The sequence below is a fragment of the Asanoa sp. NPDC049573 genome (assembly GCF_040676615.1).
Lineage (GTDB): Bacteria > Actinomycetota > Actinomycetes > Mycobacteriales > Micromonosporaceae > Asanoa.
Genome location: NZ_JBFAPI010000008.1, coordinates 113,431 through 171,101 on the forward strand (window position 1 = coordinate 113,431; position 57,671 = coordinate 171,101).

The following is a 57,671-nucleotide window of genomic DNA, read 5'->3' on the forward strand; positions in this document are numbered from 1 at the left end:
AGCATGCTGCCGGGTCATGCCGCCTGGGGCACCTTCCTGCGCCGGCTGTCGGTGGTCGTGGTCGACGAGTGCCACACCTATCGGGGTGTGTTCGGGTCGCACGTCGCACACGTGCTGCGCCGGCTGCGCCGGGCGGCGGCGCGCTACGGGCGCAGCCCCGTGTTCATCCTGGCGTCGGCGACGGCGGGCGACCCGTCGACGGCGGCGGAGCGGTTGACCGGCCTACGCGTCGAGGCGGTCACCGAAGACGCGTCGCCGCGGGGTGGGGTGACCTTCGCGCTCTGGGAACCACCGCTGGAGGCCGCCGCGGTCCGCCGGTCCGCGGTGCGCGAGACGGCCTCGCTGTTGACCGACGCGGTCACCGCCGGCGTACGCACCGTAGCCTTCGTCCGCTCCCGCCGCGGAGCCGAAACGGTCGCGACGATGGCCCGGCGCTCGCTGGCCGAGGTCTCGCCCGACCTGGCCGGGCAGGTCGCCGCCTACCGGGCCGGCTACCTGCGCGAAGAGCGACGCTCACTCGAAGAGGGCCTGCTGTCCGGCTCGCTGCTCGGGCTGGCGTCGACCAACGCCCTGGAGCTGGGCGTCGACCTGGTCGGCCTCGACGCGGTGCTGATCTGCGGCTATCCCGGCACCAGGGCGTCGTTGTGGCAGCAGGCCGGCCGCGCGGGTCGCGCCGGCGGCGACGCGCTGGCGGTGCTGGTGGCGCGCGACGATCCGCTCGACACCTACCTGGTCCATCACCCGGAAGCGTTGTTCGGCCACCCGGTCGAGGCCACGGTCCTGGACCCGTCCAACCCGTACGTCCTCGCACCGCAACTCTGCTGCGCGGCCGCCGAGGGCCCGCTGACCCAGGCCGACCTGTCGCTGTTCGGCCCCGCAGCGAAGCCGGTCCTCGACGAGTTGGTCGCAGCCGGCCTGCTGCGCCGCCGCCCGTCCGGCTGGTACTGGCGCCCCTACAAGCGCCCCGACGTCGACCTACGCGGCAGCGGCGGGCAACCCATCTGCATCGTCGAGTCGTCGACCGGCCGGCTGCTCGGGATGACCGACGCCGGCTCGTCGCACTTCATGCTCCACGACGGCGCGGTCTACCTGCACCAAGGCGCGTCCTACCTGGTCGACTCGCTGGATCTCGACGACGGGTGCGCGCTCGTCCACGCGTCGGAGCCCGACTTCACGACCCATGCCCGCGACGTGACGACGTTGTCGGTGGCCGGGGTCGGTTCGTCGGTGACGGCCGGCCCGGTGTCGATGCACCTGGGCGAGGTCGACGTGACCAGCCAGGTGGTCTCCTACCAGCGGCGTCGCCTCGGCTCGGGTGAGGTCATCGACACCCGCCCGTTGTCGCTGCCGGCCCGCGAGCTGCGAACCGTCGCTGTCTGGTTCACGGTGTCGCCCTCCGCCCTGGCCGATTGCGGGGTGGCCGAGGCGGACATTCCGGGCGCCCTGCACGCGGCCGAGCATGCCGCGATCGGGTTGCTGCCCCTAGTCGCGACGTGCGATCGCTGGGACATCGGCGGCCTGTCCACGGCCGCTCATCCGGACACCGGGCTGCCCACGGTCTTCGTCTACGACGGCCACCCGGGTGGTGCCGGCTTCGCCGAACGCGCCTTCGCGGCGGCGTCGTCCTGGCTCCAGGCGACGCGCGACGTGATCGCGGAGTGCGCCTGCGAGGCCGGTTGCCCGTCGTGCGTCCAGTCGCCCAAGTGCGGCAACGGCAACAACCCCCTGGCCAAAGCCGAGGCCGTGAAGGTCCTCGACGTGGTCCTGTCCAACCTGGCGGTGGCCGGCGACGTCGTGGTCCATCCGGTGACCGCCGCCGCGCCGGTGGCAGCCGAGGAGGCGGTGGCTGCCGCCATCGTCTCGGCCGAGGTCGAGGTACCGGTCGCTGCCGTCCCCTCGGCCGCGGCCATGGCGCCGACCGGCGCGGATGCCACTGACGGGTCCGCCGGCGCGGAGACGTCCGTAGCGACCGGGGCGACCGGCCAGCGCCGGCGCGGCGGCGCCGGCGGGCGGCGTCCGGCGGCGGAACCGCCGGCCGGTCACGAGGCCGGCGCTCCGGCCGAGCCGAAGCTGACCCGGGTGCCGAGTTCGCGCGCCGCCGGCGCGACGAAGCAACCACCGCCCTGGGACGCGCACGTGGCCGCGGCCGTGCGGCACCGCCAAGCTCGCGAGACGCAGGCGCCCCGGCGCGACGAGCTGTCAGCGCTCCGCCAGAACGACGCCGCCCTGACCGAGGAGCGGATCGCCGAGGCCGACGGAGTCGCGTCGTCCGTGCTGGCGGAGGACGCCGCCTAGATCGATCGGGCCGGGCCGGGGGCCGCGCAGGCCCGGGCGGGCCGGAAGCCGGGCCGTGCCGGGGCGGGCCGGGCTGGGGCGGTCCGGAAGCCGGGCGGGGCCGGGGGCGGGCCGGAAGCCGGGCCGGGCCGGGGGCGAGCCGGAAGCCGGGCCGGGCCGGGGGCGAGCCGGAAGCCGGGCCGGGCCGGAAGCCAGGCCGGGACGCCGAACCGGTCCGCGAGGGGTTCGGTGACGGGCTGTTTTCCGCCGGCCGCCGGGTCGGTGATGATGGTGTGATGGCACGTGCGCCCATCGATCACGCAGCGCTCGATTCAGCCCTCCGTCCGTTCGGTGAGTCGACGATGTTGCCGGCGGCGGCCTACCTCGACGAGCGCGTGCTCGCCTGGGAACGGCGCCACCTGTTCGCCGGTTCGTGGGTGCCGGTCGGCCGCACAACGGCCCTGGCCCAGGGCGGCAACCAGCGCGCGGTCACGGTGGGCGACGTCGGTGTGCTGCTGACTTTCGACGGCGGCACGCCGCGGGCGTTCGCCAACGTCTGCCGGCACCGTGGGCACGAGTTGCTGCCTGCCGGCGAGGCCGCGGACCGCCCGGCGGTGCTCTGCCCGTACCACGGCTGGTCCTACGCCCTCGACGGCCGTGTCCGGACCGCTCCCCGGATGGGCCCGACCTTCGACACCACCCCCTACGGCCTGGTCGAACTGCCGGCCGTCGAATGGCACGGCTGGCTGTTCGTCAACGCGACCGGCACCGCGCGGCCGTTCGCCAGCCACATCGGTGCGCTCGCCGCGCACGTCGCGCCGTACCGCCCGGAATCGCTGGTCACCAAGGCCCGCCACCAGTACGAGGTGGCCGCCAACTGGAAGATCGTGGCCGAGAACTACCACGAGTGCTACCACTGCCCACTGATCCACCCCGAACTGTGTGCGGTCTCGCCACCCAACTCGGGCAGCAACTGGCGCGAGCCGGGCGCCTGGGTGGGCGGCTCGATGGACCTGCGCGACCACGCCGAGACGATGTCGCTGGACGGCCGCTCGCACGGCGTGGCCCTCGACGGCGTCGACCCCCGCGTGGTCCGCTACCTCGGCCTCTTCCCCGGCATGCTCATCTCGCTGCATCCCGACTACGTCATGACCCACCTCCTCGAACCGCTGTCGCCGGGCCGCACCCGGATCACCTGCGAGTGGCTCTTCCCGGACGAGGTGACCGATCCGTCCTACGCCGTCGAGTTCTGGGACCTCACCAACCGCCAGGACTGGCAGGCCTGCGAGTCCGTCCACCGTGGTGTGTCGTCGCCACACTTCGTGCCCGGACCGTTGGCGCCCAACGAGAACGCGGTCTACGACTGGGTCACCCTCATCGCCCGCGCCTACCGCGACCCGGCGGCCGAACTCGGCTGACGTCCACTGTGGCTAGGCGACGGGTCCGGCCCGGGCGCGTGCCGTCGCGACGCGCAGCCCGTGCGGCGGCAGGTGGACCATCACGTCGACCGTCACGACCACGTCGAAACCCTGGACGACGCAACGGGTCACGCGGGCGCCGTTGGCCGAAGCGATGTCGGTCGCCCGATCGCAGGCGGCCTCGGGACCCTCGAGGGTGCGTGCGGCGCCGGCCAGTGCACCGAGATCGGCGGCGGTCTGCGCCCGATGTCGCCCGATCGCGGCGACCCCGACCGCCGCGCAGGCCAACCCCAGCAGCACGAACGCCAGACCGACAGCGAGGACCCAGATGGTCGCGGACCCACGATCGATCGACCCGCGGCCACGATGGCTGGGCACACCGGGCGGCCGCCCCTCAGCCGTACGCATATCGCGGGTCCATCCCCTCCGGCTCGCGGGCGGCGACCGCGGTGGCTGATATCTCGATCGCCGGGAGGTGCCCGCCGACGACCCTGGCCGGGGCGCGGACGGTCGCGGTGACCGTGTCGCCGTCGACCTGGACGGTGACGGTGGCGCCGTCCGGCGCCGTACGGCTGGCGGCCAGGGTTCCTTGCTGGCCCCGGGCGGCGGCCAAGGCGGCGTCGCGTGCCGCGTCGGCGCACTGGAGTTTGGTCTGGGTGGCCGCGACCGCGGCTATTCCGACAAAGAGCAGCAGCGCCAACGCCGGTAGGGCCGCTGCCATCTCTGCCGTTGCCGAACCGCGGTCGCGGCCACGGCCCGTCAACCGCGGCCGCACCGGGTCGCGCCGGCCCCGTAGGACTCCCGGCAGCGTCGGAGGTGCGCCGGCCGGGAGTCGACGCGCCGGTGTCTGTCGCATAAGACGGGCCATTGCCATCAGCCGAGCGCTCGGCTGATGACGGCGGAAAGCGCAGCGGTCACTTTCTCCGAGCTGACAACCTTCAGCAGCGCGGCGGCGAAGGCTACGGCGGCGAGGGTGCCGACCGCGTACTCCGCGGTGGTCATGCCCGCGTCGTCGCGCAGACGGACGAGGAGCTTGCGCACGATGTGACTCCTTTCGATCGGTCAGAGGACGTCGCCGAGGAGGGCGACGATCACCGGCACCAGACCGGCGAGGACGAAGGCGGGCAGGAAACAGAGCCCGAGTGGCAGGACGGCCAGGACCCCGGCGCGGCGGGCGGCGGCCTCCATGCCGGCGGCCCGGTCGGCGCGGAGGTCGTCGGCGAGCCGGGTGAGCGCGCCGGCGAGGGCCGATCCGCTGGCGGACGACCGCACCGCGGCGGCGGCGACGCGCGCGCCGCCCGGCATGCCGGCCACGTGGCTCCACGCCTCGTCGGGCTCGGCACCGAGCCGCAGCGACCGGGCGACGGTCGTCAGCCGCTCCTGCAACGGGCCACCGAGCGCTTCCGCGACGCCAAGGACCGCGACGTCGACCGGCGCGCCCGCGCGCAAGGCGGCGGCGATCAGGTCGGCGCAGATGGGGGCGTCGGCCTCCTCGCGCAGTCGCCTTTCCCTGGTCGCAGCCGGTTCGAGCCGCCCGATCATCCGGTGCCCGACCAACGCGGCCGGCGCCGCCAGGGCAAGACCCCACCACCCGCCGACGATCACGGCGGTCGCCGCTCCGACCGCGAGCCCACCGAGCTTCCCGAGATCGGGACGCCGCCGCGCCTTCGGCGCCGTGGAGATGCGCCGCAGCCGCCGCCGCGCGATGCCGTTTCGAAGCCGCAACGTCATCCCGTCACCCCTCGTCGCGAAGCCACAGCGCGCATGGACGTGCCGACGTGAGCGAGGCATGCGGACGTGTCGAAACGAAGCGGCCACGCCCGCCACTGCGAGGACGCCCCGACGGCACATGGCGCATCCGCGGGAAGCAGGCCAGTGCGCGCCGGAGTTGGGTACGCTGCGACGCGGCGGCCGGCATTGGCCGCAGGGGCTCCGGCCTGCCGACCTCGTGGCGCAGCGGCCTCGCGGGCGAACGTGGTCATTGCTGCCTCGGCTGCAGGCGCTGCGTCCAGATCAGGCCGACGATCTGGAGGGCGATAGCGGCGAGTGCGCAGGTCGCACCCAGTGGGGTGTGCAGCAGGATGGCCAGCGGGTCGGTGCCGATCGCGAACCCCAGCCCCAGCCCGGCCAGCGGCAACGCGGCCAGCAGCAACCCGGTGGCTTGCGCGCCCGCGGCCTGCGCGGCGGCGGCAGCCCGCGCGCGGTCGCCGGCGCGCGCGTCGGCCTCGATCCGATCGATCAGCTCCGCCAGCGGCGCGCCGGTGCGTTCCGCCAGGGTCGCCGCCGCTCGCGCCAGCGCGACGAGCCCAGGCCCGGCGCCGACGCACACCGGGCCGACGCGCACCGGGTCGGCGCACGCCGGGTCGACGCACACCGGGCCGGCGCACGCCGGGTCGACGCACACCGGGCCGGCGCCGACGCACGCCGGCTCGGCGAACGCCGCCTCGGTCGCCGCGGGCATGGGGATGCCCGCACGCAAGTCCGCGGCGAGCCCGGTCAGCCGGTCGAGCAGCGCCGACCGCGCGTCGCGGTGCGCCCGGGCGGCATGCCGGCGCCGCGCGAAGAGCGCGGCAACCGTCGCGTAGAGGCCCAGCGCCAATGCCGCCACCGGACCACCGAGCGGATAACCGGCCGCCGCACCGGTCAGGAAGGCCAGCGACATCGCTCGCCACCGAGGCCCCGACGTGACCATCGCGAGCGACGGCCGCCCGAGCGACCGGCGCCGCCGGGCGACCGGCGTGGCCGGCGACAAGACCGACCGCTGCCGCCGCCGCAACGCACGCGACCGCCGCATCGCGAGGGCCGCCAGCGTGGCCGCCGCCACCGGCACGCACCCGGCCAGAACCAGGACCGGGATCCTCATCGCCCGGCGCTCCACAACAACTCCGGGACGCGGGCGCCGCGGGCCGCCAACAAGCGGGCCAGATCGGCGCCCGCGGCGGCCACCCCCGTCGCTCGATCCCAGACCGGCCGCACGGTCACCACCCGGTCCGGGCCTTCGGCGGCGACCAGCCCGACCGTCGACAGCACCCGCCCCGTCGCGGTGCGGCGCATCTGCAGCACCACCTGCAGAGCCGCTGCCGCCTGGGCGTGCAGCGCCACCCGCGGCAACCCACCCAACAGCCCCAACGCCTCGAGCCGCGCGGGCACATCGGCGATCGCGTTGGCGTGCAACGTGCCCGCGCCGCCTTCGTGGCCGGTGTTGAGAGCGCGCAGCAGGTCGACGATCTCGGCACCCCGACACTCACCGACGACCAGGCGATCCGGCCGCATCCGCAGGGCCTGGCGGACCAGGTCGGTCATCTCGACCGCGCCCGCCCCCTCGACGTTGGACGTCTTGCACTGCAGCCCGACCACATGTGGATGGGCCGGACGCAACTCGGAAGCGTCCTCGACCAGCACGATCCGCTCGTCCCGCGGCACCAGTTCGATCAGCGTGTTCAACAGCGTGGTCTTGCCCGAGCCGGTGCCACCGACCACCAGATACGCCAGGCGGGCGGCCACGACCGCGGCCAGCAGGTCGGCGACCGGCGCCGGGACCGTGTCGCACGAGACCAGGTCGACCAGCGTGAACGGCCGCCGCCGGAAGGTTCGCAAGGACAGGTAGGGACCGGCCGTCGCCACCGGCGGCAACACCGCGTGCAGGCGGGTGCCGTCGGGCAGGATCGCGTCCGCGTAGGGCGAACCGTCGTCGAGGCGCCGCCCGGTCGCGGCGACCAGACGTTGCGCCAGCCGCCGCGTGGCCTCGGGCGAAGCCATCGTGACGCGCTCCCGGCGCAGCCCACTGCCGCGATCGACCCAGACCTCGGTCGCGTTGACCAGCACGTCGGTCACCGCGGGATCGGCCAACAACGGGCCCAACGGACCGGCACCGACCAGGTCGTCGTGCACCCGGGCGGCCAACCGCAACACGTCGCGATCGCCGAGAATCGGCCCGCCAGTCGACCGGACCGCCTCGACCACGGCGGCCTGGCTCACCTCGTGGCGGCCGCTCGCGAACCGCTGGCGCACCCGGCCGGCCAGCTCAGCCGGATCGCCGAACGGCGGCGGGTTGGCGGGCAACGTCGCGGTCATGCCGCCGCCTCCCCGCCGTTGCCGAACAGGTCGGCGATGACGCGCCGGCACAGGTCGGCCAGTGGCCCGCGCCCCGCCGACGCCGGCGCCGAGCCGTGCTCGAGGCCGCGGACCAGACCCGGCTCGGGCGGCAACAGGCCGGCCAGCGGCAAGCACACCGAGCGGGCCACCTCCGCGGCCGAGAGGTTGCCCGGCGCGGGCCCCCGGACGACGACCGACACCGCCGCGCAATGCAGCGCGACCGCCTTGGCCACCTGCGCAGCCGCGGCGGCGGCCCGCAACTCGGCCGGCACCACCAACAGCGTGTGGTCGGCAGCCTGCAGCGCGGCGACAGCCGCATCGTCCAACGAGCGCGGCAGGTCGACCACGATCAGATCGCGAGCCCGGCGACCGGCGTCAAGGGCGGCCGCCATCGCCGCGGCCGGCAACGGCAGCGGCTCGCCACGGTCGAACGAGATCATCACCAGGTCGCCCCGGCCCGGCAGCGAGCGCACCAGAGCCGGCGGGTCGAGCCGCCCCTCGGCGGCGGTGAGGCCGGGCCACCGGAGGCCGTCGAGGGTCTCCCAGCCGAGGATCAGATCCAGCCCACCGCCGAACGGGTCGGCATCCACGAGCAGGGTGCGCCGGCCGTCGCGGGCCGCGGTCACCGCCAACGCGCCGGCCAGCACGCTGGCACCGGCGCCACCACGACCGCCGAGGACCGTGACGACCCGGCCGTCGGCGGTCGCCGCGGACCCGACGCCCAACCGCCGGAGCAGCCACTGCTCGGCCTCGGGCAGCTGCAACACGTATTCGGCGCCCAACGGCTCGGCCAGCTCCCAACCAGGAGCCGGCCCGCGGCCGACGAGAACCACCTGTCGCCCCCTGGGCAACCGGGCCCGCAGGCACGGCGCCGCCTGGTCCTGGCCGACGAGCACGAGCGGCGCCCGCGACCAGCGTGGTCGGGCGCCGGCCGGGTCGGCCGCGACGTCGACCTCGGTGCCCGCGGCCGCCGCGATCCGCAGCAGCTCGTCGAGCAGGTCGGCGTCGGCCGTCACGACCAGCGGCAGCCGGAAACCGGGTCGAACGGGAGCAGGCATCGCGGGGCCTCCAGGAGCGGGCGGAAGGGACTGACACACCTTCCGCCGCCACGAGAGGTCGAAGCGGGACAAGCGCGAGAGCTGTGGATAACCGCGAGCCTGTGGAAAACCGGCAACCCCCACAGAGGACGGACGCAAAAACGACGACCCCCGTCGGGGGGAGACGGGGGTCGCCTGAGGTTCGGCTCCGGGGGGGTCGAGCCGAACCCACTCAGCGGTTACGGGGGGTGCAACCGCCGAGGGTCGGAAACACGACTGGAAATCGTGTCTCAACTAGCATGCCTGATATGTGCGGTGCGCGTCGAGTGGCGTTTGCCCCAACTCGCACGACACGCCGAGGGAGATCCGTGACATCCGTCGCCGTGTTGTATGCCCGGTACCAAGTTGTACCAGGCTATGCGGTAGGCGCCGCCGCCCGGGAGGGACAACACATTTCGCGCCGCACATTAGACTTTCGATCGTGGGCCGCAGCGCCGCGTTTTTCGATCTGGATAAGACCGTCATCGCCAAGTCCAGCGCCTTGGCGTTCGGTCGCCCGTTCTATCGTGATGGCCTCATCACGCGCCGTGACGTCGTCAAGTCGGCGTACGCGCAACTGATGTTCCGTCTCGGTGGCACCGACGACCAGTCGATGGCGCGCATCCGTGACTACCTGGCTACCCTCTGCAAGGGCTGGCCGGTCGACCAGGTCGGCCAGATCGTCACCGAGACGCTGCACGAGCTGATCAATCCCTACATCTACGCCGAGGCCGCCGCCCTGATCGACGAGCACCAGGCCGCCGGCCGCGACGTGGTCCTGGTCTCCGCCTCCGGCGAAGAGATCGTCAAGCCGATCGGCGCCCTGCTCGGCATCACCGACGTGATCGCGACGCGGATGGGCGTCACCGACGGCCGATACAACGGCGAGGTCGAGTTCTACGCCGCCGGCACCGCCAAGGTCGACGCGGTCGCCGCCCTGGCCAAGGAACGCGGCTACGACCTCGCCGACTGCTACGCCTACTCCGACTCGACCTCCGACATCCCGCTGCTGGAATGCGTCGGTCACCCGAGCGCCGTCAACCCGCCGCGCGCGCTGCGCCGCTTGGCCACCGACAACGGCTGGCCGGTGCTCGAGTTCCGCCACCCCATCCCGATCGGCCGCCGCCTGCGTGAGCGCCCGGCCGTCCCCGTCGCAGCCGCGGCGATCGGCGTCGGCGTGGGCGTCGCGATCGGCATCGCCTGGTACGGCCGGCACCGCCGCACCCGCACCGCATTGCCGGGCCCGGCGAACGCATAAGCGACACACCCGGGTCAAAGCCTTCCGATCAAGCGGTCAGAGGCGTAGAAAAGGGATGCGGACCCCAGACCATCGGGCTCCGTGCACGGCCACCGGGCACCCACGCGCGACCAGCCGCGGCAGGCGCGTCGCGACGGATCGAGCCGCCCGCACCGCGGGCCAACGACCGTCGACGACGACTAACGGTGCACGCTTGATAACCCGGCCGGACGTGAGTGACGGCGCCTCAGGACTGAGGCGCCGTCCACGTCTGTTCGGCCACCTCGGTCAACGCGTCCGCGGCCAGCGACACCGCCGCCGCGCAGTGTCGCAGCCACGACCGCACCCCGTCGGGCGTTCCCGTCGCGAACGCACCGGCCGCGCCGACATACTCCGGTTCCCGCGCCAGATGCCCCACCTCGGGCGCGATCAGCCCGCGCGGGTCGAAGCCGGACGACATCAGCGTCAACCGGGCCGCCGCCCGCGCCACTACGCCGGGCGCACCGGCAAACGGCGCAAGAGCCAACAGCTCACCGTGTACGACGGCCGCCAGCACCAGTGGCGGCGCCGACGTGCCGCCGGCCACCAGCGAGGCGAGCGCGTCCAGCCGCGGCGAGGCGGACCCGTCGACCGGGTGCCCGAGCAGTTCCGGAGCCACCGACCCGCGCGCCGCCAGCACGTGCAACCGGGCCAGCACCTGGCGAGGTGCCTTCGGCCAGGTCTCGACCAGCGACGGCAGCGCCGCGGCGACCCGCAGGCAGCCCTGCACCACCGGGTCGGTCACGACGCCGGCGCGGACCTGCTCGCGGTCGTGCGCGTACCCCGCCAAAGCCGCCGAAGCCACCGCCGACCGCAGGCTGACCTCGGCCGCGACCGCTCCGCCCTGCCGGCGCAGCGCGCGATGCCGCATCGCGGCGTCGGCGGTGTCCCGGGCCTGCCCAACGGCGGCTCGCACGTCGGCGAGCGCCAGCAACGGCGCGAGCGGATCAACGGGTGCGGTCACGGTGGCAACGCTAGCCGAGGGCCCGCGACCTGCACGAAACCGCGCGCTGGTGGCAGGATTCCAGCAAGACCCCGAACCCCCCGGTGCAAGGAGCGTGACGATGAGCGAGACCTTGGCGAACTTGCTACAGGAGAACCGCCGTTTCGAACCACCAGCCGCGCTCGCCGAGGCAGCCAACGTCAAGGCGGACGCCTACGGCGAGGCCGCCGACGACCGTCTCGCGTTCTGGGCCAAGCAGGCCGGCCGGCTGGACTGGGCCAAGCAATGGGACCAGGTCCTCGACTGGTCGAACCCGCCGTTCGCGAAGTGGTTCGTCGGCGGCGAGCTCAACGTGGCCTACAACTGCCTCGACCGGCACGTCGCGGCCGGCAAGGGTGACAAGGTCGCCATCCACTGGGAGGGCGAGCCCGGCGACACCCGCACGCTGACCTACTCCGACCTGCACCAACTGACCTGCCAGGCGGCCAACGCGCTGACCGACCTGGGCGTGGTGGCCGGCGACCGCGTGGCGATCTACCTGCCGATGATTCCCGAGGCCGCGGTCGCGATGCTGGCCTGCGCCCGGATCGGCGCGACGCACAGCGTGGTCTTCGGCGGCTTCTCCGTCGACGCGCTGTCCGGCCGGATCCAGGACGCCAGCGCCAAGGTCGTGATCACCGCCGATGGTGGCTACCGCCGCGGCAAGCCGTCGGCGCTCAAGCCGACCGTCGACGAAGCGGTCGCCCAGTGCCCGACCATCGAGCACGTGCTCGTGGTCCGCCGCACCGGGCAGGAGGTGGCCTGGGGCGACAAGGACCTGTGGTGGCACGAGACGGTCGAGACGGCCAGCACCGAGCACGAAGCGCAGCCGTTCGACGCCGAGCACCCGCTCTTCATCCTCTACACCAGCGGCACGACGGCCAAGCCCAAGGGCATCCTGCACACCACCGGCGGCTATCTCACGCAGACCTCGTACACCCAGCATGCGGTCTTCGACCTGAAGCCGGAGACCGACGTCTACTGGTGCACCGCCGACATCGGCTGGGTGACCGGCCACTCCTACATCGTCTACGGGCCTCTTTCCAACGGCGCCACCCAGGTGATGTACGAGGGCACGCCGGACACTCCCCACAAGGGACGGTTCTGGGAGATCGTCGACAAGTACGGCGTCACGATCCTCTACACCGCACCGACGCTGATCCGCACGATGATGAAGTGGGGCGACGACTTCCCCGCCGCGGCCGACCTCTCGTCGTTGCGGGTGCTCGGCTCGGTCGGCGAGCCGATCAACCCCGAGGCCTGGATGTGGTACCGCAAGAACATCGGTCGCGACAATTGTCCGATTGTCGACACGTGGTGGCAGACCGAAACCGGCTCGATCATGATTTCGCCGCTACCGGGAGTAACCGCCACCAAACCGGGTAGTGCGATGCGCCCGCTGCCCGGGATCGCCGCCGACGTGGTCGACGACCAGGGCCAGAGCGTGCCCAACGGTGGCGGTGGCTACCTGGTGCTGCGCGAGCCCTGGCCGTCGATGCTGCGCACGATCTGGGGCGATGACCAGCGCTTCATCGACACCTACTGGAGCCGGTTCCAGGGCATGTACTTCGCCGGCGACGGCGCCAAGAAAGACGACGACGGCGACCTGTGGCTGCTCGGCCGGGTCGACGACGTGATGCTGGTGTCGGGCCACAACATCTCGACGACCGAAGTGGAGTCGGCGCTGGTCTCGCACCCGTCGGTGGCCGAAGCGGCGGTCGTCGGCGCCACCGACCCGACGACCGGCCAGGCGATCGTCGCGTTCACCATCCCGCGTGGCTCGGTCGACAGCGAGGGCGAGGCGGGCGCGGTCCTGATCAAGGAACTGCGCGACCACGTGGCCAAGACCCTCGGCCCGATCGCCAAGCCGCGGCAGATCATGCTGGTGCCCGAATTGCCGAAGACGCGGTCCGGAAAAATCATGCGCCGACTGCTGCGCGACGTGGCCGAACACCGCTCCCTCGGCGACGTCACCACACTGCAGGATTCGACAGTTATGGATCTGATCTCCGACGGTATGCAGTCGGCGAAGTCCGCAGACGAGTAAGCATTAGTCCTGATTGATGGCGGGCGAACCCGATTTGGGTTCGCCCGCTTTCGTTCGCAGGTGGCGGGCGTCGATGTGACGCTGAGTGGCCCGGCCGCCAAGATTTTTGAAACAAATCGACGCGTCCGACTTCCCTCCTGGCCCAGTAATGCTTAGTTTCCTCATTGGCCCCTTATTAGGTGCCTGCTCTTCCGCCCTCGCTACCCCCCGAGGACGGCTCCCTCACACCGGAGGTATCCACGTGCGCAAAGTCGCAGTGGGGCTGCTTGGTCTGTCGCTGGCCGCGACAACCAGCTTCGCGCTGAGCGGCGCGGCGTTTGGCCAGTCGCCAAAGGCCGCGGCGCCGGCGGCAGCCCCTACGTCGTCCGAGCCTCAGCTGACGTCGGACGATCTATCCAACCCCCAGGAGTCGAAGCGTCGCGAGCTACGCGACGTTGCCCTGGAGGACGTCATCGCGGGCAAGGCCAAGCCGCAGATGATCAACGGCAGCAAGGTCGTCAAGGTCGGCAAGAAGAGCCTGAGCAAGGCTGACCAGAAGCGGACCGGCAAGAAGGAGGTCGACCAGTACGTCGAGCTCCAGCGGGAGAAGACCGACAAGATCTTCGTGATCCTGACGGAGTTCGGCAACGACCGGCACCCGTCCTACCCGGACCAGGACACCGACCCGGACACCGCGGGTCCGACCACGTTCGACGGTCCGCTGCACAACGCGATCCCGGCACCCAACCGTGCCACCGACAACTCGACGATCTGGCAGGCCGACTTCAACCAGGCCCACTTCCAGAAGCTCTACTTCGGCACCGGCAAGGACGACGAGTCGCTGAAGCAGTACATGGAGGCGCAGTCGTCGGGCCGCTACACGGTCGACGGTGTGGTGACCGACTGGGTCAAGGTGCAATACAACGAGGCCCGCTACGGCCGCTCTGACGGCTTCCCGTGCGCGAGCAACGTCTGCACCAACACCTGGGCGCTCATCCGCGACGCCGCCAACCAGTGGTACGCGGGCGAGCTCGCCAAGGGTCGTCCGGCCGCCGACGTCAACGCCGAGCTGAAGAGCTTCGACCAGTGGGACCGCTACGACTACGACGGCGACGGCAACTTCAACGAGCCCGACGGCTACCTCGACCACTTCCAGATCGTCCACGCCGGTGGCGACCAGGCCGACGGTGACCCGCACCAGGGCGAAGACGCCATCTGGAGCCACCGCTGGGCGGCCTTCCAGGGCACCGGCCAGGGCCCGACGGGCAACCCGGGCGGCGGCACCCAGATCGGCACCAGTGGCGTGTGGATCTACGACTACACGATCCAGCCGGAAAACGGTGGTCGCAGCGTCTTCTACCACGAGTACTCGCACGACCTGGGCCTGCCTGACGACTACGACACGTCGGGCGCGGGCGACAACCCGAATGAATACTGGACGCTGATGGCGCAGAGCCGCCTCGGCGCCAAGGGCGAGCAGTTCATCGGCGACCGTGCCGGCGACATGGGCGCCTGGAACAAGCTGCAACTCGGCTGGCTCGACTACGTCGTCACGCCCGCCGGCGTCAAGGACAGCTGGACCCTCGGCCCGGAGGAATACAACTCCGACAAGCCGCAGGCGCTGGTTGTTCCGCTCGGGCTCAAGGACGTCGTCCACGACGTCGGCGCGGTGGCCGACGGCAGCTACCAGTGGTGGAGTGGCGACGCCGACGACCTGACCGGCGATGCCGCACACACGATGTCGCGCCAGGTGACGCTGCCGGCCGGCACGTCGACGCTGACCTTCAAGGCCCGCTGGGACATTGAAGACTGCGGTGACACGCCCTGCGACTTCGCGTACGTCGAGGTCGACTCGGGCAACGGCTTCGTCCCGATCAAGGGCAACATCACCAACGCCCCGGAGGCCGAGGGCGGCTTCGGGATCGACGGCATCCAGGAGACCTACACCGACGCGTCGTTCGACCTGTCGGCGTTCGCCGGCAAGACGGTCACCCTGCGGTTCCGCTACGAGACCGACTCGGCGCAGCGCGGCAACCCGGACACCCCCCTGCCCAACGGCATCTTCATCGACAAGATCGCCATCACCAACGGCGGCACCGCGGTGTTCACCGACGGTGACGCGGCCGGCAACATGGGCTGGACGGTCGACGGGTTCCAGAACGTCGGTTCATCGTTCATCACCCAGCACCCGCACTACTACATCGCCGGGTGGCGGACCTACGTCAGCTACGACAAGTACCTGCAGTACGGTCCGTACTTCTTCAACCGGGTGACCGAGGACAAGGTCGACCACTTCCCGTACCAGACGGGTCTGTTGGTCTCCTACTGGGACACCTCGCAGGGCGACAACAACGTCAGCGAGCACCCCGGTGCGGGCCTCAACCTCTATGTGGACGCTCGGCCGAAGACCCTCTACCGCCTCGACGGCCTGCCGTGGCGCACCCGGGTCCAGATCTACGACGCGCCGTTCAGCCTGCGCAAGGCCGACTCGTTCTCGCTCCACGTGAACGACCAGGTCATGTACGTGCGTGGCCCGGAGGCCAACCCGGTCTTCGACGACACGCAGAACTACTTCGACACGGCGCTGCCGAACCATGGCGTCAAGCTGCCCGCGGTCGGCGTGAAGATCAAGGTTGTCCAGGAGAACGGCACCTCCGTCAAGATCAAGGTCAACTGATCTTCTCGGGTACGCCGTAACAGCACATCGCGCCCCCCGCCCCGCCGTCCGGTGGAGCGGGGGGCGCTCTCCCTTCCGGAACCCGCAGCCTCGTCGTAGCGTCCAAGGAAGGTGCATGTGAGAAGCCGCGCCGTCGTTGTCGCCACGCTCGTCCTGGCGGGCAGCCTGACGGGCGCCTGCGGGTCGGAGGGAGGGACCGCCATGCCCGGCACGTCGTCGTCCTCGCCGTCTTCCCCGGAGCCGTCCGCACCTCCGCCCTCTCCGTCGTCGCCGGTCGCGCCGCGCGACGGTGACCGGACGCTGTCGCCGATCCCGCCACCCACGCTGCCACCGCCGAAAACCGGCCCCTCCGGGCCGACCGACAACATCCCGGGCGACGTCGTGGGCGGCCGGGTGGTCAAGGGCGGGTCCGGCCCCTGCTACGCGGTGCTCACCGACGACGGGCGGCGGTTCGCGCTACACAGCGACGCCGGCCTGGTCCTCGAAGAGGGCACCTACATCACGGCCAAGGTCGCGCGGCTCCGCGTGAAGATCGACTGTGGCGAGGGCACGCCGCGAGAGTTGATCTCGTTCAGGCGGCAGTGATCTCGACCCAGTCGAACTCGTGGTCGCACGGCGGCCCCTCGGCGACGCCGAACCGGCGCTCGTCGAGGTCCATCAGCACCGTATAGACGGTCTCCGAGCGTTCGGCATACACGTCGCGCTCGTCGACGTGCCGGCAGATCGCGTTCGGATAGCTCTGGTGGTCGCGCAGGATCGCGGCCAGGTCGTCGTCGACGAGTTTGCCCGGCTCGGCCGCGGCGGCCAGCAGGCGGCGGGCGCGAGCGGCGCGGAAGAGAGTGGACCCACCGAAGTCGTTGACCAGGTCGCGCACGGGCAACACGGTCTCCAGGTGGTTGGCGTGCGCGATCACCCCGTCGGCCGGGTGCAGCCAGCCGGCCGCGCCGGGCACCAACTCCAGGTCGATCAACTCGCCGCCGGCCGGGCCGGCCTGGCCGAGCAGCAGGTTCATCGAGGCGTTGCGCGGGCTCGGCACGACCGCCTTGAGGGCGCGGCCGAGCGTGTCGGCTTCGAGGGCGGCGCGGAGCACCACGTGGTAGGGCACGCCCGGCCGCTGAGGGTCGGCGCCGTCGCGGTCGGTGGTGAGCATGTTGACGCAGATGCCGATGCCGGCGGAGTTGAGGCCGGCCTTGGCGAGCATGCCGGCCTCGGTCAGCGCGACGACCCGGTGGCCGTGCTCGTCGGTGGTGCTCAGCAGTACCATCGCCTGCCGCTGGTCGGGATGCCAGTCCCAGTTCTGGGCCATCAGGGTGTGGCCGGTCGCGGTGTGCGTGCCGAGCGCGCCGAGCACCGTGCAACCACCGGCCGCGCCGTCGGGCGGCGTACCGTAGATCAATTCGGTTCTGGCGTTGACCGCGTAAAGGTCGCCGACCCCGACGCCGGCGCCCTCGGCGGTGCCGTCGAGCATCTCCGCGATCCGCGGGTAGAGCCGCACCGTTTCAGCCCGGAACGTCTCGCCGGCGGCCCGGGTCACGTCGGCTCCCAGCCCCACCGCGCGGAACCGGCCCGCGTAGAGATCGAGGTTGGCGGCGATCCGGTCGCGGGCCGCCTGCCCGTAGGCGAAGCCGCATTCGCCAGGTGTGCCACGGACGTCGACGTAAGGAACCGGCAGTGTCATGTCCCTGACGTTAATCCCTAGGAGGTCGCTCCGGGAGATCTCCGGAGCCGGATCAGGGCACCGCTGACCTAGGCTGGCCGAATGGAGCCGGTGGTAGACGAGACAAGCGTGCTGGTCGACGGGCCGTGGACGCATCGGTCGGTGGGTGCCAACGGAAACCGCTTCCACGTCGTGGAGGCCGGCGCGGGGCCGCTTGTGCTGTTCCTGCACGGCTTCCCGGAGTTCTGGTGGGCCTGGCACGAGATGCTGCCCGCGGTGGCCGATGCCGGTTTCCGGGCGGTCGCGGTGGATATGCGGGGATACGGCGCCAGTGACAAACCGCCCAGGGGGTACGACGGGTTCACCATGGCCGCCGATGTCACCGGCCTGATCCGGGCGCTAGGCGAGCGCGAGGCGACGATCGTGGGCGCCGGGTTCGGCGGGATGGTCGGGTGGGCGGCGGCCGCGTTCCACCCGAAGATGGTGCGCCGGCTCGTGGTGCTCGGCGCCGCGCATCCGCTCCGGCTCCGTGCGGCGATCTTCGCGGACCCGCGCGGCCAGTTCAACGCCGCGACGCCGACGCTGCGTTTCCAACTGCCGCGCTACGAGCACGTGCTGGTCCGCGACGGCGCGGCGATGGTCGGCGGCTTCCTGCGTCGCTGGTCCGGGCCGGGGTGGAAGCTGTCGGCCGGGTTCGACGACTACGTCGCGCGTTGCCAGGAGGCGATGCGGATCCCGCAGGCCGCCTTCTGCGCGCTCGAGGGCTATCGCTGGGCGTTCCGGTCGGCGCTGCGACTACACGGCTATCGGTTCGTCAAGCAGATGCAGACGCCGCTGACCACGCCGACACTGCAACTGCACGGTGCGCTCGACCGGGCGGTGCTGCCGCGCACGGCGCAGGGATCAGGGCGTTACTGCGTCGCGCCGTACGAGTGGCGCCTGTTGGATGGTGTCGGCCACTACCCGCATCTCGAAGCGCCAGACCTGGTGCTGGGCGAGGTGCTCCGCTGGGCCAAGTCTTAGGCGCGCTGCTCGCGCAGGTCCCTGACCTCGTTGGCGGGCGCCCACCCTTGGTAGACGCCGAAGTCGAACCGTTCGAGGCCGAGCGACTCGGCGACCGGGGCCCGGCCGCCGGTGTATTCCACCCGCAACCAGCCGTCGTGCTCGGCGAGCACGATGAACGGCTCCCCCTTCCACGAACAGGTGGTGCGCACGTAGGCCAGTTCAGCCACCTCGCCCACCGGAACGACCCGGACGTAACGCCCCGCCCGTACTTCCTTGAAGCCGTCGCCGGGATCCGGCTGGTAGATCCGGACCTGCTCGCCGTCGGGGCTGGCGTCGTATTCGCGGTCCTGCCAGCGGGCCACGTACCCGTCGCGCATCACTGGTCACCGACCCTGGTCCAGCCGGGCGCGTCGGCGTCGAGCACCGCGACCAGCTTCTCGGAACCGTCTGCGCGGATCAGCCAGAGCTGAGCGCCGTGCGGCAGCCGGGCACTGTCCACCTTGAACTCCGCGATGACCTCACTGCCCTCGCCGGGCGCGAAACCGTTGCCACGGAAGGGCGCGCGCTCGATGACCCAGCCCTCCATCGCGCGCATCGCCGTCTCGTTCGGGCCGCCGTAAGGGATCCGGTAGAGGCTCGGCCGGTAGGCCGGCCACCGCAGCACGTAGACCTCGTCGGCAGCGGCGGCGAACGGGCTGTTGGCGTAGCCCAGGCCGAGCGCGGTGAACAACTGCGCCGGACTGCTCAGATGGGCGACCTCGGCGACCCGGTGGACGAAGCCGGACACCCGGTCATACCCGCGCTCGAGGTAGTAGTCGACCTGGCTCGGCGCGATCGTCTTCTGCATCATCGTCGGCCCGGCGGCGTCGACAGTGGCCGGTGCGGGAGCCGGCTTGGGCGCCTCCTGCTTGGGCGCGGCCGCGACCGGTGGTTCGTCGTCGCCAGCGTCGAGCCCGACCTCGGCCGCCCAACTCGCGAGCGCCACGATCTGGGCCCCGGGTAGCTTCGCGCCCACCGGCGTGCCCGGGTTGACGGCGAACGACCAGTCTTCCTGCGGCCAGCTGTTGATCAGCCGAACGAACTTGACGGTGACCGTCTCCTGGCTCGCGTCGAGGTGCTCGGCCATCCGCTCCGGCGAGGTGAACACCACGACGTAGGGCTGGTCGTCGATCATCTCGGTGCGCCAGACGAACCCGTCACCACCCGGCTTGGCGCCGGCGGTCGAGTCGCTCGACACGGGCAGCAGAACCCGAGCCAGCAGCAGCGTGGACAGGAAGGTGTCGGTGCTGCCGTCACCGGCGGCGGTGAGCAAGCTTTCCTCGACGTCGTTGGCGGGCCGGAAGTCGGCGGGCACCTCGGCCGTGAAGAGGCTCGTGTCGGCGGGTTGCTGTGCTTGCGCCGGCGCGGCCTGGTCCAACCAGGACGGTGTCGTCGCCCAGGCCTGCGACGTCGAGGGGCCATCCGTCGGCGCGAACGGGGTGACCGGCGTGCTGCCCGACCAGCCCGCGTGCGGGTCGCCGCGTCGTTCGGTCGGCTCGGCTGCCGGAGTGCGGTCGCGCCATAGGCGGGCCGCGTCTGCTTGCGCCGCGTCTGGTTGCGCCGCCTCCGGCGGGCCACTGGGCGCGGCGCCGCCGCCGTCGCGATCCAGCCAGAGGTCGGCGAAGCTGGGCTCGGCCTGCGTGTCGCCGGCAGCCGGTGTCGTGCGACCCGGCCAGAGGTCGGTCGCGGAAGACCGCGGCTCGGTCTGCTGGTCGGCCGAGCGATCCCGCCACATCTCCGCCTCGGGCGCGGTGCCCGCGGACGGTCTGCCGCCATCGGCCACGTCCGCGTCCGGCCGCTGCTGGCCCACGCCGGCCTCAGGCCGGTCGGACGCCGTCCCTGGCGAGTCGCTGCCGCCCGGCTTGGCGCCGGCCGCTTGCTCCGCCTCAGCGGGAGCCTGCGTCTGCGATGGCGCGCTGGCCGCCCACAGGTCTGCCGCTGCGTGCGTCTCCGCCTGCGACTTGGCGTGCCCCGCGGCTGGCTTCCCACCGGCCGCCGGCTGACCGCCCGACCACAGATCGGCCAGGGCCCCGGCTGCCGCCGACGGCTGCTCGGCATCGGGCGCGCTGCTGTCCGTCCACAGTCCTGCTTGCGGCGTCCCCGTGGCCTGCGGCTCTTCGGACGCCGACGCGGCCCCGGGCCACGGATCCGCACTGCTCGACGACCCGTCGGCACGGCCGTCCGAGGGCGGCCTGCTATCCGACCACAAGTCGGCCGCAGACCCGCCTGCCGAACCCCGCTCGGCACCAGCCGGCGCGTCCGGGGACGATCCGCCGGCCCGCCACCCATCCGCGGCGGTCCCGCCGGCCGGCGTTTGGTCGGCACCCGCCGACGCGTCTTGCGAGGACCCGCCGCCCGACCACAGGTCCGCCGGGACGTTCGAGGCCGCCTGCCGCTGGTCTGCGCCAGCCGACGACCCGCTATCCGACCACAGGTCCGTTGGGGCGTTCTCGGCCAGCCGCCGCTTTTCCGCGCCAGCCGACGATCCGCTGTCCGACCACAGGTCCGCCGCAGCGTTCGTGGGGGTTTGCTGCCGGTCCACGCCCGCCGGCGCGCCGGAGGACGACCCGCTGTTGGCCCACAAGTCCGCCTCGGCCCCGCCGGCCGGCGACCGCTCAGCGCCCCCCGAGGCGTCCGATGGCGGCGTGCTCTGCGACCACAGGTCCGTGGCGGCGCCCGAAGCCACCGGCGGCTGGTCGGTGCCTGCCGGCGCGCCGCTGTCGGCCCCCGCGTTCGCTGTGGTAGCGCCGGACGCGCCACCACCATCCGATGGCTTGCTGTCGGACCACACATCCGCTGCGGCAGCGGATGATGCCGACGGGCGGTCGCCGTCAGCCGGCGGTTTGCTGTCCGACCACAAATCCGTTGCCGCAGCGGACTGGCGGTCGACGTCAGCCGCCGGCTTGCTGTCCGACCACAAATCAATTGCCGATGCGGCCTCGCGGTCGACGTTGGCCGACGGGTTGCCGTCGGACCACAGCTGCGCCGCGGCGTCGGGCGCCGCTGACGGGCTCTCGCTCCGGCCCGCCACGTCGGCCGACGAATTGCCGTCTGGGCGGGGTTGCGCCGCCGGACCGGTTTGCGGCTCTGCCGGCACACCGGACGATGGACCGCCTTCGGGCCGGCGCTGAGCGCCGGCCGATTCGGGCGAGGATGTGGTGTGCGGCCGCGGCTGTGCGGCCGCCGAGCCCGACTGCGGCGGTTCGGCGCGCGCGGGAAGCTCGGGCCTCGCAGGCGGCTTACTGTCTGCCCACAACTGCGGCGCCGCAGGGTGAGGCTCCCGAGTCGGCACGGCCGTGGAGCCCTCCGGAGCCGCGGCCGATCCGCGGTTGGACCACACCCTGGCCAAGGTGGACTGACTGCGTCCGGGCTTGCCGGCGGGTGAGTGGTCGCTCCATGCCGGCCCGGGTGGCTGCTGGCCAGGTGCGTCGCCGGGGCGGTCATCCGCGCGTGGCGGACCGCCCTCGGATGCTCTCGTCGGGCCCGTGACCGGGTGATCGGGCCAGAGTTGTGGGACGGTCGCGGAGCCGGCGCCGCTGGACGGTGGCCCGCCCGGTTTGCGCACCGGCAACGGTGCGGGCTGCTCGGGGCGGGCTTGCGGCGCGCGCGTAGCCGGAATGTCTGGTCCCGCCTGGCTTGCCGGCCACGGCTGCGAGGGCGCGGCGCCGGCCGGCCACGACTGGGCCGGGCGCGCCGGTGGTGTGCTGTCGGACCATCCGGGTGTGACGCTCGGGTCGCGGCCCGGCGTCGGCCAGGACGGGGTCGGTGAGCCGTTGGGCGTACCGGCGGGTGGTCTGGTTTCGGTTGGCACGCTGGCGTTGGCCGGCGACCAGGTGGTCGGGCGCGGGTCGTCGCGGGCCGCGGGCTGGCCGGACCAAGCCGGTGCGGCCGGGCGCCGGGGCGGCTCCGCGTCGGCGTCGGAGCCGCCGAAGAACCCGCCGCCCGAGGTGGGTCTGGCCGGCGGTTGCGGAACGGGGGGCGGTGCGCTGAACCGGGGCGGGCTCAATCGCGCCGGGTCGTCGCGGAATGGCGACCGCGGCCGCATCGGCGGCGTGGGCTGGTCGCTGACCTCGCGCGGTGGTTCGACCGGCTGGCGGCGCGGCGGCTGGCGGCCCTGCACGACGGGTGGCGGCCAGGCTGACGCGTCGCCGTTGGCCGCTGGTTGGCGCTCGTGGCCGTTGCCCGTTGGCGGCGACAGGTAGGGCGTCGCGTCGGTGACCTGCGGCGGCGGGACCGGCCGATGGGCGGCCGCGTCGGTGACCTGCGGCGGCGGCGCCGGCCGATAGGGCGTGGCCTCGGTGACCTGCGGCGGAGGGACCGGCCGATAGGGAGCCGCGTCGGTGACCTGCGGCGGCGGGACCGGCCGATAGGCGGCCGCGTCGGTGACCTGCGGCGGCGGCACCGGCCGGTAGGGCGTGGCGTCCGTGACCTGCGGGGGCGGGACCGGCCGGTAGGGCGGCGGGGCGGCGGGCGACGAGGGGGTCGGGTCGGCCGGGGCGACCCCGGCGCGGCGGCGGATCGAAGCGAGCGGCGAGTCGTAGCCGGGCGGCCTGGACGGGCGATTGCGTTGCGGCGGCTCGATGCTGTCGGGCTCGAGGACCGGCCCGACCGCTGCGGCGGCGCGGTCGACGAACGGCGGCTCGACGATCTCGCCCTGGACGACCTGCCCGGGGACGGTGGCCCTGGCCCGGGCGCGTGCGGCGGACTCGGCCCGGTCGAGGCGGGCGCGGGCGCCCATCGTGCGGCCGGGAAGGCGGACGTCACCACGGGCGAGCTGGGACACGAACCAGGCCGGCAGGTAGCCCTCGATGGGCAGGCCGGGGTTGACCGCCAGCCACCACTCGAGGTTGGGCCAGCTCGCGGCGAGGTCGTGGTAGGGCATGCGGCGGGCGGACCCGGCGTTGTCGGCCAGGCAGATGCGCAGAGCGTCACCGGACGTGAAGGCCAGCACGTGGGTGCGGCCGTTGGTGGTCCAGGTGCCCCAGCCGACCGGGGCGCGACCGGCGAGCGCCTCCGACGACACCGGCAACAGCAGCTCGGAGCGGGCCAGGATGCGGAAGTAGAGTTCCTGGTCGCCGGAGCGGAGCGCGTCTCGCATCGCGGCCTCGACCTCGGTGGCCGGTTCCCAGTCGGTCACGGCCACCCCCTTCCTGGACAGGCCAGACGCATCGCGTACAACCTACAAGCTGTCGGCTAGATCACGATGTAGGGACGTCACGGGCGGTCTCGCCCGGCCCACCGTCGATGCCGGCCGGAGCCGGAACCGCGGGTAGACCCGAAAGGTGCTCGATGACTGTCGGTCACGCACCGCGTCCCTTCGCGACCGTAGCCGCCGCCACCTTCTCCCTGCCAATCGTCATCTTGCCAGTTGCCTATGTTTCCGTCACGGTCCCGCCGACCCGCACGGGCACGCTCAAAACCGCGGCCGATCACGCGGATCCCGTAACCATGGTGCCGCTCCCCAGGCCGGCCACTCGCCGACCTGGCAATCGGCACCGGCGTGACGGTAGCGGTAGTCGCCGCGGCCGTGGCCCCGGATCACCCGCAACGCCGCTCCCGGGTGACAAGCGGCACGGACTTTCTGGACACGAGGGACGACGCCCGTCACCGCACGGCCCGCGCTGCCGGGCCGATCGGCCAACCGCGTCCGTGTCGGCCGGCTATTGGAAGAGGTTGACGTTTCTCTTCTCCGTGCTCAGGTAGTCGGCGGCAGAGTCGTCGAGGGCCAGTTTGATGTCGCGCAGCATGGCCTGGAGGTCGGCCGAGGCCGCGCGCCAGCGGGACTGGCGTTGGTCGTAGGCCTGCCGGGCGTCGCCGTCCCAGGTGGCGATGAGCGGTGCGGCGTCGCGCTCGAGTTGGGCCAGTTGGCTGTCGAGGGTGTTGAGGGCCTTCTGGATGTCGGCGCTGGCCTGTTGCAGGGCCGGAAAATTGACGACCAGGATGTCGTCGTTCATCGGGTAGCTCCTTTACAACGGCAGCTGGATGCCGCGGTTGGTGGTGGCGATCCGGCTGGCGGCGTCGCTGTCGGAAGCCTCGTATTGCCGGCCGGCGGTGCGGATCGCGCCGGCCGTCTCGCGCAGGGCGCGTTGCATCGCCGCCTGGTCTTGTGACCACTGCCGCTTGACCTGCTCGAACGAGCGGCCGCCGGCGCCGCGCCACGCCGTCTGCAGGACGGCGAGCTCGGCCATGAGGCTGGTCAGCATGCTCTGCAGAGACTCGTCGACCTGCTCGAACCTGGCGGCGGTCTGCCGCATCACCGCCGCTTGTGCCTGCGTCTGGGCCACTCGGACGTCACCTCGCTTCGTGTCGAAGTTGGCGAATGTCTCGCACGCCGGGCATGACGCTAAACCCTCGTGACACACGTTCGGTAGCCCCGGAAACACTCGCTGTGGACAAATTTCTGCCTGTGGATAGCGTCAAACAGGGGCTTGCGCCCGGGCAGGATCGAGTGGTGCACCCGAACCCACCAACGCCACGACCGCCGCTGGCAACCGCACCGGCCGCACCTGTCCATATCCCAGCATCGCCAGCGTGTCAGCGCCGACGACGGCATGCCGCCGGCCCAGGTCCGTGACGACGCTGACCGTGCCGCCGCTCGCGCCAGGCGCCACGACCGCCTCCACCAACGCCGCCCGGCCCGGCGGCACCGCCACGTAGTCGGCACCGCCGTCCCGCGTTCTCGCGGCATCCGCGACATCGGGCAGGTCGGCGTCGACCACGAGGTCGGCTACGCCGCGGTCGTCGCGCACCACCGCACACAGCGCGCCCGTGAAGGCTCCGACCAGCGAGGGAGTCACCGTGGGCACCAGACCTGCCGGCACCAGATCCGGCGCCTTGTCGATGGCGGCGAACCGGCCCTGGGTCAACTCCGTCGGCTCGTCCTGCCGGTTGGCCGTCAACAGCAGGTCCGCCTGCACCTGGGTGATGCCGGCGAGGCCGGCACGCACCGCCACCGCATACTGCCGCTCACCGCCCTGACTGGTCACCACGAACACCTCACCGATGCGCGCCGACGGCACACCGACCGACCGGTCACCGACGTCGGCGATCCGCGGCACGGCCAGGTCGGCGCCCTCCGGCAGCGCGTCGAGCAACGCCGGGGCGACGGCGATCGGTCGTGCCGTCGTCCAGCCGAGCGCGGTCAGCGAGAGGCGGGGGTCGCGTACCCGATAGCGGTGGTTCTGCCAGACCAGATGCACGGAGCCGTCCGGATGTCGAGCCAGCACCGCCCGCTCACCGAGTCGCACGCCACCTGTGCTTGTCGCGCCAACGAGCACCACCGACGCAGGCCCCGGCGACACACACACCGTCCAGGGTGGACCGAGCAGGCGACCGGCGGCGGGCAGGGAGTCGGGTGCGTCGGCGATGCCCAGCGTGCTGCCGCGCGGCACCCCCTCGATCGAGCGGCGCGACACCAGCACGGTCTTCGGCTGCGGCGACCCCACCGCGAGCAACGCCGACGAATAGTTGACGACCAGGTGCAGCTTGCCGTCGCGGTAGACATACCGCGCGCCCGACTCACGCTCGACGATCACGGCGGAGGTGTCGCGCCAGGCGGTGCCGCCACCATCGACGAGCGCGCCATAAACGACGAATCCGCCCCAGACGATCGCCGCCACCAAAACGCCGGCCAACGCCGCGCCGGCCCCGCGCCGAAATGGCGGCTGGGCCGGGTCGGTCTCGCGCATGACCAGGGCAGATACGACCCGCTGCACCTGAAACTGGTAGGAGTGCAGCTGATCCTGCCGCGACGGCATCGGGGCTCCCTCATGGGCGGTGACGGTTCTAGGATGCGGCGAGTAACCGCGCCGAATACGGAGGGGAGGCTATCGCGATGACATCGACCGCGGTGCACCCCTTCCGCAAGATGGCACGCGCGGGCCCACGTGATCCACAATGGACGCCGCTGCGGGCTGGCCAGATCGTGGTCGCCCAAGCCGCCGTCGCGGGCGTCCTGGCCGCACTCGGCCATGGCCCGCTCGTCTTGGCCACCGCCTGCACCCTCGGTGCCGCGGTGGTGATTGTGGCTTTTGCCCGGGTACGCGGCCGCTGGCTCCACAGCTGGCTCTCGATCGGCATCCGGTATGCGGCCCGGCGCCACTCACTGCCGGCCCATGCCACACCGACCGAACTGATGCGCTTCCTCGCCCCTGACGTGGCCCTGTCGCCAGACGCCACGTTCGTCGACGCCGACGGCCTGGTCACCGTCTTCGAAATGGACGAGGCGGTTGTCGGATCCGAGCCAGCCACGCTGCCCGACTTGGCGGCACTGCACGGCCCGGCCGAACCACACGGACCGCACGGCATGCGCGGCACGACCGGACCACACAGCATGCTCGGCGTGCTCGGTCCGCACGGCACGACCGGACCGCACACCATGCCCGGCCCGCACGGCATGCTCGGCGTGCCCGGCCCGCACCGCACGGCCGGGGCGCACGGCATGACCGGGACGCGATTCATCGCGGAGGCGCCCAGGACAGCGGGGGCTGGAGCCGACGCGACCGAGCCGATCCAGGTTTCCATTCACCTCCTGGTGACGGCCACTGCGGCGCCCGCGTCGGGGTTGAGCGACTCACTGGCGGGCGCCTCTTATCGGCAGTTGACCGGCGACCGGGTGCTGGCCGGGCGTCGAACCTTCGTCGTCCTGCGGGTCCATCGGCCGCCGGGCTGGTCGGACGCCGATCTGCGGCCGACGCTCGCCGCCGTCACCCGGCGCGTCACCAAACGCCTTGGCCCGCACCGGCGGCTGGACCACGAAGAGGGCCCGGCGACGCTGGCCGAACTCGCCCACCACGAAGGGGCCGGCGGCGTCGACGAGCGTTGGTCCTTCGTCGTGATCGGGGGGCTCTGCCAGGCGACCTACCGGCTCACGGTCTTCGGGGACGCGGACAACGTGGCACGGTTGGCGCAACGCGTGCCCACCCTCCCGACCGCCGCGACGACGCTCGCCGACGGCAACGGCTCGCGGAGGCCGACGGCGATGGGCGGCGACCGCGGGCGGCGGCCCGTGACCACCTTGGCGGTCCGTCTCGCGGCGACCTCGCCGGAGGAGTTGGCACACGCCGACCGAGCCCTGCGGCACCTCGCCACGGCCGAGCGGGCAACCGTGCGCCGCCTCGACGGTGAGCACCGATTCGCAACGGCGGAGACGCTCCTCGTGGGTGGATACGCGCGATCTCTGGGACTCAGACCCTCAGATCCGCGGGCCGGCAACGCGGATCAGATGGCTGGCGGGCCGCCCGAGCAGCCGCGACCGGACGCCGCTCATCCGGTTGCGCCGCCACCGACATCGACACCGAGGCCGAGACCGCGGCCACGACCACGTCAACCGCGGCCGGCAAGGTCGGGCCAGCAGACTGCAACGCCGAACCGCCACCCGCTGCCTCCGGCGGGGCTGGTGCTTGGCTACGACCGATACGGGATGCCCGTCGTCGCCCGGATATTTCGGCCTGGGGCTACCCGGGTCGTCGTCGTCGGCGGGCTGCGCACAGCACACCTCGTCGCGTTCCGGGCTCTGGCCCTGGGTGCCCGGATCGACGTGCGAACTCGTCGGTGGGCCGCCTGGAGCGGCTTCGCCGACGACGCCGGCGCTCCCCCGCACGCCATCACGGTGACCCCCGACGCGGCGGCCGTCCCGCCGTGGGCCGCGGGCGTCGGCACGCCAGACGTGGCCTTTCGCGGCTCGACGCACAGCGGGCCAGGGTCGAACGGTGCAGGAACGCCGCTGCGGCCGACCTTGACCATCGTCGACGCCGCCACGCGCGCGCTGGTTGCGGCTGCCCGGCGCTCGCCCAACGGGAGCCAACCAACAGGCGATCGTGACCAGGGCTGGGTGACCACACCACAGGCCGCACCGCAGACCCGCTCAGGCAGCCCGCCACAAAGAACCGGCCACGGCGGCCGGTCGACCCCGCGCTGGCACGCCACCGTCACGATCCGCGACGAACTCACCGAAGCGGACAAGGGCCTGCTCACGGCCGCCGACCTCGTCGTTCTCGACGCCATCGGCCCCGACGAAGCCAAACTCGTCAGGGACGTCTTCGACGTCGAGGTCGACCACCTCGGCCATGACACGGTCGCCCTCATCGGCAGGGGGCACCCGCCCACCTGGGCCACGCTCGCACCGACCCCGATAGAACGGTCCAGGCACAACACCGAGTGATGTCGATGCGTCGCAGCCCGTGAGCAGGGCGGGAAACTGACGGTGAGGGGGCGACTCGGGGCGATCTCCATGGCACTATGCCGCGCATGGGTTTCATGAAGGGTGTTCTTGTCCGGCTGCTGGCCACGGCGTTCGCGTTCTGGCTGGCCACCCTGATCATTCCGGGCATCACGCTGGACACCGACTCGACCGGGCAGGTCGTGCTCACCGTCGTTCTGGTCGCGGTGATCTTCGGTGTGGTCAATGCCGTGCTTCAGCCGATCATCAAGACGCTCGGCTGCGGTCTTTACATCCTGACGCTCGGGCTGATCGCCATCGTCGTAAACGCCTTGCTCTTCCTGTTGACGGGATGGATCGCCGAGCAGGTCGACCTGCCGTTCGACGTCGAGAACTTCTGGCCAGCCGCGGTGCTCGGTGCGCTCTTCGTGAGCCTCGTCACCTGGGTGCTGGGTCTGATCTTCGATCGCGACTGAGCACGACGGCAAAACAGCAGAAACCAGCCCGGACACGGGCCGCGGCTGGTGCATTGGCCCGCGACCGTCGAACGGTCGCGGGCTAGCGTCGTCTGCGTGGAGATAAGCACGGCGCACGACATCACCAGGACGGCCACCCGCGACGGGTACGAGCTCTCCACCGACCCCGACCGCATCGACGTGGACCGGGTCTACGACTGGCTTTCCACCGACGCCTACTGGGCCAAGGGCCGCCCGCGCGAGGTCGTCGAGCGGTCGTTCGCCAACTCGGTGTTGTTCGGGATCTACAAAGACGGCCAGCAGGTGGCCTTCGCCCGGGTGGTGACCGACCGGGCCACGTTCGGCTGGCTGTGCGACGTCTACGTCGTCCCGGCCGAGCGCGGCCACGGCCTCGGCACCTGGCTCGCCGAGGCGGCACGCGACACGCTGGCCGAGATCGGCGTACTCCGGATCATCCTGGCCACCTGGGACGCCCACGGCGTCTACGCCAAGGCCGGCTTCGTGCCGGTCGCCCGCCCGGACCGCTGGATGGAGATCGACCGGCGGAACACTCCATGACGGAGCTGCGCAAGGGCTACCTCTTCGGCCTCAGCGCGTTCTTGCTCTGGGGCTTCATGCCGCTCTACATCAAGCAACTGCACGATGCCGGCTCGCTGGAGATCCTGGCCCACCGGGTGGTCTGGTCGGTGGTGCTGGTCGCCCTGATCCTCGCGGTCCTCAGAAAGGGACGGCAGGTCGTCGCGCTCCTCAAGAAGCCACGGACGGTCGCGATCATCGCCTTCGCCGCCGCGCTGCTGGCCGTCAACTGGTGGATGTACATCTACGGCGTCAACAGCGACCGGGTCGTCGAGACGGCCCTGGGCTACTTCATCAACCCGCTGGTGACCGTCGTGCTCGGGGTCACCGTGCTGCGCGAGCGCCTGCGCCCGGCGCAGTGGCTCGCGGTCGGCATCGGCGCGGTCGCGGTGCTGGTGCTCACCATCGACTACGGCCGGCTGCCCTACATCGCGCTCACCCTGGCGGTCAGCTTCGGCGGCTACGGCCTGGTGAAGAAGCGGCTCAACCTGGCCGCCGCGGAAGGGCTGCTGGTCGAGTCCGGGGTGCTGGCGATCCCGTGCCTCAGCTACCTGATCTGGCTGACGAGCACGCCGCACAGCACGTTCGGCGACCACGCACACACCACGATCCTGCTGGTGCTGGCCGGCGCGGTCACCGCGGTGCCGCTGCTGTTCTTCGCCGGCGCCGCCAACCGGATCCCACTGTCGGCCCTCGGCATCCTGCAATACCTGACGCCGATCCTGCAGTTGGCCCTCGGCGTCTTCCTCTACCACGAGCCGATGCCGCCGGCCCGCCTCGCCGGCTTCGCCCTCGTCTGGCTCGCCCTGATCGTCTTCACCGCCGACGGACTCCGCACGGCACGAGCCAACCGCCCGACGGTAAAACAACGAGAACTGGCCAAGACCTAAGGCACGTCGTACGCGAGCAGCGCCGTCCCGTCATACCGGGTCAGCTCCAACCGCGCGAGTTCCCGCCCGGTGAACCGGGTCGCCCCGTTGAACTCCACCGTCTCGCCGGCCTGGGCCGACCACGACCCGACCTGTTCCTTCGAGCCGTCGGCACCGTGCGCCACCAACCGGAACGTCCACGCCTTCGACGACCTGGTCTCGCCGGCATCGTAGGTGCAGCGCATGCTGATCTCGGTGCCCCACGAGGTGCCGTTGACCCCGATGTCGGCCTTGACCGGCACCGCGCCGTTGACCGGCTGCATCGCCACCAGCTTGACGCCGACCTGGGTGCCGCGCGCGGCGATCGGCCCGGCACCGGCATCGCCGCCGAACCAGCCGGCCTCGGCCCCGGCCACGCCGACACCCACGACCGCGGCGAGGGCCGCGGCGGCCAGGGCGGCGCCCGCGTACCGCCGACGCCTGATCTTGCGGATCCGGCGGCGTTCCGCGCCCACGGCGGTGAGCAGCGCGGGCATCCGATCCTCGGGCGGCGCCGGAGCCGACGGGTCCAACCCGCTCGGGTCGGTGAGCCGGCCCAGCAGGCCGGGCAGCACCGCGATCTCGGCGACCGCCTCCCGGCATTCGAGGCAGCCGGCCAGGTGCCGCTCGTATTCGGCACGCTCGCTGGGCGACAGGGCACCCAGGACGTAGGCGCCGTCGTCGAGCGCGTGCGGACAGTTGGTCACTGGGTCACCCCCATCTCCTCCAGTACGAGACGCAACGAGCGCAGCGCGTAGTGCGTGCGCGATTTCACCGTGCCGGGCGGCACGCCGAGCCGGACGGATGCCTCCGCGACCGAGCGGCCCTGGTAGAAGCACTCGACCAGCACGTCACGGTGGGCTGGCGACAGCCGCGCCAGCGCCTCCGCGACCGTCCAGGCCTCCACCGCCCGGTCGGCCTCGTCGACCTCGGGCGGCGGTTCGGGCAGGTCGTCGGTCACCACCTCGCCGACCCGCGACGCCCGTCGGCGCCACGCGTCGATGGCGAGGTGTCGCGCGGTGGTGAACAGCCAGGCCCGCACCGAGCCGCGCTCCGGGTCGAGCGCCTCCGGATGGCGCCAGGCTCGCAGCAACGTCTCCTGCACCAGGTCTTCGGCCCGTTGCCGGTCGCCGCTCACCAACCGCAACGCGTGCGCGAAGAGCGCGTCACCGTGCTCTTCGTTGAGCGCGCGCAGCAACTCAGCGTCGTCGTCGGCCAAGCTTCCGGGCCTCCCCTGATCTGTCCCACTCCAACGCACGCACGGCGCGCGTCAGCGGTTCAGCCGTTTCCGTTGTCGGGCGCGCCCAGTGCGTCGGAGACCGAGCGGGCGACCGCGAGCAGCTTCGCCCGCACAACGCGAGCTGATGTCATCATCTCCGCCGCGGGCAGGGCGCAGGCGAGCACCACCCTGCGTTCCATGTCACGGTCGGGCGAGACGATGACGGCCGCGCACGCGACACCCGGGCGGTATTGCCCCATCTCCAGGTGCATGCCGCGCCGTTCGCCGGCCGCGAGGTCGCTCTCGAACGCCTCGGTGGTGGTCAGGGTCTGCTGGGTGAACGGCCGCATCCCGTATTCGCGGAGGTAGCGGAAGCGCTGGTCGGGGGTGAGGGTGGCGAGCAGGGCCTTGCCGAGGGCGGTCGCGTGCGCGCCTTCGTCGAACCCCGGGACCATCTCCTCCAGGTAGGGCGACCGCGGTCCGTCCGCCGACGCTGTCACGGCGACCTGGCCGCCTACAAACCGGCCCAGGTAGTGGCTGTAGCCGGTGTCAGCGGCCGCTCGGCGCAGCGCGTCACCGACCGCGGGCGGGCCACGGAACGCCGCGACCAACTCCCGGTAGCGGTCGGCGACCTCGAGCCCGACGATGTAGGTGCCGTCTTCCCGGCGGATCACGTAGCCCTCGTAGGCCAGGGTGCGCACGAGGTGATAGGTCGTCGCGACGGTCAGCTCGCAGCGGCGGGCGACCTGCTTCACGGTGAGGCCCTTCGGGGCCCGTCCGACCGCTTCCAGCACCCGGAGGGCGCGGGAGACGCTGCGAATCAGGTCCGATGGTTCTGCCAGAGGATCGCGCACACCCACCTCCGCGGGCCGGGGCTTACACCATATGAAAAAGCTCCCGTCCGCGAAATGCCTGTTGGTATCGAGAACGCCAAATTTCTCGACACGGAGCGTCGATGCGCCCGATACGCGGAGTTCATCCGCCCCACAGTGTCGGCGACCTGACCGACGAAGGGGTGACTAGCCGGTGCGGTCGGCGATGAAGTCGCAGAGCGACTCGAGGGCGGCCCGCGTCGGGTTGGCCGGCAACGGCGCCAGCCGCTCCCGCGCCTCCTCGGCATAGCTGCGGACCGTCTCGCGGGCCCGCTTCATCGCCGCGGACTCGCGCAGCAGCACCAGCGCCTCGGCGTGCAGGTCGTCGTCGGTGACCGGGCCGGCGGCGAGGATCTCGCGCAGCCGGGCAGCCGCCGGGTCGGTGTCGTCGGAGGCCAGCGCGTAGAGCACCGGCAGCGTGGGCACGCCCTCGCGCAGGTCGGTGCCGGGCGTCTTGCCGCTCTGCTCCGACTCGGAGGCGATGTCGAGCAGGTCGTCGGAGAGCTGGAACGCGATGCCCATCTTCTCGCCGTAGCGGGCCAGCGCCTCGGTCTGCTCCGGGGTGGCACCGCCGAACATGCCGCCGAACCGGGCGGAGGTGGCGATCAGCGAGCCGGTCTTCTCGGCCAGCACGTCGAGGTAGTGCGCCACCGGTTCGCCGTCGCGCGGGCCCACCGTCTCGGCGATCTGACCGTGCACGAGCCGGGCGAACGTGCGCGCCTGCAGCCGGACGGCATCGGGGCCCAGATCGGCGGCGAGATCGGCGGCCCGGGCGAAAAGGTAGTCGCCGACCAGGATCGCGACCGAGTTGGTCCATCGTGAGTTGGCGCTGCGGACGCCGCGCCGCACGGGCGCCTCGTCCATCACGTCGTCGTGGTAGAGCGTCGCCAGGTGCGTCAGCTCCATCACCACGGCGGCGGGCACCACCATCGGGGCCGTCGCGTCGCCGAACTGCGCGCCCAGCGCGACCAGCAATGGCCGGAACCGCTTGCCGCCGGCCTCGACGAGGTGCCGTGCGGCTTCGGTGACCATCGGGTCGGCGCTGGTCACGCAGGTGCGCAACTCGTCTTCGACGGCCGCCAGCACCGCACGCGCGGACGCCTCGACCTCAGGATCGACGAAGTCGACCCCGATCGAGGTCAGGTCCTCAGCCCCCCTCACCACGTAACCCACGATGCCACACCACGAAATCGACTCAGCGTGGGGATAGGCCTCGCAACCACCGGAAATGCCGGAAGGGGGCCGCCGTAGCGACCCCCTTCCGACAAACCTCCGCTAACGGATGAACTGCCCAGCCGTGTCGGACAGGTTGAGCAGGGGCGCCGGGGCCACACCGAGCACCAGCGTGGCCGCCACGCCGATCACCAGCGACGCGGCGGTGAGCGCACCCGGCACGGCGATCGTCGGGGTCGACTCACCGGGCTCCGAAAGCCACATCATGACCACCACGCGCAGGTACGGGAACGCCAGGATCATGCTGGTGATCACACCGGCGATGACCAGCCAGGTCTGCCCACCCTCGAGGGCCGCCCCGAACACCGCGAACTTGCTGATGAAGCCGCTGGTGAGCGGGATGCCGGCGAACGCGAGCAGGATGAAGGTGAAGACACCCGCGAACACCGGCGAGCGCCGGCCCAGGCCCGCCCAGCGGGACAGGTGGGTGGCCTCGCCGTCGGCGTCACGAACCAGGGTCACCACCGCGAACGCGGCGATCACCGTGAAGCCGTAGGCGACCAGGTAGAACATCGAGCTGGAGATGCCCTGGCGGCCGCCGGCGAGCACGCCGACCAGCAGGTAGCCCGCGTTGGCGATCGACGAGTAGGCCAGCAGTCGCTTGAGGTCGGTCTGCGTCACCGAGAGCACCGCGCCGACCAGCATGGTCAGGATCGCGACCGCGCCGATCACCGGGGTGAAGTCCCAGCGCGCGCCGTCGAAAGCGACATAGAGGATGCGCAGCAGTGCACCGAACGCGGCGACCTTGGTGCAGGCGGCCATGAACGCGGTGACCGGCGTCGGCGCGCCCTGGTAGACGTCGGGCGTCCAGACGTGGAACGGTGCCGCGGCCGCCTTGAAGAGCAGGCCGATCGCGATCATCGCCAGGCCGCCGAAGAGCAGCGCCCGGTTGGCCGGCGACGCGGTCGCGGCCGAGTGGATGGTCGCGAAGTCGACACCACCGGCCTGCCGGCCCGGTGCCGCCTGCACCGACGCGGTGAAGCCGTAGACCAGCGCGACACCGAACAGGAAGAACGCCGACGCGTACGCGCCGAGCATGAAGTACTTGAGCGCGGCCTCCTGGCTGACCAGCCGCCGGCGGCGGGCCAGCGCGCACATCAGGTAGAGGGGCAGCGAGAGCACCTCGAGCGCGATGAACATGGTCAGCAGGTCGTTGGCCGAGACGAAGAGCATCATGCCAGCGACCGCGAACATGGCCAGCGGGTAGACCTCGGTCGCGCCGTCGGCGCGGGCGGCCTGCCGGCGGTCGTCGTCGGAGCCCACCGTGATCGCCGCCTGGGCGACGAACGGGCCGCCCTTCTCCAGCGCCCGCTCGCCGATCAGCAGCACCGCCATGACGGCGAGCACGACGATCGAGCCCTGCAGGAACAGCGCGGGGCCGTCGACGGCGATCGCCTGGCCGGCGGTGACCAGCCGGGTGTCGGCCTGGGTGATCAGCACCACCAGGGCCGCGATGAGACCGGCCAGCGCGACCACGAGCTGGGTCAGGTAGCGACCGCGCTTGGGGACGAAGGCCTCGACGAGCACACCGAGCGCCGCCACACCGAACACGATGAGCATCGGTGCGATCGCCGCGTACGCGATGTGCGGGAAGTTGATCGTCATTTGACTGCTGCCTCCGTGGTGGTGCCGGAGATGGGAGCCGGATCCGACTTGCCCACGTCTTGCATCGTGGCCTGGACGGCGGGGTTGATCACATCAGTGACCGGCTTCGGGTAGAAGCCGAGGAACAGGAGCAGCAGGATCAGTGGTGCGACCACCAGCTTCTCCCGCACGCTCAGGTCACGCCGCATGGCCGGCGCTTCGGCCAGGCTCGGGTTGAGGGTGCCCTGTGTCGTCCGCTGCACCATCCACAGCACGTAGGCGGCCGCGAGGATGATGCCGACCGTCGCGATCACCGCCACCGTCTTGTGGACGGTGAACGTGCCGATCAGCACCAGGAACTCGGAGACGAACGGCGCCGTGCCGGGCAGGGCCAGCGAAGCCAGACCGGCGAAGAACAGCACCCCGGCCAGCACCGGCACCAGCTTGCCGGCACCGCCGAAGTCGCGGATGTTCGACGAGTTGCGGCGCGCGACCAGCATGCCGACGACCAGGAACAGCAGGCCGGTGGCCAGGCCGTGGTTGAGCATGTAGAGCACCGCGCCGGTGCCGGCCTGGGTGGTGAACGCGAAGATGCCGACGCCGATGAAGCCGAAGTGCGCGATCGACGTGTAGGACACCAGCCGCTTGAGGTCGTTCTGCCCGATGGCCAGCAGCGCGGCGTAGATGATGCCGATCACCGCCAGCGCGATCGCCCACGGCGCGAACCAGCGCGACGCCTCCGGGAACAGCGGGAGGCAGTAGCGCAAGATGCCGAACGTGCCGACCTTGTCGAGCACGCCGACCAGCAGCGCGGCCGCGCCGGCCGGAGCGGCGCCACCGGCGTCCGGCAGCCAGGTGTGGAACGGGAAGAACGGTGCCTTGATCGCGAACGCGATGAAGAAGCCGAGGAACAGCCAGCGCCCGGTGTTGGTGGCGAAGTCGCTCTGGGTCAGCTGGACCCAGTCGAACGTGTGGCCGCCGACCACCCACAGGCCGATCACCGCGGCCAGCATGAACAGGCCGCCGACCAGCGAGTAGAGGAAGAACTTGACGGCCGCGTACTGCCGCTGGTGCCCGCCGAAGCTGCCGATGAGGAAATACATCGGTACGAGCATGACCTCGAAGAACACGTAGAACAGGAAGACGTCGGCGGCCGCGAAGACGCCAATGATCGTGCACTCGAGCACCAGCAGCAGCGCGAAGTAGGTCGGGATGCTGCGCCGGCTCTTGTCGGCGTCGTGCCACGAGGCCAGGATCACCAGCGGCACCAGCACCGTGATCAGCATCAGCATCACCAGCGCGATGCCGTCGACCGCGAAGGTGAACCGGGCGTCCCAGGTGGGGATCCACGGGTAGGACTCGCGCAGTTGCAGCCGCTCGCCGCCGGCGTTGAACGCGATCCACATGACCACCGACAGCACGAAGGTCAGCAGGGACCACCCGAGGGCGACCACCTTGGCTGTCTCGGGCTTCGATTTGGGCAGGCACCAGACGACGATCGCGCCGAGGAGCGGCAACCCCGTCAGCACCGAGAGGTACGGGAAGTCCTGCATCGCTAGCTCAGCCATCCCATCTGCACGGCGACGAACGCGGCGACCACGAGCAGCGCGCCGGCCATCATTGACATCGCATACGACCGGACGAAGCCGGTCTGCAGCCGGCGCAACCGGCCGGAGCCGCCGCCGACCGCGGCCGCGAGGCCGTTGACCGCGCCGTCGATGCCCCGGTTGTCGAGGTAGACCAGCGCGCGGGTGAGGAAGATACCGGGCTTCTCGAAGACGATCTCGTTGAAGGCGTCGGCGTAGAGGTTGCGGCGGGCGGCCGTGACGACCGCGCCGGCCGGCTGCTCGGCCAGCGCGGTGCCGCGCCGGAAGAGCAGGTAGCCCAGGCCGATGCCGGCGAACGTGAGCACCAGCGAGAGCGCGGTGATCAGGCCGTGCGACATGACCGGTTCGAGGTCGTGCGCCTCGCCCGGCAGCGGCGGCTCGAGCCACTTGGCGACCGGGGTGGCCATCAGGCCACCGGCGACCGCCGAACCGATCGCGAGCAGCACCAGTGGACCGACCATGATCGGTGGAGACTCGTGTGGGTGCTCGATCTCATCGGTCCAGCGCTTCGGGCCGAGGAAGGTGAGCACCCAGAGCCGGGTCATGTAGAACGCGGTCAGCCCGGCGCCGAGCAGCGCGGCCCAGCCGTAGAGCCAGGCGGTCCAGCCGTCGCGCTCGAAGGCCGCGACGATGATCGGCTCCTTGGTGAAGAAGCCGGAGAAGCCGGGGAAGCCGACGATCGCGAGCCAGCCCGCGGTGAACGTGGCGAACGTCCAGGGCATCAGCTTCCACAGGCCGCCGAACCGGCGGATGTTGACCTGGTCCTTCATGCCGTGCATGACCGAACCGGCGCCGAGGAACATGTTGGCCTTGAAGAAGCCGTGCGCCAGCAGGTGGATGATCGCCAGCGCGTACGCGCCGCCACCCAGGCCCACACCGAGGAACATGTAGCCGATCTGGGAGACCGTCGACCAGGCCAGAACCCGCTTGATGTCGTCTTTTGCCGCGCCGATGATGCAGCCGATCAGCAGCGTCAGCGCACCGACGCTGACCACCACCGTCTGGAGCACCTCGTTGGCCGAGAAGATCGCGTTGGAGCGGGCGATCAGGTAGACGCCGGCGGTGACCATCGTGGCCGCGTGGATCAGGGCGGAGACCGGGGTCGGGCCCTCCATCGCGTCGGGCAACCAGGCCTGCAGCGGGAACTGGCCGGACTTGCCGGTCGCGCCGAGCAGGAGCAGCAGGCCGAGCAGCAGGACGACCGTCGAGGACAGCCCGCCGACGCCGTTGAACACGTCGGCGTAGTTGGTCGAGCCCAGGTAGGCGAACATCGTGAAGATCGCGATGACCAGGCCGGCGTCGCCGACGCGGTTCATCAGGAACGCCTTCTTGCCGGCCGTCGCCGCCGCCGGGCGGGTGTACCAGAACGAGATCAGCAGGTAGGACGCCAGGCCGACGCCCTCCCAGCCGAGGTAGAGCATCACGTAGTTGTTGCCGAGGACCAGCAACAGCATCGCGGCGGCGAAGAGGTTGAAGTAGCCGAAGAAGGTGTGCCGGCGCTCGTCGTGCGCCATGTAGCCGACCGCGTAGAGGTGGATCAGGAAACCCACACCCGTGATCAGCAGGCAGAAGACCGCGGCCAGCGGGTCGAAGAGCAGACCGATGTCAACCTTGAGGTTGCCGACGTTGATGAACTCCCACAGGTTGCGCTCGACCGCCCGGTTGGGCTGGTCGCGCAGCGAGAAGAAGTAGATCAGCGTCAGCACGAACGCGGCACCGATCGCCGCGGTGCCGAGCCAGTGCGAGAACTTCGCGCCTCGGCGCCCGAGCAGCAGGATGACCGCCGCGCTCACCAGCGGGATGGCGATGAGCAGCCATACGCTGCCCAGTACGCCCGTCGCGTGGGCGTACTCGATCGTCTGTTCCACGAATGCGGCCCCTCTAGTACTTCAGCAGGTTCGCGTCGTCGACGCTCGCCGACCGTCGCGTCCGGAAGATCGTCATGATGATCGCCAGACCGACCACGACCTCTGCGGCAGCGACGACCATGACGAAGAACGCGATGATCTGCCCGTTGAGATTGCCGTTGATCCGGCTGAACGTGACCAGTGCCAGGTTGGCCGAGTTGAGCATCAGCTCGATGCACATGAACAGCACGATCGCGTTGCGGCGGATCAGCACCCCGACCGCGCCGATCGTGAACAGGATGCCGGCCAGCACCAGGTAGTAGCTCGGGTTCATTTCTCGGTGCCCTTCGGGGCGGACTCGCGCGGGCTGAGCTCACGCGTAGGGAGGATCTCGGGAATGCTGCGCACGTTGAGCGAGCCGTCTGGCAGGCGCGCCGGCGTGGCGACCGAGTCTGAGGTGGCGTAGACGCCCGGCCCCGGTGCGGGTGCCGGGTAGTTGCCGGGGCGGAACCGCAGCCGCATGATGTCGGGCTGGCCCAGCCGTTCGCTCTTCGGCTTGTGGATGTGCGCCAGCACCATCGCGCCGACCGCCGCCGTGATCAGCAGCGCGGAGGTCACTTCGAACGCGAACACGTAGTTCGTGAACAGCAGCGCCGCGATGCCCTGCACGTTGCCGTTGCGGTTGGCCTCGACCAGGCCGACCGCGTCGGTGTCGCCGACCGCGCGGGCGAGCAGCGTGCCGACGAGCCCGGCGAAGCCGAGGCCGACCAGGATGGCCGCCACCCGCTGCCCGCGCAGTGTCTCGATCAAGGAGTCGGACGCGTCCCGGCCGACCAGCATCAGCACGAACAGGAACAGCATCATGATCGCGCCGGTGTAGACGATGATCTGCGCGAGGCCGATGAAGGGACCGGCCTGCACGACGTAGAAGACGCCCAGGCTGAGCATGGTCAGCACCAGGAACAGCGCGGAGTGGACGGCGTTACGCGCCGCCACCATCCCGATCGCGCCGAGCAGCGCGAGCGGGGCGAGAATCCAGAAGGTGACCGCCTCGCCGGTGGTGACGGTCGCCGCGAGCGCGACACTCGTCATGATGCTTCTCCTGTCGCGTCTTTCGTGCCGGTCTCGGACCACGGCGCCTTCTCCGCGCCGGCCGACGTGCCGGGGTTGGTCAGCGCGCCGACGTAGTAGTCCTTCTCGGTGTCGCCGAGCCGCATCGGGTGCGGCGGCTGCTCCATGCCCTGCAGCAGCGGCGCCAGGAGCTGCTCCTTGGTGAAGATCAGGTCCTGGCGGGAGTCGCGGGCGAGCTCGTACTCGTTGCTCATCGTCAGCGACCGGGTCGGGCACGCCTCGATGCACAGACCGCAGAAGATGCACCGGGCATAGTTGATCTGGTAGATGCTGGCGTACCGCTCACCGGGCGAGAAGCGCTGCTCGTCGGTGTTGTCGCCGCCCTCGACGTAGATCGCGTCGGCCGGACAGGCCCAGGCGCACAGCTCGCACCCGATGCACTTCTCCAGCCCGTCCGGGTGCCGGTTGAGGATGTGGCGGCCGTGGTAGCGCGGTGCCGCCGGAGCCGGCTCGAACGGGTAGTCGGTCGTCACGATCTTGCGGAACATGTGCGAGAACGTGACGCCGAAGCCCTTGAACGTGCCCGTGATGGCGCCCATCTCAGTCTTCCTTCTCTTCGGTCGGGGTGGCGTCGATGACGGCCGCCGGCCCACCGCCCACGTTGGCCGGCTGCCGCTCGGCCACGCCGCGCCGGGCCCGCGGGCTCGGCGGCACCACCAGATCCATCGGCGGCAGCGGGAAGCTGCCCTGCGGCCGGCGGTTGACCTGTTCCTGCAGCGGCACGTCGGCCCGCCGCTTGCGGTCGGGCCAGAGCAGCGCGATCAGCAGGATGACGACCAGCGCGCCGCCGATGATGCTCCAGCGCACCGCCTGGCTGTCTTCCTTCTGGAGCACCCGGATGCCGGCCAGCGCCAGGATCCAGACCAGGTTGATCGGCAGCAGCACCCGCCAGCCGAGCCGCATGAACTGGTCGTAGCGCAGCCGGGGCAGCGTGCCGCGGAGCCAGACGAAGACGAACACCAGCAGGATCACCTTGGCGAAGAACCAGATCAGGCCGAACCAACCCTCGTTGGCACCGGACCAGATGCTGATCGGCCAGGGCGCCCGCCAGCCGCCGAGGAACAGCGTCGTGGCCACCGCGGAGACGGTCACCATGTTGACGTACTCGGCGAGCATGAACAGCGCGAACTTGAGCGAGCTGTATTCGGTCATGAAGCCGGCGACCAGCTCCGACTCCGCCTCGGGCAGGTCGAACGGCGCGCGGTTGGTCTCACCGACGGCCGAGATGGCGTAGACGATGAAGCTGGGCAACAGCAGGATCGCGTACCAGCCCGGCGCGAACAGGTCGAAGCCGCCGAGCGAGACGCTCCGGTCGCTGCCGGCCTGCGCGGCCACGATGCCACTGGTCGACATGGTGCCGGCGGTCATGAAGACCGCGACGATCGACAGACCCATGGCGACCTCGTACGAGATCATCTGGGCGCTCGACCGCAGGCCACCGAGCAGCGGGTAGGTCGAGCCGGAGGCCCAGCCGCCGAGCACGATGCCGTAGATGCCCATCGAGGAGGCGGCCAGGATCACCAGCACCGCCACCGGCACGTCGGTGACCTGCAGCGGCGTGTGGTGGCCGAACATGCTCACCATCGGGCCGAACGGGATCACGGACAGCGCCGTCACCGCGCAGATGACCGAGATGGTCGGCGCGAAGAAGTAGACGACCTTGTCGGCGGCCTTCGGGAGGATGTCTTCCTTGAAGGCCATCTTCAGGCCGTCGGCGAGTGTCTGCAGCAGGCCGAGCGGGCCGACCTGGTTGGGGCCGGGACGCACCTGCATGAAGCCGACGACGCGCCGCTCGAACCACACGCCGAGCAGTGTCGCGAGCACCGCGAAGACGAACGCGACAACGATCTTGATGAGCGCGATCCACCAGGGATCGTGCCCGAAGTCGGACAGCGTCGGGTCCTGCGCGAGGTAGACCGCAGGCGTCATCGAGCCCCTCCAGCCGAGATCGAGACGACCGCACCGGAGGTGACGCCGAGCGTCCGCCGGGTGGTCGCGCCGGGCGAGTTGGTCGGCAGCCAGACGACGCCGGCCGGCATCTCAGTGATCATCGCCGGCAGGGTGACCGCACCGCGGCCCGTGCCGACCGTCACCGCGTCACCGTCGGCGACGCCGATGGTCTCGGCGGTCGCCTTGTCGAGCCGGACCACCGGCGGGCGGGCCGTGCCGGCCAGCTCCTCGTCGCCGTCGAGCAGGCTGCCCAGGTCGATGAGCTGGTGCCAGGTCGCCAGCACCGCTTCGCCCTCGGCCGGCTCCACCACGTCGGCCGGCTCGTGCGCCGGTGCCTGCGGGCGGTCGGACCGGGTCACCGGCAGGCCGCCCAACTCGCGGCGGACGAGGTTGACGTCGCCGGTGCCGAGCGTGACGTCGAGCGCGGCGGCCAGCGCGTCGAGCACCCGGCCGTCGTTCATCGCGTCGGTGTGCAGCACCGTCTCGAAGGTGCGCAGCCGGCCCTCCCAGTCGAGGAAGCTGCCCGCCTTCTCGGCGACCGGCGCGACCGGGAAGACCACGTCGGCGCGGCGGCTGACCGCGCTGCGCCGGACCTCCAGGCTGACCAGGAACGGCACCGTGTCGAGGGCCTGCTCGGCCAGCCTCGGATCGGCCAGGTCGGCGGGGTCGACGCCGGCGACCACGAGGGCGCCGAGCCGGCCGCCGGCGGCCGCCACGATCATCGCGTCGGTGTCGCGGCCGGGCTGGCTCGGGATGACCCCGGCCGCCAGGTCCCACGCGCCGGCCAACTCGGCCCGCGCCGCCGCGTCGGTGGTGAGGCGCCCGCCCGGGAGCAGGTTCGGCAGGCAGCCGGCGTCGACGGCACCGCGGTCACCCGCGCGCCGCGGCACCCAGGCCAGCTTCGCGCCGGTGCGCTCCGCCAGTGCCGCCGCGGCCGACAGGCCACCGGGCACCGAGGCCAGCCGCTCGCCGACGAGCAGCAGCGCGCCCGGCGCCTTGAGCGCCTCGGCGACGACGTCGTGCTCCGCGAGCACCCGGGCCTCTTCGCCAGGGATGATCCGGGCGACCTTGGCGCCGAGCTTCTCCAGCCCGCGGGTCACGTAGGGGGAGAGCGCGTAGATCGGCAGCTTGCGCTTGGTGAACTGCTTGCGCAGGCGCAGGAAGAGGATCGGCGCCTCTTCCTCCGGCTCCAGGCCCACGATGACCACGGCCGGCGCCTTGTCGACGTCGGCGTAGGTCACCTCGGTGGTGCCGACCACGGAGGAGGCCAGGAACTCGGTCTCCTCAGCCGAGTGCGGCCGGGCCCGGAAGTCGATGTCGTTGGTGCCCAGGGCGACCCGGGCGAACTTGGCGTAGGCATAGGCGTCTTCGACGGTCAGCCGGCCGCCGGTCAGCACGCCGACGCCGTGGGCGCCGTCGCGGGCCGCGCGCAGCCCGTCGGCGGCGACGCGGAGCGCCTCGCTCCAGGACGCCTCGCGCAGCTCACCGGTGCCGGAGTCGCGGACCAGCGGGGTGGTCAGCCGGTCGGTGGCCGTCGCGTAGCGGAAGCCCCACCGGCCCTTGTCGCAGTTCCACTCCTCGTTGACCGCCGGGTCGTCGCCGGCCAGCCGGCGCAGGACCTTGCCGCGGCGGTGGTCGGTGCGCTGCGCGCAACCGGCCGAGCAGTGCTCGCAGACCGACGGAGACGACACCAGGTCGAACGGGCGGGAACGGAACCGGTATTGCGCTCCGGTCAGCGCGCCGACCGGGCAGATCTGCACGGTGTTGCCGCTGAAGTAGGAGTTGAACGGCACGTCACCGGCGGAGTCGTCGCCGGCGTCGCCGTCGTAGACCTCGTCGCGGTAGACGTTGATCTCTTCGGCGCTGCTGCGGTTCATCAGGTCGATGAACTTGTCGCCGGCGATCTCCTCGGAGAACCGGGTGCAGCGCTGGCAGAGCACGCATCGCTCGCGGTCGAGCAGCACCTGCGAGGAGATGTTGATCGGCTTCGGGTATTCGCGCTTGTGCTCGTGGAACCGCGAGTCGGCGCGGCCGGTCGACATCGCCTGGTTCTGCAGCGGGCACTCACCGCCCTTGTCGCACATCGGGCAGTCGAGCGGGTGGTTGATCAGGAGCAGCTCCATGATGCCCTCCTGTGCCTTCTTGGCGACCGGAGAGGTGAGCTGCGTCTTGACCACCATGCCGTCGGCGACCGGCTGGGTGCACGAGGCGACCGGCTTGCGCTGCCCCTCGACCTCGACCAGGCACTGCCGGCAGGCGCCCGCGGGCGCCAGCAGCGGATGGTCGCAGAACCGCGGGATCGCGATGCCGAGCTGCTCGGCAACCCGGATCAGCAGCGTGCCCTTCGGCGCGGTCACCTCGACGCCGTCGATGGTCAGCGTGACCTCGTCGGCCTTCTTCGCTACGTCGGTCATCAGTGCGCCCCCACGAGAGCCTTCTCGGACAGCCGCGGAGCCGTCCGGCCCTCGATGTAGTCGAGGTAGTCCTGCTTGAAGTACTGCAACGAGGACGTCACCGGGCTCGTCGCGCCGTCGCCCAGGCCGCAGAATGAGCGGCCCAGGATGTTGTCACAGGTGTCGAGCAGCGTGTCGAGATCCTCGTGGGTGCCCTGGCCGGAGAGGATCCGCTCGTAGACCCGCACCATCCAGTAGTTGCCCTCGCGGCACGGCGTGCACTTCCCGCACGACTCGTGGTGGTAGAACTCCAGCCACCGGTAGGTCGCGTAGACCGGGCAGTCCTGGTCGGAGAAGATCTGCGTCGCCGTGGTGCCCAGGATGCTGCCGGCGCCCGCCACGCTCTCGAAGTCGAGCGGCACGTCCATGTGGTCGGCCGTGAGCAGCGGCGTCGACGAGCCGCCCGGGGTCCAGAAGCGCAGCTGGTGGCCGGGCTGCATGCCGCCGGCCAGCTCGATCAGCTCGCGCAGCGTGATGCCCATCGAACACTCGAACTGGCCGGGGTTGTTGATCCGGCCGGACAGCGAGTAGATCATCGGGCCGGCCGACTTCTCGGTGCCCATCGTCTTCCACCAGTCGGCGCCGCCCAGCACGATGTAGGGCACGCTGGCGATGGTGCCGACGTTGTTGACCACCGTCGGCGAGGCGTAGAGGCCGTGCGTCGCCGGGAACGGCGGGCGCAGCCGCGGCTGGCCGCGGAAGCCCTCCAGCGAGTCGAGCAGCGCCGTCTCCTCGCCGCAGATGTAGGCGCCGGCGCCGCTGTGCACGACCACGTCGAGGTTGAAGCCCGAGCCGAGGATGTCGCGGCCGATGTAGCCCTTGTCGTAGGCCTCGACGACCGCGTTGCGCAGCCGGCGGGCGGCGTGCACGGCCTCGCCGCGGATGTAGATGTAGGCCCGCTCGGCGCGGATCGCGTAGCTGGCGATGATCACGCCCTCGATCAGCGAGTGCGGGTCGTGGGTCATCAGCGGCAGGTCTTTGCAGGTGCCCGGCTCGCCTTCGTCGGCGTTCACCACCAGGTAGTGCGGCTTGCCGTCGCCCTGCGGGATGAAGCCCCACTTGAGGCCGGTCGGGAAGCCGGCGCCGCCGCGGCCGCGCAGGCCCGAGTCCTTGATGAGCTGGATCAGGTCGTCGGGGTGGGCCTTGAGCGCCTTCTTGAGCGCACCGTAACCGTCGAGCTGCTCGTAGGTCTTCATCGTCCAGGCGTTGGGCGACAGCCACCGCTTGGTGAGAACCGGCGTGAGCTTCTCGAGGACCTCCCGCCGCGGAGTGGTGGTCACTTGTTCGCCTCCTTGGCGCCGCGCAGCTTGTCTTCCTGCGGCTTCGGCGCGTCGCCGGCCGGCTTCGCGTCGCTCGCCGGCTTGCTCGCGGCCGCGCCGGCCTGCGCCGCCGGCTTCGCGGAGCCGGCGTCGTCCTTCTTCTTGATCGGGGTGTCCGGGTCGAAGCCCGCGACCGCGATGCCGTGCTGCTGGGCCAACTGCAGGCCGCGCAGCGTCGGGTCGCCGGCCACGCCGTCGGCGACGGCCTCGGCGCGGGTGTCCGGGAAGCCGGCCAGCTGCAGCGACATCTCCTTGAGCGTGCAGAGCCGGGCGCCGCGGCTGGGCTGCGGGCGGTTGCCCCGGCGCAGCTCGTCGACCAGTTCCACCGCGCTGTCGGGCGTCACGTTGTCGAAGAAGTCGTAGTTGACGGTCATGACCGGGCCGTAGTCGCAGGCCGCCAGGCATTCGGCGTGTTCGAGCGTGATCGAGCCGTCGGCGGTGGTCTCGTCGTGCCCGACACCGAGGTGCTCGCTGACCGTGTCGTAGACCTCCTGGCCGCCGAGCACGTTGCACATCGTGTTGGTGCAGACGCTGACCAGGTAGTCACCGGTCGGGCGGCGCTTGTACATCGTGTAGAACGACGCGACGGCGCCGACCTGCGCCTTGTTGATGCCCAGCACCTCGGCGCAGAACTCCACGCCGGCCGGCGAGACGTGCCCCTCGACCGACTGCACCAGGTGCAGCAGCGGGAGCAGGGCGGACCGGACGCGGTCGGCCGGGTAGCGGCCCAGGATCTCCCGGGCCCGCTGCCGGATCTCCTCGTCGAAGACCGTCGTTGGCGTCGTCATCGGTCACACCCACCCATCACCGGGTCCAGCGACGCTCCACCGGCGATGACGTCGGCGATCAGGCCGCCCTCCGCCATCGCCGGGAGCGCCTGCAGGTTCACGAAGCTGGGCTCGCGGAAGTGCACCCGGTAGGGCCGGGTGCCGCCGTCGGACACCGCGTGGGCGCCCAACTCCCCGCGCGGGCCCTCGATCGCCACGTAGACCTGGCCGGGCGGCACCCGGAAGCCCTCGGTGACGAGCTTGAAGTGGTGGATCAGCGACTCCATCGACTGACCCATGATCTTGGCGACGTGCTCCAGCGAGTTGCCGAGGCCGTCGGTGCCGATCGCGAGCTGCGCCGGCCAGGCGATCTTCTTGTCGTGCACCATGATCGGGCCGGGCCGGAGCCGGTCGAGGCACTGCTCGATCAGCTTGAGCGACTCGCGCATCTCGGCGAGCCGCACCTGGTAGCGGCCCCACACGTCGCCATCAGTCGAGGTCGGCACGTCGAACTCGTAGGTGTCGTAGCCGCAGTAGGGCATCGTCTTGCGCAGGTCCCACGGCAGGCCGGCCGAGCGCAGCACCGGGCCGGTCACGCCCAGCGCGACGCAGGCGGTCACGTCGAGCACGGCCACGCCCTGGGTGCGCTCGGTCCAGATCGGCTGGCCGGAGAGCAGGTCCTCGTACTCCTTGAGCTTCTTGGGCATCATCGCCAGGAACTCGCGGATCTTCTTGACCGCGCTGTCCGGCACGTCCTGCGCGACGCCGCCCGGGCGCACGTAGGCCATATTCATCCGCAGGCCGGAGACCATCTCGAAGATCTCGAGGATGTATTCGCGCTCGCGGAAGCCGTACAACATCATCGAGATGGCGCCCAGTTCCATGCCGGTGGTGGCCAGCCAGACCAGGTGCGACGAGATCCGGTTGAGCTCCATCATCAGCACGCGGATGGTGGTGGCCCGCTCGGTGATCTCGTCTTCGATGCCGAGCAGCTTCTCCACCGCCAGGCTGTAGGCGGTCTCGTTGAAGATCGGCGAGAGGTAGTCCATCCGGGTCACGAACGTCGTGCCCTGCACCCAGTTGCGGTACTCGATGCTCTTCTCGATGCCGGTGTGCAGGTAGCCGACGACCGAGCGCAGATCACGGACCGTCTCACCCTCGAGTTCGAGGACCAGCCGCAGCACGCCGTGTGTCGACGGGTGCTGCGGACCCATGTTGACGATGATGCGCTCGTCGCTGACCGGGTCGGTGCCGCTGACAACGGTGTCCCAGTCGCCGCCGGTAACGGTGAAGACCTTGCCCTCGGACGTTTCGCGCTCGGTGGCGTAGGTCGGGTTCGTGGTCACTGGTAGCTCCTCCGCCGGTCCGGCGCGGGGATCTCGGCGCCCTTGTATTCGACCGGGACCCCGCCGAGCGGGTAGTCCTTGCGCTGCGGGTGGCCTTCCCAGTCGTCCGGCATGAGGATCCGGGTCAGGCCGGGGTGGCCGTCGAAGATGATGCCGAACATGTCGTAGGTCTCCCGCTCCTGCCAGTCGGCGGTCGGGTAGACCTGGGTGACCGACGGCACGTGCGGGTGCTCGACGCCGACCGCGACCTCGAGCCGCACCCGGCGCCGGTAGGTCATCGACGCGAGGTGGTAGGTCACGTGCAGCCGGCGCTCGTCGGCACCGAGATAGTCCACAGCGGACACCGACGAGCACAGCTCGAAGCGCAGCGACTCGTCGTCGCGCATCGTGCGGCAGACCTCGGCGATCCGCTCGGGCTTGACGTGCAGCGTCAGCTCGTTGCGGTCGACGACGACCTTCTCGATGGCGTCGTCGAGACCCGGGAACGCCTCGTCGAGTGCGTCGTAGACCTCGTCGAAGTAGCCGCCGTAGGGCCGCTCGCTGCCGCCGCCACCGACGCGCCGGCGGACCAGGCCGCCGAAGCCGGACGTGTCACCGGAGCCGGAGATGCCGAACATGCCGCGACCGGCCACGGAGGACGGAGGCAGCTCGGCCGGGGCGCCGGTGGTGGCACCGACCGGCGTGGCCTGCACCGGCACGCCGCCACCGGGCTTGGCGCTCGGCGGGGCCGGCTGCTGGTTGGTCGGGTTGGCCGTCTCGTCGGGCGGCGGAGTCCGCTGCGCGTGCTCCTTCGGGTCGGCTACCGGGTCCTTGTTGGCCACCGGGTCTTTGCCGGGCGACGTGGTCACCACCGTCCACCTCCCTGGAGATGACGTTCTTCCTTCATCCAGTTCTCGATCCGCAACTGCTCCTCGCGGCCCTCGCGAACCGCCTGGGTCCACTCGGCCCGCCGGGCCTTGTCGTTGCGGTAAGAGGAAGGCATCGAGCCGTAGGGCACGACCGGCACGTCACCGCGCTCCTTACGCTGCTCGAGCATCTTGCGCCCGTTGGGGCCGAGCGGCTCGTGGTTGATCTTCTCGCGCAGCTTGAGGATCGCGTCGATCAGCATCTCGGGCCGCGGCGGGCAGCCGGGCAGGTACATGTCGACCGGCACGACGTGGTCGACGCCCTGCACGATCGCGTAGTTGTTGAACATGCCGCCGCTGCTGGCGCAGACGCCCATGGAGAGCACCCAGCGGGGCTCGGCCATCTGGTCGTAGATCTGGCGCAGCACGGGCGCCATCTTCTGCGACACCCGGCCGGCCACGATCATCAGGTCGGCCTGGCGGGGCGAAGCGCGGAACACCTCCATGCCCCAGCGACCCAGGTCGTAGTGCGGGCCGCCGGCGGCCATCATCTCGATCGCGCAGCAGGCGAGGCCGAACGTGGCGCCCCAGACCGACGACTTGCGGGACCAGTTGACCAGCTTCTCCACGGAGGTGAGCAGGACGCCCGCGGGGAGTTTCTCTTCGATACCCATGCTGGCGTGCCTCCCTTCAGTCCCAGTCCAAGCCGCCGCGGCGCCAGACGTAGGCGTAGGCGATGAACACGGTGCCGATGAACATGACCATCTCGACGAACCCGAAGAGGCCGAGCGCGTCGAAGCTGACGGCCCACGGGTAGAGGAAGATGATTTCGATGTCGAAGACGATGAAGAGCATCGCCGTCAGGTAGAACTTGATCGGGAACCGGCCGCCGCCGACCGGCTGCGGGCTCGGTTCGATGCCGCACTCGTAAGCGTCGAGCTTGGCCCGGTTGTACCGGCGCGGGCCGGCGATCCGGGCCGACGCGACGGAGAACAGCGCGAAGAAGGCAGCCAGGGCGAACAGCCCCAGGATCGGTGCGTACGGCGAGAGCGTCATGGTCTTCCCCTGCTCGTCCTTCCTGCCCTCTGTCGGGAATCAGCGTCTGAGTATTCACCGTTGTGCGGGCGTGCGCCCGGCGGGGTGCTGTGCTTACACGGCTGGCACGACCCTGGTCATCGCGTTGATGACGCGGTCCATCGCGTCGCCACCGCGCGGATCCGTCAGGTTTGCCAGCAGTTTGAGGACGAACCGCATCAGCGTCGGGTGCGGCATCCCGTGCTTGGTGGCGATCCGCATGATGTGCGGGTTGCCAATCATCTTGACGAATATGTTGCCGAGCCGGTAATAGCCGCCGTAGCGCGCCTTCAGCTCGGCCGGGTAGGCGGCCAGCGCGCGCTCGCGGTCGACGCCGGTGCGGCCGAGCGCCTGCGCGACCACCTCCGCGGCGAGTTCGCCGGACTCCATCGCGTACGCGATGCCTTCGCCGTTGAAGGGGTTGACCATGCCGCCGGAGTCGCCGACCAGTAGCACGCCGCGGGTGTAGTGGGGCACCCGGTTGAAGCCCATCGGCAGCGCCGCGCCGAGGATCGGGCCGTCGGCGTTGGCCTCGTCGTTCATGCCCCAGTCGTCGGGCGTCGCGCCGAGCCACTCGGTGAGCATCCGGCGGTAGTTGGTCTTGCCGAACGCGGCCGACGAGTTGAGCACGCCCAGGCCCACGTTGACCCTGCCGTCGCCCATGCCGAAGATCCAGCCGTAGCCGGGCAGCAGCCGGTCGCCGCCCTCTTTGCTGCGCAGCTCGAGCCACGACTCGAGGTAGTCGTCGTCGTGCTTGGCCGGCGAGTGGTAGTAGCGCCGGACGGCCACCCCGATCGGCCGGTCTTCGCGCTTGGCCAGGCCGAGCGCGAGCGGGAAGCGGCCGGAGACGCCGTCGGCCGAGATGATCAGCGGGGCGCGGAACTCGCGCGGCTCGCCGCCCTCGGTGTCGGCCTTGACGCCGATGGCGCGGCCGGTGTCGTCGACGACCGGGCCGGTGACGGTCACGCCGGTGCGCAGGTCGGCGCCGGCCTTGACGGCCTGCTTCGCGAGCAGGTCGTCGAAGTCGAAGCGGGTGCGCACCAGGCCGTAGTTGGGGAAGCTGGCCAGGTCGGGCCAGTCGAGCTCGAGGCGGACGCCGCCGCCGATCACCCGCAGGCCCTTGTTGGGCAGCCAGCCCTGCTCCTCGAACGAGCCGCCGGCCGTGACACCCATCTTGATGAGCTGCTTGACCGCGCGCGGGGTCAACCCGTCGCCGCAGACCTTCTCCCGCGGGAACTGCGACTTCTCCAGCACCAGCACGCGAATGCCGTGCCGCGCCAGGTGGTAGGCGGTCGTCGAGCCACCCGGACCGGCGCCGACGACGATCACGTCGGCGTCGTTGTCGCTGCTGGTGGCCACCACGACTCCCCCTCTGACCCGGCTTTATCACCCTTGGCGGGGCTCGTGAAATGCTTCACAAGCTCATCGGATGGAGTCTAGAACCGTGGATACTGCGGGCGGCCGGTTAGGTATACCTAACACCGGGCGGACCAGCGAGTTGTTGATCGATGTCCGTTTCGCCAACGCGGCATATCCGAAAAATCATCATTGGCGTACGCCGCGGTGCAGCGCGACGATCCCCGCGGACAGATTCCGCCACCCCACCTGGCCCCATCCGGACTCTTGGATCCGGGTCGCAAGATCGCGCTGGTTGGGCCACATCTGGATCGACTCCGCGAGGTAGACGTAGGCGTCCGGGTTGCTGGACACCCGCCGAGCGACCGCCGGGAGTGACTGCATCAGGTAGGAGAGGTAGATGGTGCGGAAGGTGAAGTTGGTCGGGTGGCTGAACTCACAGACCACCAGCCGGCCGCCGGGCCTCGTGACCCGGGCCAGCTCACGCAGGGCGGCGCGGGTGTCGACGACGTTGCGCAGCGCGAACGAGATGGTCACCGCGTCGAAGGTGGCGTCGGCGAACGGCAGCCTCAGGGCATCGCCGGCCAGCAGCGGCACGAACGGGCGGCTGTGGCGGCCGGCGCGGAGCATCCCGATCGACAGGTCGGCGCCCACCGCGTAGGCGCCGGAGCGTTCGAGTTCCTCCGTCGAGACGCCGGTGCCGGCGCCGACGTCGAGGACCTTCTCCCCTGTCCGCAGATGCAGCGCGGCCCGGGTGGCCCGCCGCCAGCCGCGGTCCTGCCCGAAGGACAGGACGGTGTTGGTCAGGTCGTACCGCTCGGCGACCCCGTCGAACATCTCGGCGACTTCGTGCGGCTGCTTGTCCAAGTTGGCGCGCGTCACCCGGCCACTCTATGGAACGGCCCGCTCCCGAGGTGGGAGCGGGCCGCGTATCGCTGGCTTTCTCAGTCACTCCGCGACGAAGCGGCGGCGCCGACGCATGGCCAGCACCAGCACCAGACCGGCGACGAGAACCGCGACACCGACGCCGGCGATCAGAGCGGTCGACGAGCCGGTGCGCGGCAGGCTGCCGCCACCCTCGCCCGGCGAGCCCGGCTCACCCGGAGCCGGCGTGGTCGGCTCGCCCGACGGAGCCGCGCCGACGAACACGTCGAACCGGGCCTGGTTGTCGATCGGGTCGGCGTCGACGAGTTGCTTGCGCTGGCCCTGGGTGGCCATCCGCCCCTCGTCACCGGGCTCCTCCGGGTCGGTGGCACCCGGGTCGACCGCGGTCGCGTCGATGATGCCGTCGGTGAGCACACCGGCAGGCGCGTCGGCGGCGACCTTGACGGTGATCTCCGGCAGCAGCACCTCGCCCGGCTTGAGCACGACCTCGTCGTCTTCGCAGACGATGCCGTTGGCGTCTTCGCGGGCCACGCAACCGTCCGGCATGGACGCGACCGAGGTGCCCTCGGGCAGCTTGACCGCGTAGGCGATGCCGACCACGCGCTTGCTGCCGTTGTTGAAGATCGCCGAGTCGAGCGGCGCGGTGCCACCCGGCGGGACCGGGGTCCTGGTCTCCTCGCCGACCTCGTCGCCGTCGGCGACCACACCGGCGTAGACGTCTTGCGCCCACACCGTCAGGTCGTAGCTCTTCGGCTCGACGGTGACGTCGACGTCGGCGACGTTGTTCTCGTCGTTGGTGTCGCCGGGGACGATCGCGGTGACGGTGAAGTAGCCGCCGTCGCCCTTCTTGCCGTTGGCGTTGAACAGCGGAACGCCGATCACCACGTCCTGCCCGGCGGCGATGTCACCGATCGGGCAGGTGTAGGCCGCCTTGCCGGCCTTGCTGCAGCCGGCCGGCGTGACATACCCGATCTTTCCGGTCAGGTTGGACAGCTCGACCTTGACCGAGACGCCGGTCGCGTCGCCGCTGCCGAAGTTGCGCAGCTCGACCTGGAAAGGCTTGGCCTTAGCCTCCTTGACGCCCTTGGCGATGTGGAGGCTGATCGGTGTGACGGCGACATCGGGCCCGGCGGCGGCCGCGACGGCCGGGCCGGCGACGGCGACAAGGCCGACCGCGAGAACGGTGGCGGCGCCGGCGCTGAGAGCCGCGGCGCGCAAGCGCGTGTTCATCTGCTCCCTCATGGGGTTAACGAGGCTGGTGTGACCTGTGTGACAGGTGAGAACAGCGCACAGTAACTCCCGGCGCGCGCCGGCGCCAGACGGTGATCGGATCGAAAAACGCCGAAGCGGGATGGTTTCCCATCCCGCTTCGGCTCTATATGTACGACCGCCTAGCGGTCGGCGTCTCGTGGGCAAGCCCGGGTGCCGCGTGCTGCGGCGACGTCAGGGACGCTATCGACCCACGAAAACCGCCCGCTAGCAGCCGGTATCAATCGTGTGCTGACCGTTGCCGAAATGTTGCCGAACGCTCGGCTGAAACGTTTTTCAGCGTGATTCGACGAGCGGCAGCGGCGTGCCGGCCCCGCCACCGGGCATCGCGATCGACGAGAAATGCGAGACCACCCGGTCGTCGGTGGGGTCGTCGGCCGGCGTCAGGTGCACGCGCAGGTGGTTGTAGAGGGTGTCGCGCTGCGCCGGGATCCGGCCCGCGGACCGGATCATCCAGATCAGCTCGTGCAGGTTGGACCGGTGCCGCGCACCGGCCGAGGAGATGACGTTTTCCTCGAGCATGATCGAGCCGAGGTCGTCGACGCCCATGTGCAGCGCGAGCTGGCCGACGTCTTTGCCGGTGGTCAGCCACGACGCCTGCAGGTGCGGCACCGTCTCGAAGAACAGCCGGGCGACCGCGATCAGCCGGAGGTATTCCAGCGTCGTGGCCTGCGTACGCCCCTTGAGGTGGTTGTTCTCCGGTTGGTAGGTCCACGGGATGAAGGCCCGGAAGCCGCGGGTGCGGTCCTGCACGTCGCGGATCATCCGCAGGTGCTCGATCCGCTCGGCGTTGGTCTCGCCGGTGCCCATCATCATCGTCGCGGTGCTCTCCAGGCCTTGGCCGTGGGCGATCTCCATCACCTCGAGCCAGCGCGCACCGGACTCTTTGAGCGGCGCGATCGCCTTGCGCGGCCGGTCGGGCAGCATCTCCGCACCGGCACCGGCGATCGAGTCGAGACCGGCGGCCTTGATGCGGGAGATGGCCTCGTCGAGCGAGACGCCGGAGACCTTCGCCATGTGCAGGATCTCGGACGGGCCGATCGAGTGGATGACCAGCTGCGGGTATGCGGCCTTGACCGCGCCGAACAGCTCCTCGTAGTACTCGACGCCGTAGTCTGGGTGGTGGCCGCCCTGCAGCATCACCTGGGTCGCACCGAGTTCCACCGCCTCGCCACAGCGACGCAGGATCTCCTCGGTCGGGTGGGTCCAGCCCTCGGCGTGCTTGGGCGCCCGGAAGAACGCGCAGAACTTGCACGCGGTCACGCAGACGTTGGTGTAGTTGATGTTGCGGTCGATCAGGTAGGTGACGATCCCGTCCGGGTAGCGCCGGCGGCGCACCGCGTCGGCCGCCTCGCCGAGCGCATGGAACGGCGCCTCGGTGTAGAGCAGCAGCGCTTCCTCGGCGGTGATCCGACCGCCGTCGGCGCCACGCTGCAGAACGTCGTCGATCTCCCGCCGGTTGTCCACCCACCGAGCCTAGCCCGGCGGCAATCGGGCATCGGGCCGGACCGCGCGGGTAGTGTCGATCGTCGCGCAGGAGGGGTTTGTCGGGGTGACGGTGGTGCACGGCGTATGGGCGGGCGGTCGGCTGGCCCTGTGGGGTGAGACGACGCCGCCCGACGGCCCGGGCGAGCTGGTCACGCTCACCCTCACGCTGCCCACAGCCGACGGTCGCCCGCTGCCCGCGTCGGCCGAACCGCCGGCGGACGCGGTGCTCGCGCAGTGGCCGGTGCAGGCCCGTGTGGTCGATCCGGCCGCCGCGTTCGACCTGCTCAGCACGCTCGACGACGACGCCGGCGGTGATCTGCGTTACCTGGCCGTGGTCGCCGAATACGCGCGCGGCCTGCTCCGCCGCGGCCGCCTGTTGCCTGCGCTGGTGACCGAGGCCGGCACCCACGCGGCACGCTGGCGCCCGGTGCTGACCGGCCGTGACGCGACCGCGTTCCGCACGCTGGCGGCCGCGATGCCACCGGCGCTGCGGGCTGCCGGCGCGCCGCCACCCGGCGAGGTGCTGCACGGCCTGCTCGACGCTTTCGTCGACGCGGCGGCCCGGTCGTCCCTCCCCGACCGCCTGTTGCTCGGTCACCGCCCGGGCCCGAAGGCGCCGGTCGCCGACCGCTGGATGCGCGCGCTGACCGCGCCCGACCCGACCGTCACCGCCACCGCGGCGCAACGGCCGGAACTGGCCGCGCTGCGCACCGCGCTCGGCGCCTGGCACGCCGCCGCGCACCAGGCCAACGACCCGGTCCGGGTCTGCTTCCGGCTGGTCGAGCCGCTGCCCACCACCGACCGTTGGGACCTCGAGTTCGCGCTGCAGTCGGTCGACGACCCGTCGCTGTACGTACCGGCCGAGGTCGTCTGGGCCGGCCAGCGGGTGCCCGGCCTGCCCGCGCGCCCCGACGAGACGCTGCTGGCCGGCCTCGGCCGCGCGGTGCGCCTGTTCCCACCGCTCGACGAGGCGCTCCGGGTGGCCCGACCGACCGAGAGCACCCTGGACACGGCGGCCGCGTTCACGTTCCTCCGCCAGGCCGCGCCGTTGCTGCAGGCCGCCGGCTACGGGGTGCAGTTGCCGGCCTGGGCGGGGCGCAAGAGCCTGGGCCTGAAGCTCACCACCCGCGCGAAAGCCGCCGGCAAGGCCCTGGCCGCGCAGGGCGTCGGCCGGGACCAACTCGTCGACTTCAAAGTCGACCTGATGGTCGGCGACGAGGAGATCAGCGCCGACGACCTGCACGACCTGGCCCGTCTCAAGGTGCCGCTGCTGCGGGTCAAGGGCCGCTGGGTCGAGCTCGACGACCGCCAGCTCACGGCCGCGATCCGCGCGGTCGAGCAGCACCGCTCGGGCGAGATGACGATCGCGGAGGTGCTCGGCCAGGTCGCCGCGGGCGGTGACGAGGAACTGCCCCTGGTCACGGTCGACGCCGACGGCTGGCTCGGCGACCTCCTGTCCGGCGACGCCGACCACCGCCTGCGGCCGACCCCGACGCCGGCGGCTTTTCAGGGCACCCTGCGCCCGTACCAGGAACGCGGCCTGTCCTGGCTCGACTTCCTCACCCGCCTGGGCATCGGCGGCGTCCTGGCAGACGACATGGGCTTGGGGAAAACTGCCCAGACCCTGTCACTGCTGCTTTCCGAGCGGGAGCAGGCTTCCGACGTCGGGGCGACGCTGCTGGTTTGCCCGATGTCGCTGGTGAGCAACTGGCGTAAGGAGGCCGAGAAGTTCGCGCCCTCGCTCGACGTCTACGTGCATCACGGCGCGACCCGGGACGCCGCCCGGCTGGAGACGGCCGACCTGGTCATCACCACCTACGGCACGGCCCTGCGGGATCTTGACGCGTTGCGGGCGGTCGAGTGGGGGCGGGTGGTCTGCGACGAGGCGCAGGCGATCAAGAACTCGGCCGCGCGGCAGTCGCAGGCCGTGCGGGCGATTCCCGCGCGGACCCGGCTCGCGCTGACCGGCACGCCGGTCGAGAACCATCTCGCCGAGCTGTGGTCCATCATGGACTTCGCCAATCCCGGGATGCTCGGGCCGGCCAAGACGTTCCGGCGGCGGTATCAGGAGCCGATCGAGGTGCGGCAGGACGAGGAGGCGGCCGCGGCGCTCAAGCGGGCCACCGGGCCGTTCGTGTTGCGACGGCTCAAGACCGACAAGACCATCATCTCCGACCTGCCGGAGAAGCTGGAGATGAAGGTGTGGTGCCCGCTGACCCCGGAGCAGGCCGCGCTCTACCAGGCCGTCGTCGACGACATGCTCAACAAGATCGGGTCGAGTTCGGGCATCGAGCGGCGCGGCAACGTGCTGGCCGCGATGACCCGGCTCAAGCAGGTCTGCAACCATCCCGCGCACCTGTTGCGGGACGGCTCCCGGCTCGCTGGGCGGTCCGGGAAGCTGGCCCGGCTGCAGGAGCTGACCCAGGAGATCGTCGAAGAAGGCGACAAGGGGCTGGTCTTCACGCAGTATGCCGAGTTCGGTTCCCTGCTCCAGCCCTACCTCGCGGCGCAGCTCGACCGGCCGGTGCTCTGGCTACACGGTGGGCTGTCCAAACAGCGGCGCGACGAGCTGGTGGCCAGGTTCCAGGACGATACCGAGCCGATGATCTTCTTGTTGTCGCTCAAGGCGGCGGGCACCGGGCTCAACCTGACCGCCGCCAACCATGTCATCCACGTCGACCGGTGGTGGAACCCGGCCGTCGAGGACCAGGCCACCGACCGCGCCTACCGGATCGGGCAGGCCCGCAACGTGCAGGTCCGCAAGTTCATCTGCACCGGCACC

Annotated in this window: 47 protein-coding genes and 1 pseudogene (2 of these 48 only partly in view); 12 read left to right on the forward strand and 36 right to left on the reverse strand. The window is 71.1% G+C overall.

Annotation, left to right across the window (positions count from 1 at the left end; genetic code table 11):
• Together AB0J74_RS19810 and AB0J74_RS19815 are read left to right on the forward strand one after the other, a co-directional pair.
• Window positions 1-2,295 carry the 3' portion of a DEAD/DEAH box helicase gene (locus tag AB0J74_RS19810; protein ID WP_363449833.1) on the forward strand. 486 nt of this gene lie to the left of the window's left edge, so only the last 2,295 of its 2,781 coding nucleotides appear in the window; its start codon lies off the left edge, out of view; the stop codon is at window positions 2,293-2,295.
• Window positions 2,296-2,570: 275 nt separating this feature from the next.
• Window positions 2,571-3,692, forward strand: coding sequence for an aromatic ring-hydroxylating dioxygenase subunit alpha (locus AB0J74_RS19815; protein ID WP_363449835.1), 1,122 nt, complete (start codon window positions 2,571-2,573; stop codon window positions 3,690-3,692).
• A gap of 12 nt (window positions 3,693-3,704) precedes the next feature.
• Here AB0J74_RS19815 and AB0J74_RS19820 read toward each other — a convergent pair whose 3' ends face one another.
• From AB0J74_RS19820 to ssd, 7 genes and pseudogenes are all read right to left on the reverse strand, one after another.
• A complete protein-coding gene (locus tag AB0J74_RS19820; RefSeq protein ID WP_363449837.1) occupies window positions 3,705-4,100 on the reverse strand; it encodes an Rv3654c family TadE-like protein in 396 nt (131 codons plus the stop codon).
• On the reverse strand, window positions 4,087-4,413 hold the full coding sequence (locus tag AB0J74_RS19825) for a TadE family type IV pilus minor pilin (RefSeq protein ID WP_363449839.1): 327 nt from the start codon (window positions 4,411-4,413) through the stop codon (window positions 4,087-4,089). Before AB0J74_RS19825 ends, AB0J74_RS19820 begins: the two co-directional genes overlap by 14 nt.
• A gap of 152 nt (window positions 4,414-4,565) precedes the next feature.
• Window positions 4,566-4,733: a DUF4244 domain-containing protein gene (locus AB0J74_RS19830; RefSeq protein ID WP_363449841.1), complete on the reverse strand. Its 168-nt coding sequence runs from the start codon at window positions 4,731-4,733 to the stop codon at window positions 4,566-4,568.
• A gap of 21 nt (window positions 4,734-4,754) precedes the next feature.
• On the reverse strand, window positions 4,755-5,423 hold the full coding sequence (locus tag AB0J74_RS19835) for a type II secretion system F family protein (RefSeq protein ID WP_363449842.1): 669 nt from the start codon (window positions 5,421-5,423) through the stop codon (window positions 4,755-4,757).
• A gap of 247 nt (window positions 5,424-5,670) precedes the next feature.
• Window positions 5,671-5,988, reverse strand: a pseudogene (locus AB0J74_RS19840) (hypothetical protein); the annotation flags it as partial.
• A gap of 563 nt (window positions 5,989-6,551) precedes the next feature.
• Window positions 6,552-7,766, reverse strand: coding sequence for a TadA family conjugal transfer-associated ATPase (locus tag AB0J74_RS19845; protein ID WP_363449845.1), 1,215 nt, complete (start codon window positions 7,764-7,766; stop codon window positions 6,552-6,554).
• Entirely contained in the window at window positions 7,763-8,845 is a 1,083-nt protein-coding gene (ssd, locus tag AB0J74_RS19850; RefSeq protein WP_363449847.1) for a septum site-determining protein Ssd, read from the reverse strand. Before ssd ends, AB0J74_RS19845 begins: the two co-directional genes overlap by 4 nt.
• Window positions 8,846-9,305: 460 nt before the next feature.
• On the opposite strand from ssd, the gene AB0J74_RS19855 reads away from it, so the two are divergent.
• Window positions 9,306-10,121 carry an HAD-IB family hydrolase gene (locus AB0J74_RS19855; protein ID WP_363449849.1) on the forward strand — a complete coding sequence of 272 codons (816 nt, stop codon included), beginning with the start codon at window positions 9,306-9,308 and terminating at the stop codon, window positions 10,119-10,121.
• A 226-nt stretch (window positions 10,122-10,347) separates the two neighbouring features.
• On the opposite strand, the gene AB0J74_RS19860 is transcribed toward AB0J74_RS19855, so the two are convergent.
• Window positions 10,348-11,103 (reverse strand): oxidoreductase, encoded by a 756-nt coding sequence (locus AB0J74_RS19860; RefSeq protein ID WP_363449851.1) that lies wholly within the window; start codon window positions 11,101-11,103, stop codon window positions 10,348-10,350.
• Window positions 11,104-11,203: 100 nt separating this feature from the next.
• Between AB0J74_RS19860 and acs the strand changes: the two genes are divergently transcribed.
• The 3 genes from acs (at window position 11,204) to AB0J74_RS19875 (ending at window position 16,409) form a co-directional block, all read left to right on the forward strand.
• The gene (gene acs, locus AB0J74_RS19865; protein WP_363449853.1) at window positions 11,204-13,168 is read left to right on the forward strand and encodes an acetate--CoA ligase; all 1,965 of its coding nucleotides are present in this window, start codon (window positions 11,204-11,206) and stop codon (window positions 13,166-13,168) included.
• A 256-nt stretch (window positions 13,169-13,424) separates the two neighbouring features.
• Entirely contained in the window at window positions 13,425-15,824 is a 2,400-nt protein-coding gene (locus AB0J74_RS19870) for an immune inhibitor A domain-containing protein (RefSeq protein WP_363450236.1), read from the forward strand.
• Between the two features lie 201 nt (window positions 15,825-16,025).
• The gene (locus AB0J74_RS19875) at window positions 16,026-16,409 is read left to right on the forward strand and encodes a hypothetical protein (RefSeq protein WP_363449855.1); all 384 of its coding nucleotides are present in this window, start codon (window positions 16,026-16,028) and stop codon (window positions 16,407-16,409) included.
• Here AB0J74_RS19875 and AB0J74_RS19880 read toward each other — a convergent pair.
• Complete coding sequence (locus AB0J74_RS19880) at window positions 16,396-17,502, reverse strand: C45 family peptidase (protein WP_363449858.1); 1,107 nt, start codon at window positions 17,500-17,502, stop codon at window positions 16,396-16,398. The genes AB0J74_RS19875 and AB0J74_RS19880 overlap by 14 nt on opposite strands.
• 81 nt (window positions 17,503-17,583) lie before the next feature.
• Here AB0J74_RS19880 and AB0J74_RS19885 point away from each other — a divergent pair, with 81 nt between their 5' ends.
• Window positions 17,584-18,504: an alpha/beta hydrolase gene (locus tag AB0J74_RS19885; RefSeq protein ID WP_363449860.1), complete on the forward strand. Its 921-nt coding sequence runs from the start codon at window positions 17,584-17,586 to the stop codon at window positions 18,502-18,504.
• On the opposite strand, the gene AB0J74_RS19890 is transcribed toward AB0J74_RS19885, so the two are convergent.
• The 5 genes from AB0J74_RS19890 to eccB all read right to left on the reverse strand — a co-directional run bounded on the left by AB0J74_RS19890 (window position 18,501) and on the right by eccB (window position 26,282).
• Window positions 18,501-18,866 (reverse strand): hypothetical protein, encoded by a 366-nt coding sequence (locus tag AB0J74_RS19890; protein WP_363449862.1) that lies wholly within the window; start codon window positions 18,864-18,866, stop codon window positions 18,501-18,503. The two genes, AB0J74_RS19885 and AB0J74_RS19890, sit on opposite strands and share 4 nt — an antisense overlap.
• Window positions 18,863-23,662 (reverse strand): SseB family protein, encoded by a 4,800-nt coding sequence (locus AB0J74_RS19895; protein WP_363449864.1) that lies wholly within the window; start codon window positions 23,660-23,662, stop codon window positions 18,863-18,865. Before AB0J74_RS19895 ends, AB0J74_RS19890 begins: the two co-directional genes overlap by 4 nt.
• 523 nt (window positions 23,663-24,185) lie before the next feature.
• Window positions 24,186-24,479, reverse strand: a complete 294-nt coding sequence (locus AB0J74_RS19900; protein ID WP_363449866.1) for a WXG100 family type VII secretion target — start codon at window positions 24,477-24,479, stop codon at window positions 24,186-24,188.
• 12 nt (window positions 24,480-24,491) lie between these two features.
• Window positions 24,492-24,809, reverse strand: a complete 318-nt coding sequence (locus AB0J74_RS19905) for a WXG100 family type VII secretion target (protein WP_363449868.1) — start codon at window positions 24,807-24,809, stop codon at window positions 24,492-24,494.
• Between the two features lie 132 nt (window positions 24,810-24,941).
• A complete protein-coding gene (gene eccB / locus AB0J74_RS19910; RefSeq protein WP_363449870.1) occupies window positions 24,942-26,282 on the reverse strand; it encodes a type VII secretion protein EccB in 1,341 nt (446 codons plus the stop codon).
• Between the two features lie 77 nt (window positions 26,283-26,359).
• Here eccB and AB0J74_RS19915 point away from each other — a divergent pair, with 77 nt between their 5' ends.
• From AB0J74_RS19915 to rarD, 4 genes are all read left to right on the forward strand, one after another.
• Complete coding sequence (locus tag AB0J74_RS19915; protein ID WP_363449872.1) at window positions 26,360-28,687, forward strand: hypothetical protein; 2,328 nt, start codon at window positions 26,360-26,362, stop codon at window positions 28,685-28,687.
• 86 nt (window positions 28,688-28,773) lie between these two features.
• Window positions 28,774-29,160, forward strand: coding sequence for a phage holin family protein (locus tag AB0J74_RS19920; RefSeq protein WP_363449874.1), 387 nt, complete (start codon window positions 28,774-28,776; stop codon window positions 29,158-29,160).
• Between the two features lie 102 nt (window positions 29,161-29,262).
• Window positions 29,263-29,718, forward strand: a complete 456-nt coding sequence (locus AB0J74_RS19925; RefSeq protein ID WP_363450238.1) for a GNAT family N-acetyltransferase — start codon at window positions 29,263-29,265, stop codon at window positions 29,716-29,718.
• Window positions 29,715-30,626 (forward strand): EamA family transporter RarD, encoded by a 912-nt coding sequence (rarD, locus tag AB0J74_RS19930; protein WP_363449876.1) that lies wholly within the window; start codon window positions 29,715-29,717, stop codon window positions 30,624-30,626. Before AB0J74_RS19925 ends, rarD begins: the two co-directional genes overlap by 4 nt.
• Here rarD and AB0J74_RS19935 read toward each other — a convergent pair.
• The 22 genes from AB0J74_RS19935 to mqnC all read right to left on the reverse strand — a co-directional run bounded on the left by AB0J74_RS19935 (window position 30,623) and on the right by mqnC (window position 54,868).
• Window positions 30,623-31,351: a zf-HC2 domain-containing protein gene (locus AB0J74_RS19935; protein WP_363449879.1), complete on the reverse strand. Its 729-nt coding sequence runs from the start codon at window positions 31,349-31,351 to the stop codon at window positions 30,623-30,625. The genes rarD and AB0J74_RS19935 overlap by 4 nt on opposite strands.
• A complete protein-coding gene (locus AB0J74_RS19940) occupies window positions 31,348-31,842 on the reverse strand; it encodes a sigma-70 family RNA polymerase sigma factor (RefSeq protein ID WP_363450241.1) in 495 nt (164 codons plus the stop codon). The genes AB0J74_RS19935 and AB0J74_RS19940 overlap by 4 nt, the downstream gene beginning before the upstream one ends.
• Window positions 31,843-31,922: 80 nt before the next feature.
• Window positions 31,923-32,717 (reverse strand): IclR family transcriptional regulator C-terminal domain-containing protein, encoded by a 795-nt coding sequence (locus AB0J74_RS19945; protein ID WP_363449881.1) that lies wholly within the window; start codon window positions 32,715-32,717, stop codon window positions 31,923-31,925.
• A gap of 165 nt (window positions 32,718-32,882) precedes the next feature.
• Entirely contained in the window at window positions 32,883-33,896 is a 1,014-nt protein-coding gene (locus AB0J74_RS19950) for a polyprenyl synthetase family protein (protein WP_363449883.1), read from the reverse strand.
• Window positions 33,897-34,010: 114 nt separating this feature from the next.
• Window positions 34,011-35,573, reverse strand: a complete 1,563-nt coding sequence (gene nuoN / locus AB0J74_RS19955; protein ID WP_363449885.1) for an NADH-quinone oxidoreductase subunit NuoN — start codon at window positions 35,571-35,573, stop codon at window positions 34,011-34,013.
• A complete protein-coding gene (locus AB0J74_RS19960) occupies window positions 35,570-37,105 on the reverse strand; it encodes an NADH-quinone oxidoreductase subunit M (RefSeq protein WP_363450243.1) in 1,536 nt (511 codons plus the stop codon). Before AB0J74_RS19960 ends, nuoN begins: the two co-directional genes overlap by 4 nt.
• Window positions 37,106-37,107: 2 nt before the next feature.
• The gene (nuoL, locus tag AB0J74_RS19965; protein WP_363449887.1) at window positions 37,108-39,027 is read right to left on the reverse strand and encodes an NADH-quinone oxidoreductase subunit L; all 1,920 of its coding nucleotides are present in this window, start codon (window positions 39,025-39,027) and stop codon (window positions 37,108-37,110) included.
• A gap of 13 nt (window positions 39,028-39,040) precedes the next feature.
• Complete coding sequence (gene nuoK / locus AB0J74_RS19970; RefSeq protein ID WP_116067379.1) at window positions 39,041-39,340, reverse strand: NADH-quinone oxidoreductase subunit NuoK; 300 nt, start codon at window positions 39,338-39,340, stop codon at window positions 39,041-39,043.
• A complete protein-coding gene (locus AB0J74_RS19975) occupies window positions 39,337-40,098 on the reverse strand; it encodes an NADH-quinone oxidoreductase subunit J (RefSeq protein WP_363449889.1) in 762 nt (253 codons plus the stop codon). Before AB0J74_RS19975 ends, nuoK begins: the two co-directional genes overlap by 4 nt.
• A complete protein-coding gene (gene nuoI, locus AB0J74_RS19980; RefSeq protein ID WP_363449891.1) occupies window positions 40,095-40,676 on the reverse strand; it encodes an NADH-quinone oxidoreductase subunit NuoI in 582 nt (193 codons plus the stop codon). The genes AB0J74_RS19975 and nuoI overlap by 4 nt, the downstream gene beginning before the upstream one ends.
• 1 nt (window position 40,677) lies before the next feature.
• Window positions 40,678-42,066, reverse strand: coding sequence for an NADH-quinone oxidoreductase subunit NuoH (gene nuoH / locus AB0J74_RS19985; RefSeq protein WP_363449893.1), 1,389 nt, complete (start codon window positions 42,064-42,066; stop codon window positions 40,678-40,680).
• Window positions 42,063-44,501, reverse strand: coding sequence for an NADH-quinone oxidoreductase subunit G (locus AB0J74_RS19990; RefSeq protein ID WP_363449895.1), 2,439 nt, complete (start codon window positions 44,499-44,501; stop codon window positions 42,063-42,065). The genes nuoH and AB0J74_RS19990 overlap by 4 nt, the downstream gene beginning before the upstream one ends.
• Window positions 44,501-45,736, reverse strand: coding sequence for an NADH-quinone oxidoreductase subunit NuoF (gene nuoF / locus AB0J74_RS19995; protein WP_363450245.1), 1,236 nt, complete (start codon window positions 45,734-45,736; stop codon window positions 44,501-44,503). The genes AB0J74_RS19990 and nuoF overlap by 1 nt, the downstream gene beginning before the upstream one ends.
• Before the next feature lie 80 nt (window positions 45,737-45,816).
• The gene (gene nuoE / locus AB0J74_RS20000; protein WP_363449897.1) at window positions 45,817-46,647 is read right to left on the reverse strand and encodes an NADH-quinone oxidoreductase subunit NuoE; all 831 of its coding nucleotides are present in this window, start codon (window positions 46,645-46,647) and stop codon (window positions 45,817-45,819) included.
• Complete coding sequence (locus AB0J74_RS20005) at window positions 46,644-47,972, reverse strand: NADH-quinone oxidoreductase subunit D (protein WP_363449899.1); 1,329 nt, start codon at window positions 47,970-47,972, stop codon at window positions 46,644-46,646. The genes nuoE and AB0J74_RS20005 overlap by 4 nt, the downstream gene beginning before the upstream one ends.
• Window positions 47,969-48,670, reverse strand: a complete 702-nt coding sequence (locus AB0J74_RS20010) for an NADH-quinone oxidoreductase subunit C (RefSeq protein ID WP_363450247.1) — start codon at window positions 48,668-48,670, stop codon at window positions 47,969-47,971. The genes AB0J74_RS20005 and AB0J74_RS20010 overlap by 4 nt, the downstream gene beginning before the upstream one ends.
• A 146-nt stretch (window positions 48,671-48,816) precedes the next feature.
• Complete coding sequence (locus AB0J74_RS20015) at window positions 48,817-49,491, reverse strand: NADH-quinone oxidoreductase subunit B (protein WP_116067387.1); 675 nt, start codon at window positions 49,489-49,491, stop codon at window positions 48,817-48,819.
• A gap of 16 nt (window positions 49,492-49,507) precedes the next feature.
• The gene (locus tag AB0J74_RS20020) at window positions 49,508-49,873 is read right to left on the reverse strand and encodes an NADH-quinone oxidoreductase subunit A (RefSeq protein ID WP_116067388.1); all 366 of its coding nucleotides are present in this window, start codon (window positions 49,871-49,873) and stop codon (window positions 49,508-49,510) included.
• 93 nt (window positions 49,874-49,966) lie between these two features.
• Window positions 49,967-51,250: a geranylgeranyl reductase family protein gene (locus AB0J74_RS20025; protein WP_363449902.1), complete on the reverse strand. Its 1,284-nt coding sequence runs from the start codon at window positions 51,248-51,250 to the stop codon at window positions 49,967-49,969.
• A 186-nt stretch (window positions 51,251-51,436) separates the two neighbouring features.
• A complete protein-coding gene (locus AB0J74_RS20030; RefSeq protein WP_363449904.1) occupies window positions 51,437-52,129 on the reverse strand; it encodes a demethylmenaquinone methyltransferase in 693 nt (230 codons plus the stop codon).
• Between the two features lie 66 nt (window positions 52,130-52,195).
• Window positions 52,196-53,362, reverse strand: a complete 1,167-nt coding sequence (locus AB0J74_RS20035; protein WP_363449906.1) for an LPXTG cell wall anchor domain-containing protein — start codon at window positions 53,360-53,362, stop codon at window positions 52,196-52,198.
• A gap of 315 nt (window positions 53,363-53,677) precedes the next feature.
• A complete protein-coding gene (mqnC, locus tag AB0J74_RS20040; RefSeq protein ID WP_363449908.1) occupies window positions 53,678-54,868 on the reverse strand; it encodes a cyclic dehypoxanthinyl futalosine synthase in 1,191 nt (396 codons plus the stop codon).
• Window positions 54,869-54,953: 85 nt separating this feature from the next.
• On the opposite strand from mqnC, the gene AB0J74_RS20045 reads away from it, so the two are divergent.
• Window positions 54,954-57,671 carry the 5' portion of a DEAD/DEAH box helicase gene (locus tag AB0J74_RS20045; protein WP_363450249.1) on the forward strand. It continues 144 nt past the right edge of the window, so the window shows 2,718 of its 2,862 coding nt (coding positions 1-2,718); the start codon lies at window positions 54,954-54,956; the stop codon falls past the right edge of the window.

Bases quoted from the DNA above. Each gene is read 5' to 3' on its own strand.
- rarD (WP_363449876.1), top strand. From the start codon at position 29,715: ATGACGGAGCTGCGCAAGGGCTACCTCTTCGGCCTCAGCGCGTTCTTG.
- AB0J74_RS19835 (WP_363449842.1), bottom strand. From the start codon at position 5,423: ATGACGTTGCGGCTTCGAAACGGCATCGCGCGGCGGCGGCTGCGGCGC.
- AB0J74_RS19875 (WP_363449855.1), top strand. From the start codon at position 16,026: ATGCCCGGCACGTCGTCGTCCTCGCCGTCTTCCCCGGAGCCGTCCGCA.
- nuoF (WP_363450245.1), bottom strand. From the start codon at position 45,736: ATGAAGACCTACGAGCAGCTCGACGGTTACGGTGCGCTCAAGAAGGCG.
- AB0J74_RS19885 (WP_363449860.1), top strand. From the start codon at position 17,584: ATGGAGCCGGTGGTAGACGAGACAAGCGTGCTGGTCGACGGGCCGTGG.
- AB0J74_RS19825 (WP_363449839.1), bottom strand. From the start codon at position 4,413: ATGGCAGCGGCCCTACCGGCGTTGGCGCTGCTGCTCTTTGTCGGAATA.
- AB0J74_RS19990 (WP_363449895.1), bottom strand. From the start codon at position 44,501: ATGACCGACGTAGCGAAGAAGGCCGACGAGGTCACGCTGACCATCGAC.
- acs (WP_363449853.1), top strand. From the start codon at position 11,204: ATGAGCGAGACCTTGGCGAACTTGCTACAGGAGAACCGCCGTTTCGAA.
- AB0J74_RS20020 (WP_116067388.1), bottom strand. From the start codon at position 49,873: ATGACGCTCTCGCCGTACGCACCGATCCTGGGGCTGTTCGCCCTGGCT.
- AB0J74_RS19920 (WP_363449874.1), top strand. From the start codon at position 28,774: ATGGGTTTCATGAAGGGTGTTCTTGTCCGGCTGCTGGCCACGGCGTTC.
- AB0J74_RS19815 (WP_363449835.1), top strand. From the start codon at position 2,571: ATGGCACGTGCGCCCATCGATCACGCAGCGCTCGATTCAGCCCTCCGT.
- ssd (WP_363449847.1), bottom strand. From the start codon at position 8,845: ATGCCTGCTCCCGTTCGACCCGGTTTCCGGCTGCCGCTGGTCGTGACG.
- nuoK (WP_116067379.1), bottom strand. From the start codon at position 39,340: ATGAACCCGAGCTACTACCTGGTGCTGGCCGGCATCCTGTTCACGATC.
- nuoN (WP_363449885.1), bottom strand. From the start codon at position 35,573: ATGACGATCAACTTCCCGCACATCGCGTACGCGGCGATCGCACCGATG.
- AB0J74_RS19820 (WP_363449837.1), bottom strand. From the start codon at position 4,100: ATGCGTACGGCTGAGGGGCGGCCGCCCGGTGTGCCCAGCCATCGTGGC.
- AB0J74_RS19845 (WP_363449845.1), bottom strand. From the start codon at position 7,766: ATGACCGCGACGTTGCCCGCCAACCCGCCGCCGTTCGGCGATCCGGCT.
- AB0J74_RS19960 (WP_363450243.1), bottom strand. From the start codon at position 37,105: ATGCAGGACTTCCCGTACCTCTCGGTGCTGACGGGGTTGCCGCTCCTC.
- AB0J74_RS19900 (WP_363449866.1), bottom strand. From the start codon at position 24,479: ATGAACGACGACATCCTGGTCGTCAATTTTCCGGCCCTGCAACAGGCC.
- AB0J74_RS20015 (WP_116067387.1), bottom strand. From the start codon at position 49,491: ATGGGTATCGAAGAGAAACTCCCCGCGGGCGTCCTGCTCACCTCCGTG.
- nuoI (WP_363449891.1), bottom strand. From the start codon at position 40,676: ATGGGCGCCATCACGGGCACGTTCAAGGGCTTCGGCGTCACGTTCTCG.
- nuoH (WP_363449893.1), bottom strand. From the start codon at position 42,066: ATGACGCCTGCGGTCTACCTCGCGCAGGACCCGACGCTGTCCGACTTC.
- nuoE (WP_363449897.1), bottom strand. From the start codon at position 46,647: ATGACGACGCCAACGACGGTCTTCGACGAGGAGATCCGGCAGCGGGCC.
- AB0J74_RS19975 (WP_363449889.1), bottom strand. From the start codon at position 40,098: ATGACGAGTGTCGCGCTCGCGGCGACCGTCACCACCGGCGAGGCGGTC.
- AB0J74_RS20035 (WP_363449906.1), bottom strand. From the start codon at position 53,362: ATGAACACGCGCTTGCGCGCCGCGGCTCTCAGCGCCGGCGCCGCCACC.
- AB0J74_RS19915 (WP_363449872.1), top strand. From the start codon at position 26,360: ATGACATCGACCGCGGTGCACCCCTTCCGCAAGATGGCACGCGCGGGC.
- eccB (WP_363449870.1), bottom strand. From the start codon at position 26,282: ATGCCGTCGCGGCAGGATCAGCTGCACTCCTACCAGTTTCAGGTGCAG.
- AB0J74_RS19880 (WP_363449858.1), bottom strand. From the start codon at position 17,502: ATGACACTGCCGGTTCCTTACGTCGACGTCCGTGGCACACCTGGCGAA.